Source organism: [Pantoea] beijingensis (assembly GCF_022647505.1).
GTDB lineage: Bacteria > Pseudomonadota > Gammaproteobacteria > Enterobacterales > Enterobacteriaceae > Erwinia > Erwinia beijingensis.
On sequence record NZ_CP071409.1, the window covers coordinates 2,591,117 to 2,648,787 of the forward strand.

At 51.5% G+C, this 57,671-nt stretch carries 50 protein-coding genes (2 of these 50 running past the window's edge); 22 read left to right on the top strand and 28 right to left on the bottom strand.

What is annotated here, in order from left to right:
• The 4 genes from J1C60_RS11700 to mntR all read right to left on the bottom strand — a co-directional run.
• Positions 1-779 carry the 5' portion of a DHA2 family efflux MFS transporter permease subunit gene (locus tag J1C60_RS11700; protein ID WP_128177793.1) on the bottom strand. It extends 790 nt beyond the left edge of the window, so the window shows 779 of its 1,569 coding nt (coding positions 1-779); its start codon is at positions 777-779; the stop codon falls past the left edge of the window.
• The gene (locus J1C60_RS11705; RefSeq protein WP_128178005.1) at positions 776-1,918 is read right to left on the bottom strand and encodes an HlyD family secretion protein; all 1,143 of its coding nucleotides are present in this window, start codon (positions 1,916-1,918) and stop codon (positions 776-778) included. The genes J1C60_RS11700 and J1C60_RS11705 overlap by 4 nt, the downstream gene beginning before the upstream one ends.
• 266 nt (positions 1,919-2,184) lie before the next feature.
• A complete protein-coding gene (locus tag J1C60_RS11710; RefSeq protein ID WP_128177795.1) occupies positions 2,185-3,300 on the bottom strand; it encodes an SLC13 family permease in 1,116 nt (371 codons plus the stop codon).
• A 34-nt stretch (positions 3,301-3,334) separates the two neighbouring features.
• Complete coding sequence (gene mntR / locus J1C60_RS11715) at positions 3,335-3,796, bottom strand: manganese-binding transcriptional regulator MntR (RefSeq protein ID WP_128177797.1); 462 nt, start codon at positions 3,794-3,796, stop codon at positions 3,335-3,337.
• A gap of 372 nt (positions 3,797-4,168) precedes the next feature.
• Here mntR and J1C60_RS11720 point away from each other — a divergent pair, with 372 nt between their 5' ends.
• Positions 4,169-4,342 carry a hypothetical protein gene (locus J1C60_RS11720; protein ID WP_154325156.1) on the top strand — a complete coding sequence of 58 codons (174 nt, stop codon included), beginning with the start codon at positions 4,169-4,171 and terminating at the stop codon, positions 4,340-4,342.
• Positions 4,343-4,840: 498 nt separating this feature from the next.
• On the opposite strand, the gene ompX is transcribed toward J1C60_RS11720, so the two are convergent.
• Positions 4,841-5,350: an outer membrane protein OmpX gene (gene ompX / locus J1C60_RS11725; protein WP_128177799.1), complete on the bottom strand. Its 510-nt coding sequence runs from the start codon at positions 5,348-5,350 to the stop codon at positions 4,841-4,843.
• A 476-nt stretch (positions 5,351-5,826) separates the two neighbouring features.
• On the opposite strand from ompX, the gene rhtA reads away from it, so the two are divergent.
• From rhtA to ybiO, 7 genes are all read left to right on the top strand, one after another.
• A complete protein-coding gene (gene rhtA, locus J1C60_RS11730; protein ID WP_128177801.1) occupies positions 5,827-6,735 on the top strand; it encodes a threonine/homoserine exporter RhtA in 909 nt (302 codons plus the stop codon).
• Between the two features lie 371 nt (positions 6,736-7,106).
• Positions 7,107-7,610, top strand: a complete 504-nt coding sequence (gene dps, locus J1C60_RS11735) for a DNA starvation/stationary phase protection protein Dps (protein WP_128177803.1) — start codon at positions 7,107-7,109, stop codon at positions 7,608-7,610.
• Between the two features lie 192 nt (positions 7,611-7,802).
• Entirely contained in the window at positions 7,803-8,066 is a 264-nt protein-coding gene (locus J1C60_RS11740) for a DksA/TraR family C4-type zinc finger protein (RefSeq protein WP_128177805.1), read from the top strand.
• Between the two features lie 291 nt (positions 8,067-8,357).
• Complete coding sequence (glnH, locus tag J1C60_RS11745) at positions 8,358-9,104, top strand: glutamine ABC transporter substrate-binding protein GlnH (protein WP_128178007.1); 747 nt, start codon at positions 8,358-8,360, stop codon at positions 9,102-9,104.
• A 150-nt stretch (positions 9,105-9,254) separates the two neighbouring features.
• Positions 9,255-9,914: a glutamine ABC transporter permease GlnP gene (glnP, locus tag J1C60_RS11750; protein ID WP_128177807.1), complete on the top strand. Its 660-nt coding sequence runs from the start codon at positions 9,255-9,257 to the stop codon at positions 9,912-9,914.
• The gene (glnQ, locus tag J1C60_RS11755) at positions 9,911-10,633 is read left to right on the top strand and encodes a glutamine ABC transporter ATP-binding protein GlnQ (protein ID WP_128177809.1); all 723 of its coding nucleotides are present in this window, start codon (positions 9,911-9,913) and stop codon (positions 10,631-10,633) included. The genes glnP and glnQ overlap by 4 nt, the downstream gene beginning before the upstream one ends.
• A gap of 135 nt (positions 10,634-10,768) precedes the next feature.
• Entirely contained in the window at positions 10,769-13,045 is a 2,277-nt protein-coding gene (ybiO, locus tag J1C60_RS11760) for a mechanosensitive channel protein (RefSeq protein WP_128177811.1), read from the top strand.
• Between the two features lie 15 nt (positions 13,046-13,060).
• Here the strand turns inward: ybiO and rlmF are convergent, their stop codons facing one another.
• Entirely contained in the window at positions 13,061-13,999 is a 939-nt protein-coding gene (gene rlmF, locus J1C60_RS11765; protein WP_128177813.1) for a 23S rRNA (adenine(1618)-N(6))-methyltransferase RlmF, read from the bottom strand.
• A 193-nt stretch (positions 14,000-14,192) separates the two neighbouring features.
• Between rlmF and J1C60_RS11770 the strand changes: the two genes are divergently transcribed.
• Positions 14,193-14,822 carry a flavin reductase family protein gene (locus J1C60_RS11770; protein WP_128177815.1) on the top strand — a complete coding sequence of 210 codons (630 nt, stop codon included), beginning with the start codon at positions 14,193-14,195 and terminating at the stop codon, positions 14,820-14,822.
• Positions 14,823-14,867: 45 nt separating this feature from the next.
• Here J1C60_RS11770 and hutG read toward each other — a convergent pair whose 3' ends face one another.
• On the bottom strand, positions 14,868-15,665 hold the full coding sequence (hutG, locus tag J1C60_RS11775; protein WP_128177817.1) for an N-formylglutamate deformylase: 798 nt from the start codon (positions 15,663-15,665) through the stop codon (positions 14,868-14,870).
• Positions 15,662-16,879: an imidazolonepropionase gene (gene hutI, locus J1C60_RS11780; protein ID WP_128177819.1), complete on the bottom strand. Its 1,218-nt coding sequence runs from the start codon at positions 16,877-16,879 to the stop codon at positions 15,662-15,664. Before hutI ends, hutG begins: the two co-directional genes overlap by 4 nt.
• Positions 16,880-16,976: 97 nt before the next feature.
• Here hutI and J1C60_RS11785 point away from each other — a divergent pair, with 97 nt between their 5' ends.
• Entirely contained in the window at positions 16,977-18,332 is a 1,356-nt protein-coding gene (locus J1C60_RS11785) for a formimidoylglutamate deiminase (RefSeq protein ID WP_128177821.1), read from the top strand.
• On the top strand, positions 18,329-18,916 hold the full coding sequence (locus J1C60_RS11790) for a HutD family protein (RefSeq protein ID WP_128177823.1): 588 nt from the start codon (positions 18,329-18,331) through the stop codon (positions 18,914-18,916). The genes J1C60_RS11785 and J1C60_RS11790 overlap by 4 nt, the downstream gene beginning before the upstream one ends.
• On the opposite strand, the gene hutC is transcribed toward J1C60_RS11790, so the two are convergent.
• Positions 18,900-19,655, bottom strand: a complete 756-nt coding sequence (gene hutC, locus J1C60_RS11795) for a histidine utilization repressor (protein ID WP_128177825.1) — start codon at positions 19,653-19,655, stop codon at positions 18,900-18,902. The genes J1C60_RS11790 and hutC overlap by 17 nt on opposite strands.
• Positions 19,656-20,065: 410 nt before the next feature.
• Here hutC and hutH point away from each other — a divergent pair, with 410 nt between their 5' ends.
• The 3 genes from hutH (at position 20,066) to J1C60_RS11810 (ending at position 24,847) form a co-directional block, all read left to right on the top strand.
• Complete coding sequence (gene hutH, locus J1C60_RS11800; RefSeq protein WP_128177827.1) at positions 20,066-21,607, top strand: histidine ammonia-lyase; 1,542 nt, start codon at positions 20,066-20,068, stop codon at positions 21,605-21,607.
• 27 nt (positions 21,608-21,634) lie between these two features.
• Positions 21,635-23,320 (top strand): urocanate hydratase, encoded by a 1,686-nt coding sequence (gene hutU, locus J1C60_RS11805; RefSeq protein WP_128177829.1) that lies wholly within the window; start codon positions 21,635-21,637, stop codon positions 23,318-23,320.
• A 366-nt stretch (positions 23,321-23,686) separates the two neighbouring features.
• Complete coding sequence (locus J1C60_RS11810) at positions 23,687-24,847, top strand: M20 aminoacylase family protein (protein WP_128177831.1); 1,161 nt, start codon at positions 23,687-23,689, stop codon at positions 24,845-24,847.
• Positions 24,848-24,929: 82 nt separating this feature from the next.
• Here the strand turns inward: J1C60_RS11810 and ybiB are convergent, their stop codons facing one another.
• The 4 genes from ybiB to J1C60_RS11830 all read right to left on the bottom strand — a co-directional run bounded on the left by ybiB (position 24,930) and on the right by J1C60_RS11830 (position 29,631).
• Positions 24,930-25,904 carry a DNA-binding protein YbiB gene (ybiB, locus tag J1C60_RS11815; protein ID WP_128177833.1) on the bottom strand — a complete coding sequence of 325 codons (975 nt, stop codon included), beginning with the start codon at positions 25,902-25,904 and terminating at the stop codon, positions 24,930-24,932.
• A gap of 60 nt (positions 25,905-25,964) precedes the next feature.
• Entirely contained in the window at positions 25,965-28,118 is a 2,154-nt protein-coding gene (gene dinG / locus J1C60_RS11820) for an ATP-dependent DNA helicase DinG (protein WP_128177835.1), read from the bottom strand.
• A gap of 437 nt (positions 28,119-28,555) precedes the next feature.
• Positions 28,556-29,074: a GNAT family N-acetyltransferase gene (locus J1C60_RS11825; protein ID WP_128177837.1), complete on the bottom strand. Its 519-nt coding sequence runs from the start codon at positions 29,072-29,074 to the stop codon at positions 28,556-28,558.
• Positions 29,071-29,631 (bottom strand): helix-turn-helix domain-containing protein, encoded by a 561-nt coding sequence (locus tag J1C60_RS11830; protein ID WP_128177839.1) that lies wholly within the window; start codon positions 29,629-29,631, stop codon positions 29,071-29,073. Before J1C60_RS11830 ends, J1C60_RS11825 begins: the two co-directional genes overlap by 4 nt.
• A gap of 145 nt (positions 29,632-29,776) precedes the next feature.
• Between J1C60_RS11830 and J1C60_RS11835 the strand changes: the two genes are divergently transcribed.
• Entirely contained in the window at positions 29,777-30,514 is a 738-nt protein-coding gene (locus J1C60_RS11835) for a MerR family transcriptional regulator (protein ID WP_128177841.1), read from the top strand.
• A gap of 168 nt (positions 30,515-30,682) precedes the next feature.
• Positions 30,683-30,790, top strand: a complete 108-nt coding sequence (locus J1C60_RS18770; RefSeq protein ID WP_229655749.1) for a hypothetical protein — start codon at positions 30,683-30,685, stop codon at positions 30,788-30,790.
• Here J1C60_RS18770 and J1C60_RS11845 read toward each other — a convergent pair.
• The 4 genes from J1C60_RS11845 to osmF form a co-directional block, all read right to left on the bottom strand.
• Positions 30,771-31,502: an ABC transporter permease gene (locus tag J1C60_RS11845; RefSeq protein ID WP_128178008.1), complete on the bottom strand. Its 732-nt coding sequence runs from the start codon at positions 31,500-31,502 to the stop codon at positions 30,771-30,773. The genes J1C60_RS18770 and J1C60_RS11845 overlap by 20 nt on opposite strands.
• Positions 31,502-32,437 carry an ABC transporter ATP-binding protein gene (locus J1C60_RS11850; protein ID WP_128177843.1) on the bottom strand — a complete coding sequence of 312 codons (936 nt, stop codon included), beginning with the start codon at positions 32,435-32,437 and terminating at the stop codon, positions 31,502-31,504. The genes J1C60_RS11845 and J1C60_RS11850 overlap by 1 nt, the downstream gene beginning before the upstream one ends.
• A complete protein-coding gene (locus J1C60_RS11855) occupies positions 32,437-33,594 on the bottom strand; it encodes an ABC transporter permease (RefSeq protein WP_128177845.1) in 1,158 nt (385 codons plus the stop codon). Before J1C60_RS11855 ends, J1C60_RS11850 begins: the two co-directional genes overlap by 1 nt.
• 63 nt (positions 33,595-33,657) lie before the next feature.
• The gene (gene osmF, locus J1C60_RS11860) at positions 33,658-34,569 is read right to left on the bottom strand and encodes a glycine betaine ABC transporter substrate-binding protein OsmF (protein ID WP_128177847.1); all 912 of its coding nucleotides are present in this window, start codon (positions 34,567-34,569) and stop codon (positions 33,658-33,660) included.
• Positions 34,570-34,917: 348 nt separating this feature from the next.
• On the opposite strand from osmF, the gene J1C60_RS11865 reads away from it, so the two are divergent.
• Positions 34,918-36,387 (top strand): MFS transporter, encoded by a 1,470-nt coding sequence (locus tag J1C60_RS11865; protein WP_128177849.1) that lies wholly within the window; start codon positions 34,918-34,920, stop codon positions 36,385-36,387.
• Between the two features lie 119 nt (positions 36,388-36,506).
• Here J1C60_RS11865 and idi read toward each other — a convergent pair whose 3' ends face one another.
• From idi to bglX, 4 genes are all read right to left on the bottom strand, one after another.
• Positions 36,507-37,040 (bottom strand): isopentenyl-diphosphate Delta-isomerase, encoded by a 534-nt coding sequence (idi, locus tag J1C60_RS11870; RefSeq protein ID WP_128177850.1) that lies wholly within the window; start codon positions 37,038-37,040, stop codon positions 36,507-36,509.
• Positions 37,041-37,304: 264 nt separating this feature from the next.
• A complete protein-coding gene (locus J1C60_RS11875) occupies positions 37,305-38,414 on the bottom strand; it encodes a suppressor of fused domain protein (RefSeq protein ID WP_128177851.1) in 1,110 nt (369 codons plus the stop codon).
• 89 nt (positions 38,415-38,503) lie between these two features.
• The gene (locus J1C60_RS11880) at positions 38,504-39,376 is read right to left on the bottom strand and encodes an oxygenase MpaB family protein (RefSeq protein WP_128177853.1); all 873 of its coding nucleotides are present in this window, start codon (positions 39,374-39,376) and stop codon (positions 38,504-38,506) included.
• 123 nt (positions 39,377-39,499) lie between these two features.
• Positions 39,500-41,797, bottom strand: a complete 2,298-nt coding sequence (gene bglX, locus J1C60_RS11885; RefSeq protein WP_128177854.1) for a beta-glucosidase BglX — start codon at positions 41,795-41,797, stop codon at positions 39,500-39,502.
• A 211-nt stretch (positions 41,798-42,008) separates the two neighbouring features.
• On the opposite strand from bglX, the gene dld reads away from it, so the two are divergent.
• Positions 42,009-43,739: a D-lactate dehydrogenase gene (dld, locus tag J1C60_RS11890; RefSeq protein WP_128177856.1), complete on the top strand. Its 1,731-nt coding sequence runs from the start codon at positions 42,009-42,011 to the stop codon at positions 43,737-43,739.
• A gap of 42 nt (positions 43,740-43,781) precedes the next feature.
• Here dld and J1C60_RS11895 read toward each other — a convergent pair whose 3' ends face one another.
• From J1C60_RS11895 to J1C60_RS11905, 3 genes are all read right to left on the bottom strand, one after another.
• Positions 43,782-46,223 carry a DUF3772 domain-containing protein gene (locus J1C60_RS11895; protein ID WP_128177857.1) on the bottom strand — a complete coding sequence of 814 codons (2,442 nt, stop codon included), beginning with the start codon at positions 46,221-46,223 and terminating at the stop codon, positions 43,782-43,784.
• 371 nt (positions 46,224-46,594) lie between these two features.
• Positions 46,595-47,533: a D-alanyl-D-alanine endopeptidase gene (gene pbpG, locus J1C60_RS11900; RefSeq protein ID WP_128177859.1), complete on the bottom strand. Its 939-nt coding sequence runs from the start codon at positions 47,531-47,533 to the stop codon at positions 46,595-46,597.
• A gap of 181 nt (positions 47,534-47,714) precedes the next feature.
• Positions 47,715-48,302: a Yip1 family protein gene (locus tag J1C60_RS11905; protein WP_128177860.1), complete on the bottom strand. Its 588-nt coding sequence runs from the start codon at positions 48,300-48,302 to the stop codon at positions 47,715-47,717.
• Between the two features lie 107 nt (positions 48,303-48,409).
• Between J1C60_RS11905 and J1C60_RS11910 the strand changes: the two genes are divergently transcribed.
• The gene (locus tag J1C60_RS11910; RefSeq protein ID WP_128177862.1) at positions 48,410-48,985 is read left to right on the top strand and encodes a DedA family protein; all 576 of its coding nucleotides are present in this window, start codon (positions 48,410-48,412) and stop codon (positions 48,983-48,985) included.
• 119 nt (positions 48,986-49,104) lie between these two features.
• Here the strand turns inward: J1C60_RS11910 and J1C60_RS11915 are convergent, their stop codons facing one another.
• Positions 49,105-49,881, bottom strand: a complete 777-nt coding sequence (locus J1C60_RS11915; protein WP_128177863.1) for an SDR family oxidoreductase — start codon at positions 49,879-49,881, stop codon at positions 49,105-49,107.
• Between the two features lie 117 nt (positions 49,882-49,998).
• Between J1C60_RS11915 and J1C60_RS11920 the strand changes: the two genes are divergently transcribed.
• The 3 genes from J1C60_RS11920 to J1C60_RS11930 all read left to right on the top strand — a co-directional run bounded on the left by J1C60_RS11920 (position 49,999) and on the right by J1C60_RS11930 (position 55,039).
• On the top strand, positions 49,999-51,813 hold the full coding sequence (locus J1C60_RS11920; protein ID WP_128177865.1) for a glycoside hydrolase family 15 protein: 1,815 nt from the start codon (positions 49,999-50,001) through the stop codon (positions 51,811-51,813).
• 190 nt (positions 51,814-52,003) lie between these two features.
• Positions 52,004-53,137, top strand: a complete 1,134-nt coding sequence (locus J1C60_RS11925; RefSeq protein WP_128177867.1) for a L,D-transpeptidase family protein — start codon at positions 52,004-52,006, stop codon at positions 53,135-53,137.
• A gap of 294 nt (positions 53,138-53,431) precedes the next feature.
• Entirely contained in the window at positions 53,432-55,039 is a 1,608-nt protein-coding gene (locus J1C60_RS11930; protein ID WP_128177868.1) for an inorganic phosphate transporter, read from the top strand.
• Positions 55,040-55,091: 52 nt separating this feature from the next.
• On the opposite strand, the gene J1C60_RS11935 is transcribed toward J1C60_RS11930, so the two are convergent.
• The 3 genes from J1C60_RS11935 to rhlE all read right to left on the bottom strand — a co-directional run.
• Positions 55,092-56,288, bottom strand: coding sequence for an MFS transporter (locus J1C60_RS11935; RefSeq protein WP_128177869.1), 1,197 nt, complete (start codon positions 56,286-56,288; stop codon positions 55,092-55,094).
• 67 nt (positions 56,289-56,355) lie between these two features.
• On the bottom strand, positions 56,356-57,291 hold the full coding sequence (gene dusC / locus J1C60_RS11940; protein WP_128177870.1) for a tRNA dihydrouridine(16) synthase DusC: 936 nt from the start codon (positions 57,289-57,291) through the stop codon (positions 56,356-56,358).
• A 135-nt stretch (positions 57,292-57,426) separates the two neighbouring features.
• Positions 57,427-57,671, bottom strand: partial view of an ATP-dependent RNA helicase RhlE gene (rhlE, locus tag J1C60_RS11945; protein ID WP_128177871.1) — the final stretch only. Its footprint extends 1,141 nt past the window's final position; the window shows 245 of its 1,386 coding nt (coding positions 1,142-1,386); its start codon lies off the right edge, out of view; its stop codon occupies positions 57,427-57,429.

Here is a 57,671-nt window from a genome sequence, read left to right on the forward strand (position 1 = left end):
GCATACAGCAACCAGTAGATCGCTCCCACTAAGCCAATCGCTGTTAGCACCGCAAATAGCCGGATAAAACCAGAAGAGAACCAGTCCTCATCCTCACCACGATCGAGCATTACCTGCAAACACCCCAGCCCCAGGGTAATCAAACTGATGCCGATATAATCAATTTTCAGTTTACTCTTCGCCCATTTCCGTTCCCACGGCGGATCTTCCAGCAGCTGATAAATTGCTATTACCGTCAAAATACCTACAGGGATATTAATAAAGAATACCCAACGCCAGCTGTAGTTATCGGTAATCCATCCACCAAGCGTCGGACCGATCACCGGGGCGACAATAATCGCAATTGACGAGAGACCAAAAGCTTTCCCGCGATCCTCTGCTTTAAAATAATCAAGCAGCACAGATTGCTGGACTGGTTGCAGGCCGCCGCCAAAGAACCCTTGTAATATGCGAAACAAAATGATCTGCCACAGCTCGGTGGCGATACCGCACAGGAAGGAGCACAGAGTAAACATCACAATACAGATCAAAAAGAACTGCTTGCGGCCAAAGACGCGGCTAAGAAACGCTGACATCGGCAAGACGATACCGTTAGCAACCAGATAGGACGTCAGGACCCACGTTGCTTCATCGTAACTGGAAGAGAGTGAACCTGCCACATGCGGCAGCGCCACGTTAACAATCGTGGTATCAAGGATCTCCATAAACACCGCCAGTGTGACGGTGATAGCCACCAGCCACGGATTACTGGCAGGCTTCCAGCGTCCGGAAGGGCTCATTCCAGCGTAACCTTCGGTTCAACAGATAGCCCGAGCGGTAAGGGCTGATTGCTATCCAGACCTTTATCAATGACAATTTTAACCGGCACACGTTGAACAATTTTCACAAAATTTCCGGTCGCATTTTCCGATGGAAACGTAGAAAAACGCGAACCTGATCCCATCTGCACACTGTCGACATGCCCTTCCAGCTTCATATCTGGCCGGGCATCAACGGTAATTTCGACTTTGTTACCCGGCCGCATACGTGCCAACTGGGACTCTTTGAAATTGGCGGCTATCCACACGTCAGGCGATACCAGCGAGAATAGTGCCGAGCCTGCCTGTACTAATGTACCCGGTTGAACATTACGCTTGGTAATAAATCCATCATAAGGTGCACGAATGTCGGTCCAGGAAAGATTGAGCTCCGCCGTATTAAGCTGGGCCTTTGCTTGTTCAACCTGCTGCTGCCGCGCTTCGACATTGGTTTCCTGCTGCCGGATTTGCAATGCAACCTGCGAGGCCACCTCAAGCTGCGCTTTAGCGCTTTGCAGTTGCGCCTGCGCCGAACGCAATTGTGCATTAGCACTGTCAATATTACGCTGCGAAGTCGCCCTCGGGTCAACGCCACGCAAACGGCGATATTCCGCCTCGGCGTTAAGTAAACTGGCTTCAGCTTTTAATCGATCGGCCTTTGCCTGGTCGTATTGTGCCGGATATTGCACCCGTGACAGGGCAAGTTGAGCCTGGGCCTGGTGCAGCTGCGCGACGGCCAAACCGAGCTGCGCCCTCGCCCGGTCGCGCTGTGCAATATTATCGCGTGGATCGATTTTCACCAGCAAATCGCCCTTCTTAACCCGTTGATTATCACGCACCAGCAGCTTTGTCACATAACCGGAAACTTTAGGCGCAATAGTCACCGCATCGCCTTCGGTAAAGGCGTCATCCGTAGTTTCAATATTACGCGAAGAGAGCCAAAACCATAATGCGATGATAATCATCAATACGACGATAATACCGAGAATAATCAGCGGTTTCTTCCCTGGCCTTTTGCGTGGCTGCTTATCGTTTTCCTGATATTGAGGGGTGTTTTGCTGCTGTTCGTCGTGCTGATGACGCTGGTTATCATCTGCTGGTTGATCGCTTGAAGTTGTCATAAGTCTCATCAGTTTTCCGCTGGCTCAAGCCGAGCCAGCCAAAGTTCGGGCCGCTCTACGCAAAATCATTCAAGTTTCCTTCAAACGGCAAATGCTTTTCCGGCATTTGAACTATGTCGTCAGACGCGTTCTCATCGTTTTGATGCAATATCAAATACGTTAGGGTTGCCAACCAGGAAAGAGTTTGAAAGATAACCTGTCTATAACAATAGAAAGAAAAATGACAAATACCAGGATTTACTGACAAAAGCAGACGATGACTGTTATTAAATCGCACGCAAAAATAAAAACCCCACCCAGCCAATAGCCAGCGCCCACAGAAAAAGAGGAATAGAATAGAAGTGAAAATGCATCCAGATTCGCCGATCTTGCGCCATGCGTAAGGCAATGATATTGGCCAGTGAACCAGGGAGTAGACCAAAACCGCCAATGTTTACCGCCCAAGCCAGCAATTGACTGGCTGGCAGCGTGGTGAGCAACAGGATTGTCGCAGGCACATTACTTATGACCTGCGATAATCCTGCCGCCAGCAGGTACGTTTTACCCTCGCTCAATCGGCTAATCTGCTGCAGCGGTACTTGCAATAACGGCAATTGCGTCAGTAAAAAAACATCAATAAACATCGCGATAAATACCGCCAGCAAACTCCAGTCAATCGCAACCAGGATACGGCGGGACAGCATCAGGAACACCAAAAACACCAACAGTAACGCCCAGACAACCAGCCGCATCTCCAGGGAAACAATAAATATCACATATAGCAGGACACTAACGTAGAACAAACGATGTTGCCAGACATCGGTGCCCTCTGCAGAATGGAGGTGGATCTTCCTGTTGGAAAAACTCAATACGGTAAGCAGTAACAGACTTCCCAGTAGCAGCGCTGCCAGCGGCAACATTTGCCCAATAAATTGCAGGAACCGAATATTCCCGTGGCTCCATAACAGAATATTTTGTGGGTTACCGATCGGTGTCAGTAGCGAACCTGTGTTAACCGCCAGCGCTTCGAATATGATCAGCCGGGATACCGGCAAGGTAGAAAATTTTCGCAACGTCAGCGTTAATGGAACAAGAATAAATAGCGCGACATCATTAGTAAGAAATGTTGAAAGCAGAGCCGCGGCGCTCACCATGAATACCGCCAGCGTGCGATCATGCTGAAAATACTGAATAATCCGGCGTCCCAGCACATCAAAATAACCGCTGCTTTCAATGCCTTTCGTCAGTATGAGCAGGCCACAGAGCGTGGAAATGGTATTCCAGTCCACCGCCTGCGGCAATTGTGATAGCTGAAAAGGCGCAAAAAAAGCACACATCATGCCCAGAATAATCAGTACATGAAGAAAGCGATCGTGCAGAAACGGCTTTAGTAATGTCGTCATGATAACGCGTCAATGACCCATCTCAGGCCGTTAGTTATCCAGCGTTTTGATAGAATTTTTGGAAGACGGCTAACGTTTCATCGCTGACATGGTGTTCAATGCCTTCAGCATCACGACGCGCTGTATCCGGACTGATGCCCAGAGCCAACAAAAACGTTTCCACGATATGATGACGCTCACGACTCTCTTCAGCCAGCTTTTCGCCTTCGGGCGTCAGGAATACGCCCCGATAGGGTACCTGCTCAACCAGCCCGGCAGTGCCCAGTCGCTTAAGCGTCTTTGCCACTGTCGGCTGTGACACACCAAGACGTGCGGCCATATCAACCTGGCGCGCCTCGCCAAATTCGCGGATGAGATCGGAGATTAATTCAACATAATCATCGATCAACTCACGTCTGTGCGCCTCACGGACCTGTCGAAACCCTTCGACATGTTCTTCGATATCTTTCAGCGCCATAGTTATGCTGGCTGCTGTCGGTTTGGCACGACGGCTCATTCTACTTCCTCTTCTTATTGACCAACGCTATCCCCTCATAATCTGGCGCTTGTGCGGAATGAATAACCGCCCTGTTACCTTAAGGATCGCCAATTTCTCTACCTTATCGGCACGCCAATGCACTTGGATAAATTTTCTACTATGCGGGTCTGTTGGTGCCACATTGTAAACGAAGCTCAAAGAAGCACAAATTTTCTGATAAATAGCATTGGCTATATGGTATAGCCTATGCTATACCTGTTTACTAAGCGAACATAAACGCACGTGTGCAAGCGGAGAATAACGGTGATGAACGAGCCTTTCCTGTTATTGATGCTATTTATCGGTGGCTTATGCCTGTTACTTAATCGCCGTTAACTGAGAGGAAATACGATGCTGGTGATGCAGAAAATGATGCGGGAAGCGACGCCGCTGGAGATGAAAACGATGAAAGCACCTTTGCTGTTACGGCTGTTCAGCCGCTCACCTTTTACTCTTCGCCTGATGCTGCTGGAGATGTTAACTGCACCTAAAAACATTCAGGACGATCAGAAACCTTCATGCTAAACATGCGATGCTGACACGCAGCGACTCTTCACAGCGTAATCTATAGCCGCAGTTCAGTGCCCTTGCAGCCCCAGTCATCAAAGCGATAACCAAACGCGCCGGACTACCTAACATTTACCCCTTATGTTGTTATCCCTGCCTGACATACCTCATATTTTTATGACATGATGTTGTGCTGAAGCCAGAGCCTTTCCTCAATGTGCAGAAACAACACGTTCCTCTCCCATGTCAGCCAGAACACGCGATAAAAAAACTCATCAAATCAAAATATTAATTTTAAAATCAAAACGTTATCTCATTACACTGCGCATCTTCGATGGATAAATACCGGCGTTACACCTCCCCCATACTTCTGCTGTTTAAACAAATACACGCATTTTCAATAGTCTCTTTTTTGGCTCAGCGCTATCAGACATAAATCACAGGCATAAAAAAATCCGCCACAAAGGGCGGATTTTTTTCATTGTTCAGGTTAACCTGAACAGGTATTTGGCAAACTTAGAAGCTGTAACCTACACCAGCGATCCAGGTGCCAACGTCAACGCTACGAATACGGCTCTGCTCGTAACCTACGTCCACAGCAACGTTCTGGATTGGGTTGAACTGCAAACCTGCACCATAGGAGAAACCGTAATCGCTGTTGTTAGATTTGTCACGGTCTGGACCATTCTGCTGGAATTTACCGTAGCCAACACCCACAACACCGTAGATGCTTGCCCAGTCATTCAGACGGAAAGCGGGACCAGCAGTGATACCATAGTACTGGCCTTTGTTATAAACGCCGCTGTCGTTATGATCTTTTTCGGTGTAGGTGAAAGAACCGATCCAGCCCAGAGGATCGCTGCCGTTTTCGTAGCGATATTTCAGGTTGAAACCGTTAGCTTTGTTCGCTACGCCCTGGAAGTCGCTCTGTGCGTAACCGCCAGTAACGGTGCTCTGCGCCATTGCGGAACCTGCAGATACGGCCAGTACACAAGCCAGTGCTGAAAGACATGCAATTTTTTTCATAACCACCTCAAATGTGAAAGTACTTCTCTCCTGACAACGTTGAAAATATAACAAAAATTAGAAGGAAACTCTGCCTGCAAATTGTTGTCCAATGCTATGTTTGGTGTAACAGAACGTTAATGGATTTTCATATGTCATTCATTTTACTTATAAATTAAGGTCCGCACCCTACGTAAAATCCGATTGTAAAAAAAGGTTCATTAAGATTAATCCTAAATAATCCTGACATTTCTTTACTAAAAAACGCCTGTTTTCGCCTTGCCAGGCAAATTTTTTCGTCTATACCTTCACATTTTTCACCCGATTAATAATCCAGATTGTCGCCGTCACGCCGATATCTATCCGGCAACTTACTCCGACCTGCTGATAAAATCAGGCCGAAACGGCCAATAAACCTGCAGCATGAAGCAGAACGGATATATTATACTATCGCGCTTATTCAGGCTCATTGATGGGTTCAAAGGCAGGTATACAGGATGTCATCCCCCCAGATTAGCTCTCCCTCATCGTTTCCCGTTTGGTTACCGCTATTGGTGTTACTTATTTCCATGATCTCGATTCAGGGCGGTGCCGCGTTAGCCAAATCGCTTTTTCCAGAGGTTGGCGCACCGGGCATTACCGCACTGCGTCTTGGTCTGGGCACGCTGATACTTTGTATAATATTTAAGCCCTGGCGTTTACGCTTCGCGCCAGAGCAGCGTATCCCCCTTGTGATATATGGCCTTGCACTGGGAGGGATGAATTACATGTTCTATCTTTCCTTGCGTACCGTCCCCCTCGGCATTGCCGTTGCACTTGAATTTACCGGCCCGCTAGCACTTGCGTTAGCTGGCTCGCGTCGTCCATCGGATTTTATTTGGGTCATCCTGGCAATATTGGGTTTGTGGTTTTTGCTGCCCGTTGGCCAGGACCTTTCCACCGTCGATTCTCAGGGCGCGGCGCTGGCCGTGGGTGCAGGCATCTGCTGGGCGATTTATATTTTGTCAGGTAAGAGAGCGGGCGCGGAACACGGGCCGGCTACTGTCGCCATGGGCTCGGTGATTGCCTCAGTGATATTTGTCCCACTCGGGCTGAGCTTCGCTGAAAGTGGCGTATGGCATCTGTCACTTATTCCTGTTGGGATTGCCATTGCCGTCCTGTCCAGTGCGCTTCCCTACTCTCTCGAGATGATCGCACTGACGCGTTTACCTGCGCGAACCTTTGGCACCATGATGAGCCTGGAACCGGCAATGGCAGCCATATCCGGCATGCTTTTTCTGGGAGAGATGTTAACGCTGATACAGTGGATGGCGCTCATGGCGATTATACTGGCATCAATAGGCTCAACGCTGACGTTACGCCCTAAAAGCGTAAAAATTGAATCAATTACCCCTGAGCATAAATAATTTTCTTCCGCCGGGCCGCCTAATGGCGGCATAACAATGATAGTAATATTATTATTTTATGACATTACCATTTTAAGATAATGGATATTCACACTCCGTCACTATTTCCCATAAAAGAACCTTTCCAGTTACCTCTCCAACCTGAAATCGCATAACTATTTGTTAATAAATACAATTAATATTAACCCTGACATATTTATTACTTTCATCATTATTTTCAATCGTATTAACAATGCCAGCCATATTATATATTTGCGCAACAGGATGACACTATTTGACCGATAGGCAGCATCTTTCCGGCAGAAAAGAAAAACGGTGCTATACTTATTTCCGTATTAAACAGGACAACTAATCATTAGAGGATATCAATAATGAGTACCGCAAAACTGGTTAAAACAAAATCTTCCGATCTGATTTACACCCGTAATGACGTGGCAGAGAATGAGAAAAAGGCCACAATCGAGGTGCTCAGCCGTCTGACCATTGAGTTCATTGACCTGTCGTTAATTACTAAACAGGCGCACTGGAACATGCGTGGCGCTAACTTTATTGCCGTACATGAAATGCTGGATGGCTTCCGTACCGCAATTATCGATCATCAGGACACGATGGCTGAGCGTATTGTTCAGTTAGGCGGGGTGGCTTTGGGCACTACGCAAGTGGTAACAGATAGAACGCCACTACAAAGTTACCCGCTAAATATTCACAGCGTTCAGGATCATCTGAAAGCACTGGCAGACCGCTATGGGTACGTCGCTAATGATGTCCGCAAAGCGATCGGTGAAGTAGAAGACGAAGACACGGCCGATATCTTTACCGCAGCGTCGCGCGATCTGGATAAATTCCTGTGGTTTATCGAAGCAAATATCGAGTAACGCCTCGCCCGGGATATGATCATGGTGGCAGAAAAAACAGAGGTTGATCTGCCACTACCTCAATGACGGGCAATAAGCACGTGTCGATATCTCAAAAGCGAATGTACGCTGGTCATTCGCTTTTTTATATTTTCCATGCCCAATAGCGATGGAAGACTCGCCTCGCCAGTCCACGTTCCCGATGGAGGCAGTATGGCAAACGGATGGGCACATGATGGTGCCGTTCAGCAGCAAATAGATTCCACTGTTGATGACGCGGTGCAGCGTGCACGGCAAAACCTGCATCACGGTGTCAGCGCCGAATATTGCAAAGCGTGTGGTGAAGCGATACCTGAAGCAAGACGTCTGGCTCTGACCGGCGTGCAGTTCTGCGTTCAGTGCCAACAGGCACACGATAAAAAAAGCAGCACAATGTTATATAACCGACGCGGTAGCAAGGACAGTCAACTGCGATAACACCCGTTTTTTAGCGATAATTTTGACCTCTCTGGCATATTTTTAACCTTCCTGTTCATTGTTCCCCCATTTTAGTGCTCTATTGGTCAGTGCCTTTGCACCAGGATAGACACCAACGCACCAAAATGGCGCCCGATAATGGTGCACCCCTTATTTATCCCGGCACCGTTGGCCATGTTTATTGGGTAACCTGCTGTTTTAACTTCATATGTAAAGTTGGCATAATTCTTTCATATGGCTGCAAGTAATATAAAGGGATGCGTTCCCTACACAGTAATTAAGGATAAGATGATGAAGTCCATTTTTAAGGTTTCTCTTGCCGCACTCGCGCTCACCTTTGCAGTTTCTTCAACTGCCGCCGAAAAAAAATTGGTTGTCGCTACCGATACCGCCTTCGTTCCCTTTGAATTTAAGCAGGGTGACAAATACGTTGGTTTTGATATCGATCTGTGGGACGCCGTAGCCAAACAGCTCAACATTGACTACACCCTGAAACCCATGGATTTCAGCGGTATTATCCCTGCCCTGCAAACCCGAAATATCGATCTGGCGCTGGCAGGCATTACGATCACCGATGAACGCAAAAAAGCGATTGAGTTCTCCGATGGTTACTACAAAAGTGGCCTGACTGTGATGGTGAAAGCAAACAATAATGATGTGAAAAGCATCGCTGATCTGAATGGCAAAGTGGTTGCGGTAAAGAGCGGAACCGGTTCTGTTGATTACGCCAAAGAACATATTAAAACCAAAGACCTGCGCCAGTTCCCAAACATCGATAACGCTTATATGGAACTGGGAACCAACCGTGCCGATGCGGTACTGCACGATACACCCAATATTCTCTACTTCATCAACACTGCCGGTAAAGGCCAGTTTAAAGCCGTTGGTGACTCACTTGAGGCACAGCAATACGGCATCGCCTTCCCGAAAGGCAGTGATGAACTGCGTGAAAAAGTTAACGGTGCGCTGAAAACTCTGCGTGATAACGGCACCTATAACACCATCTATAAAAAATGGTTCGGTACTGAACCGAAATAAGCACTGACTGCGGAATGCGGCTACGTTAGCTCAAATAGCTGACAAAGCCCTGTCCGGGAAGGTGTCATCACCCGCCTGAACAGATCACGTTGTCACCACGTTCAGGGACGTTATTATGTCCCTGAACGGTTTTGATCCGGAGAAAATGACATGCAGTTCGACTGGAGCGCCATATGGCCCGCTCTTCCTATCCTGCTTGAAGGCGCCAAAATGACCTTGTGGATTTCGGTCCTGGGGTTGGTTGGTGGCCTGATTATCGGCCTAATTGCCGGTTTCGCTCGTGCCTACGGCGGCTGGTTCTCACGTAATATCGCCCTGGTCTTTATTGAGTTGATCCGTGGCACGCCTATCGTGGTGCAGGTGATGTTTATCTACTTCGCCCTGCCGATGGCGTTTACCGATCTGCGTATCGATCCTTTTAGCGCCGCCGTCGTCACAATTATTATCAACTCTGGCGCCTATATCGCTGAGATAACACGCGGCGCCGTACTCTCTATCAATAATGGTTTTCGTGAAGCCGGTCTGGCGCTTGGTCTGTCTCGGCGAGAAACGTTGCGTTACGTGATTATGCCCCTCGCGCTACGTCGAATGTTGCCGCCATTGGGTAACCAGTGGATTGTCAGTATCAAAGATACATCACTGTTTATTGTGATTGGCGTGGCGGAGTTGACGCGTCAGGGACAGGAAATTATTGCCGGTAACTTTCGCGCCCTGGAGATTTGGAGCGCGGTCGCCGTTATCTATCTGTTTATTACGTTGGTGTTGAGTTTCATTCTGCGCCGCGTTGAAAAAAGGATGAAAATCCTGTGATTGAATTTAAAAATGTCTCCAAGCATTTTGGTCAAACTAAGGTGCTGCACGATATCAATCTGAAAATTAATCAAGGCGAAGTGGTGGTGATCATTGGGCCTTCCGGCTCCGGTAAATCCACACTGTTACGCTGCATTAATAAACTGGAAGAGATCACCAGCGGCGAACTGATTGTCGATGGATTGAAAGTTAACGATCCCAAAGTCGATGAACGTCTTATCCGCCAGGAAGCGGGCATGGTGTTCCAGCAGTTCCATCTTTTCCCGCAAATGACGGCGCTGGATAACGTGGCATTCGGACCGATTCGCGTTCGCGGCGCAGCCAAAAAAGAGGCGCATGAGCTGGCAAAAACGCTGCTGGGGAAAGTTGGGCTTGCTGAGCGCGCGCACCATTTTCCTTCGGAGCTCTCCGGTGGTCAGCAACAGCGCGTGGCGATAGCACGCGCGTTGGCCGTTAAGCCAAAAATGATGTTGTTCGATGAGCCGACCTCTGCGCTCGATCCCGAATTGCGTCATGAAGTTCTGAAAGTAATGCAGGACCTTGCGGAAGAAGGCATGACGATGGTTATTGTCACCCACGAAGTAGGCTTTGCAGAAAAGGTTGCCTCACGCCTGATTTTTATTGATAAAGGCCGTATCGCTGAGGACGGCGATCCCCACGCATTAATATCTAATCCGCCAAGCGCACGCTTGCGTGAGTTTTTGCAGCACGTCTCATAATGTATTGGCCGGGTTATTCCCGGCCACGCGTTATGTCATCAATCTCAAAAAACTATCGCTTTCCCGCCTCCCCTCTCCCGGCAGACTATACTTCCCGACTGAGCGCTGTTTTTTGCGCCACAAAAGGAGAATGGGATGTTAGTTCCTCACCCGCTACGGCGTAACATCACGCAAGGGCTACTGGTTTTACTTTTTCTCTGCGGATTCACGTGGCAGGCCCAGGCTGTCACGCTACCAGCGGCTGCGGCTGCGGCCCAGCAAAGTCAGGCGAAAAACGATGCCTCCAGCGAAAGTGAACCCAGTGTAGAGGATAAAAAAGCCGCCTATGCAGCACTCGCCAATATCCTGCAAAATACCCAATCACGGCAGGAGCTAATTGAACAGTTACGGCATGCCGCGGCCAGCCCCTCAGAAGACGCCACACCGGTCCTCACCCCACCCAGTGCAGAACCGGAAGAAAAAACGGTATTGCAAAGCTTGACCGATCTGAGCCGGCATTACGGCGGAGCCTTCGCTTCACAGTTTGAAAAGCTACACCGCAATATTACCACCGCGCCGCATAAAGCCTTTAATCAAAAAACCTTTCTCAATGCGCTGACTCACTTTGTCATGCTGGCCGCTGCGCTCTTCGCCTTTTACTGGCTCATTTGCTGGATGGCGACACCAATTTACCGCCGAATGGGGAATTGGGGACGCCACAAAAACCGCGACCGGACCAGTTGGCTTCATCTACCGGCAATGATTATCAGTGCATTTATTATCGACCTTTTGCTGCTGGCGGTCGCGCTGTTTGCAGGCCAGATTATGAGCGATCACCTGAATGCAGGCAGCCGGACTATTGCTTATCAGCAAGGTCTGTTTCTGAATGCTTTTGCCCTCATTGAATTTTTTAAAGCAGTACTGCGTCTGATTTTCTGCCCGCGCTACCCTGATCTACGTCCGTTTCATATTGCCGACAATCGTGCCATTTACTGGCAAACACGCCTTAGCTGGCTTAGCGGGCTCATTGGCTATGGTTTACTGGTTATCGTACCCATCGTTTCAAATCAGGTGAACGTACAGGCAGGAGCACTGGTTAACATCATTATTATGGGATTAATTACACTGTGGGCGCTCTACCTTATCTTCCATAACCGCCGCAGTATACGCCAGGAACTGGTGGCGCTGGCCGATCGCTCCATGGCCTTTTTCGCCCTATTCATTCGCGCGTTCTCACTGGTCTGGCACTGGCTGGCAAGCGCCTATTTTATTGCGCTGTTTTTCTTCTCCATGTTTAACCCCGGCGATAGCCTGAAATTCATGATGGCCGCCTCGGTACGTAGCCTGGCGATTATTGGCATCGGTGCACTCGTCTCCGGCATTCTGACACGCTGGATTGCCAAAACCATTATTTTGTCCCCCGAATTACGGCGTAACTATCCCGAATTGCAAAAGCGGGTGAATGCCTGGATTTCAGGGTTGCTGAAGCTTGCACGTATTTTAACGGTATTTGCCGTAACACTACTGCTGCTGAACGCATGGAACCTGTTCGATCTCTGGCACTGGTTGACGGTGGGTGCGGGTGAAAAACTGGTCGACATTCTGATCCGTATCCTGATGATCCTGCTGTTCTCTGCAGTAGGCTGGACATTGCTGGCCAGCCTGATTGAGAGCCGCCTTGCCTCCGACTCTCACGGCCGCCCGATGCCCAGCGCCCGAACTCGCACGCTACTGACGCTGTTCCGTAACGCGCTGGCGGTAATTATCAGTACGATTACCATTATGATTCTGCTGTCAGAAATCGGCGTCAATATCGCGCCGCTTCTGGCAGGCGCAGGCGCACTGGGTCTGGCGGTCTCTTTTGGTTCACAAACGCTGGTGAAAGATATTATTACCGGCATTTTTATCCAGTTTGAAAACGGAATGAATACGGGCGATCTGGTCACTATCGGCGCAATTACCGGCACCGTAGAACGCATGTCGATTCGGTCAGTTGGCGTACGCCAGGATACCGGGGCTTACCATATTATTCCCTGGTCCTCGATCACTACCTTCGCCAATTTTGTCCGTGGCATTGGCTCGTTTGTTGCCAATTACGACGTCGATCGCCACGAAGAGAGCAATAAGGTGAATAGGGTACTACAGGAAGCGGTACAGGAACTGATGGAGGATGAAGAGATCCGTGCAATGGTCATCGGCGAACCAGCCTTTGCAGGGCTGGTAGGGCTAACGGATTATGCGTTCACCGTCCGCGTCTCTTTTACCACTCAGCCACTGAAGCAGTGGACCGTGCGCTTTGCGCTGGATGATAAGGTGAAAAAGCATTTTGATGCCGCGGGCATCAACGCGCCTCATCAAACGGTGCAGGTAATGCAAACCGGGCATGATGTCAGTGGTGCAGCCAGCGTTCAGCACTTACCCGCACCACAATAATCTTTACTACTGCCTTCAGCGGTTAAGGTTAGCCAGCATGCGGCTTCTGGCCGTTTTATCCAGGAAACTCCAGGCGATAAAACGGCTCTGCTTTTGGCCCTGCGCCATCTCTACGATCCGCACCTGCGCAACCTCCGCCTCTTCCAGCAGTCGCCGCAGTTCTGGCAAATGCTCTTTGCGCGAAACCAGTGAGGTAAACCAGACGCACTGACGTGAAAACTCAGCGCTCTCAGCAATCATCTTGCCGATAAACGCACGTTCACCGCCTTCACACCAGAGTTCATCCTGCTGACCGCCAAAATTGAGTGGTGCGCGGGTATCCAGCCCAAGATTGCGCAATTTACGCTGTGAGCCCTGACGTGCGTCGCTGGCTGAAGCATGAAACGGGGGATTACACATCGTCGCGCTGTAACTTTCATTTTTATGGATAACACCGTGGAATATGGCCCCGTTATCTTTCTGACGACGTAGGCGTATGCCCCGCGCCAGACCGGGATTGGCCGCAATAATGGCATTCGCGGCGCGCATCGCCTGCTCGTTAACTTCAGAACCGGTAAAGCGCCAGCCATATTCACGATGTCCAATCAGTGGATAAATACAGTTTGCGCCGCAGCCGATATCCAGCACATTACTGTTCTTCGGCACCACCGACTGGTGATCTTCCGCCAGTAAATCAGCCAGATGATGAATATAATCAGCGCGTCCTGGAATGGGCGGACAGAGGAACCCGTCAGGTATCATCCAGTGTTCAATTTGATAAAAATGATGTAACAGCGCCTGATTTAATACTTTCACCGCCTCCGCATCGGCAAAATTCACCGACTCATCGCCATACTGATTTATCTGCACGTAAGGCACCAGAGGGGGATGGCTGAGTTTTAATGCTGTGAAATCGTAACGCCCGCGGTGGCGATTACGCGGGTGCAGAACAGTTTTTTCGGCGGGTTTGATCATCGGCTTCTCTCCAGGTCGTCGGCGCGTAAGATACGCGTTGTAACGAAACCCGTAAACATCTACAGCAGTTTTTACTTACCTGGGCAGGCGAAGATAGCTTTAATCTCAACGTACGGATATGTGGTTCAGACGCACAGTCATGTGCAGAATCCAGGCGATAATCGTCACCATTTTTCAATGAGAAGGGAGTATTATGAGCCGTCAGCGTTACACCTATCAACCCAGGCTGGGACATGGCCTACCGCACGATCCTCTCAACGCAATTATTGGGCCACGGCCTATCGGCTGGATCAGCTCGGTGAGCCAGGACGGCCAACGTAATCTCGCGCCTTACAGTTTTTTTAACTGCTTTAACTATCAACCACCCATTATTGGTTTTGCCAGCGGCGGCTGGAAAGACAGCGTTAAGAACATCAGCGAAACGGGCGAATTTGTCTGGAACCTGGTGACACGCTCACTGGCCGTTCCGATGAATGAAAGCTCGGCTACGGTACCGCCAGATCAAGATGAGTTTCAGTTGGCTGCCCTGACGCCGGCTCCTGCCAGCTATATCAATGGCTTTATGGTGGCAGAAAGTCCGGTTAACTTTGAATGTAAGCTTTCACAGTGCATTCAGTTGCAGTCTGCCGATGGCGAGAAAATCCCAAGCTGGCTGGTACTGGGTGAAGTGGTCGCGATCCATATCGATAGCGACCTGCTGGAGAAGGGTGTTTATCAGACAGCAAAAGCCGGGCCAGTTTTACGCGGTGGCGGCCCGACGGCTTACTACGCTATCAGTGACGACCTGCGGTTTGATTTAGTCCGCCCGGACGCACTGTCTTAGCCGTCAACGAGCAGTGGCGACGCCGGTCCCCCGGATGCAATATCGTTATCCACCAGAGCGGCTCCCCTGCTCAAGCAGTGTTCCCACCAGTTGCTTCAGCAGCGGCTGCAATTCCCTGGCTTTATCCTCACGCCAGCCAAACGGCGGCCGTTCATCCATATAATTGCACTGCGCCAGTTCCAGCTGCACAGCATGCTGGTTCTCTGCCGGTTTGCCGTAGGCTCGGGTGATGTAGCCGCCTTTAAAACGCCCATTCATCACCCAACTAAAACGCGACTGTGCACCACAGCAGCGGCGCAGGCTTTCGGTGATCGCCGGACTACAGCTCTCACCGCTGTTCGTACCCAGATTAAGATCGGGCAAACGCCCCTCAAATAAACGGGGGATCGCTGAAGCAATAGAGTGGGCATCAAACAGTAAGGCATAGCCAAACTGCTGCTTAATCCGCTGTAACTCCTGCCGGATTTTATCGTGATAAGGCGTCCAGATAGTATGCAGGTAGCCCTGCCGCTGGGCATCCGTGGGCGTCATCCCCGGTTTAAACGTCGGCGAGCCGTCAAACAACGTCTCTGGAAAAAGCCCGGTGGTGGCCGTGGTATACAGTGGCTGATTATCCGAAGGCCGATTCAGATCAATAACAAACCGCGAATAGTTTGCTGACACCACGCTGGCCCCTATCTCCCGCGCAAAATCATAGAGCTGAGGAATATGCCAGTCAGTATCACACAGCCCTGCGGCTGCTTCGCTCAGGCCCGCCTCAACCTCCGGCGTTAGCGCCAGGCCCGCGTGGGGAATACTGATAAGTAATGGCAGCGTACCCGTTGAAAATTCATAAGGCTTCATTGCGCTTCTCCTCGATAAATAACCTGGCAAGGCAGCTGTCCACCCAACCAGTAAACCAATTCCGCCGGACGGGCCAACGGCCAGTGTACAAAGTTTGCTACTTTGCCTACCTCCAGCGATCCATGGCTGTCGGCTAGCCCCAGAGCCTGAGCGCCATATAACGTTACGCCTGCCAGGGCCTCCTCCGGCGTGAAGCGAAACAATGTACAGGCCATGTTCAGCATCAAACGCAAAGAGAGCGCGGGTGATGTACCGGGGTTGGCGTCGCTCGCCAGCGCCATGGGAACACGATACTGACGAAACAGATCTATTGGCGGAAGCTGCGTTTCCCGCAGCAGGTAAAATGCCCCCGGGAGCAGTACCGCGACAGTGCCATGCTCCGCCATCGCCTGCACATCACGTTCACTCGCGTACTCAAGATGATCGGCCGAAAGCGCGTTAAACTGTGCCGCCAGCGTACTGCCACCGAGCGAGGAGAGCTGCTCTGCATGCAGTTTAACCGGTAAATCCAGCTGTTTGGCGCGGGCAAAGACACGGGCTACCTGTTGCGGTGAGAAGGCCAGATGCTCACAAAATGCATCGACTGCATCAGCGAGGTTTTCACGTTTTACCCGTGGCAACAGCTGCTCACAAATAAGATCAATCCAGCCATCGGGATTATCGGCAAACTCAGGCGGAACGGCATGTGCGGCCAGGCAGGTTGACAGCACATCGGCAGGGATCTGTTGTGCCAGTTGGCGAATCGCCATCATCATGCGGACTTCACTCGCTTCATCCAGACCATAGCCCGATTTAATCTCCAGCGTAGTGACACCCTCCGCCAGCAGGCAGTCAATGCGCCAGCGTGCGCTACTGACCAGTTCGTCCAGTGAGGCGTCCCGCGTGGCTCGCACCGTAGAAATTATACCGCCGCCCTGCGCGGCGATCTCTGCATAGCTGACGCCGTTCAACCGCTGCTCAAATTCATGGCTGCGATCGCCACCAAAAACCAGATGCGTATGGCAGTCAATAAAGCCCGGCATAATAATGCCGCCCGCAAAATCGGTCTGATTATCCGCCTGGATATCGCCAGCCTCAGCACGTGGGCCAATCCAGACGATGACGCCATCCTTTACCGCAATCGCGCCATCTGTAATCGGGTTATATTGCCCGTCACGCATCGTAATGAGATCGGCCCCGTACCACACACTGTCACAACGTAATTCACCTGCCATCTGCTGTTCCCGTCCATCGATCCTGTCTTTCGAGCCATTTACAGTATCGGATAAAGTATGTATATGTATATACAACCACATAGCCTGAGGATCAACCATGTCGAGTTATTTTGCGCCGCGAGCGCTACTGGCGGATGGCTGGAAACATGCGGTACGTATAGAGGTAGATGCACAGGGTTTTATCAGCGCAGTAACCCCTGACAGCTCCTCAGCCAACGCTGTTCCGTTATCTGGCCCGGTACTTCCCGCCATCGCTAATTTACACTCACATGCATTTCAGCGTGCCATGGCAGGGTTTGCTGAGATCGCCGGCGATCCGCAGGACAGTTTCTGGACATGGCGTGATGTTATGTACCGCATGGTTCAACGGCTTTCACCGGAACACGTCGGCCACATCGCGCACTATCTGTATATCGACATGCTGAAAGGCGGCTATACGCAAGTCGCAGAGTTTCACTATTTACATCATCAGATCAACGGTCAGCCCTATGCGCAGGACCACATGCTGCAACAATTGATTACTGCGGCAGAAGGCGCGGGGATCGGACAGACGCTGCTGCCGGTGCTGTACTGTCATGCCGGATTTGGCGCACAGCCGCCGCAGGATGGGCAAAAACGCTTTATTCAGAACACGGAAAGCTATCTGCGCCAGCAGGAAAATCTCCGTAAAGCGTTGGTTAACAAACCGCTGCACAATCAGGGGCTGTGCTTTCACTCGCTGCGGGCCGTAACGGAACAGCAGATGAAAGAGGTGCTACATGCCTCTTCGTCCACCTTACCCGTCCATATCCATATTGCCGAACAGGTAAAGGAAGTGAACGACTCCCTCGCCTGGAGCGGTGAACGCCCGGTGAACTGGTTACTGGATCGCTTTGATGTTAATGAGCGCTGGTGCCTGATCCATGCCACCCATCTTGATGAAGGCGAAATCGCCCGCCTTGCCGCCAGCCGTTCAGTCGCTGGCCTTTGCCCGACAACCGAAGCTAACCTCGGTGACGGTATTTTCCCTGCCACGGACTATATTGCCCTGGGCGGACGCTGGGGAATCGGCTCCGATAGCCACGTGTCGCTGGATGTGGTTGAAGAACTCCGCTGGCTGGAGTATGGCCAGCGCCTGCGCGATCGCCGCCGCAATCGTATCGTCAGCGTAGATCAACCTTCCGTCGGGGACGGACTTTACCGTCAGGCGGCCGCAGGCGGCGCTCAGGCATGCGGCGTAAAAACCGGATCGCTTGCCGTGGGGCAGCGTGCTGACTGGCTGGTGCTGACAAATGACGCCTGGCTGGGAAGCTGCGATGACCGCGCGCTGCTTAACCGCTGGCTGTTCGCTGGTCAGCGTTCGCAGATCCATGATGTCTGGGTGGCAGGCAAACAGGTGATTAACGCGGGTCAGCATGCGCAGCAGGAAGAGAGCGCAGCGCGCTTTCGGGATGTCATGAGGGCTGTGCAATGATGCATTTTTACGACACCCAAACTCTGCCAGTGAGCCCTTGGCGCAATGGCGGCGGTGAAACGCGTGAGATTATTAGTTTTCCACCGCATGCGACGGTATTTGACTGGCGCGCCAGCATTGCGACAATTGCCAGGCGTGGTGACTTTTCTCTTTTTCCTGGCGTTGATCGGGTGATTACATTACTGGAGGGCGAAGGCGTCGAACTCTATGCCGCCGGAGAAATAATTCAAGCTTTACGGCTTAATCAGCCCTTCGCTTTCGCCGGTGAAACGCCGATCTTCAGTAAGTTATCGGGTGAAAAAAGTCTGGATTTCAATGTCATGACGCGCCGCGATAGCACCACTGCACGCGTTTTTACCACGTCCGCCGCACAACAGTGCCAGGCCGGCGTTTTTTGGATCATTACGGGTGAATGGCAGGTGGGTGAAAAACGCCTGACGCGCGGCGAAGGGGCCTGGTGGTATCAGGGAGGCGAACCGGTGCATCCCATGACCGCAGATGCTCTGATGTTATTTGCGCAAATTGAGACGATTGAAAACGCCGTTCCCCCTTCCCGCGGCAGAGTCGTTAACCGTGCCCTTTAAACTTTCCTAATAGCTTATAACGTGATCCCGGATAAAGCAGTTTCGCATAGGTCACCACTTTCGAATCGCTCCAGGTCTGTCGACGTATCAGCAGGCAGGGTTCATGTTCATCCAACAGCAGATGTTTGCGCTGACGTGTATCCGGCAGTACCGCTTCCACAACATGCTCACCCGCCGTCAGCGGCGCGACCTGAATCAGATAGGCATAGGGTGTCTGACTGTTGTAATCCTGATACAGGTAATCCGGTGCCATCAACGGATTAACCAAACGATCTTCCAGTTGCACGGGAACGTCATTTTCAAAATGAATAATTAGCGAATGGAAAAGGGGTTGTCCGGTAGATAAACCGAGTATTGCCGCCTGTTCAGGGTCAGCTTTCATTTCGGTCAACGACAGGATTTTGCAACTATGGGAATGTCCCCGCTGAGCGATCTCTTCAGCAATATTGTGCACTTCCAGCATCGCCGTATAACCTTTCATCTCAGCAACAAACGTTCCCACGCCCTGCATACGAATCAAATAGCCTTCACTGGTAAGCTCACGCAGCGCGCGGTTTATCGTCATGCGGCTTACGCCCAGTTCGTTAACCAGCTCACTCTCGGAAGGGACACGCTGATTGACCTTCCAGACGCCTTCAGCAATCTGGCTTATAATCGCCTGCTTCACGCGCTGGTAAATCGGCGCAGGCTGATCGCTCATAGCAGCAGCAAGTTGCGTGAGGGCCGTCTGCTCAACCATCAATAATATCCTTCATAAAAATAGTTGCCTCAGTTTACGGGTTGGTCACGGAAATGTATATACATCTGAACCCGCCCATCGCACAAACGGCGTGCACCTTGTTCTGCCGGGCTCCAGCATAATCCAACCGCCGTCAGTGATCCCTCTCACAGCGCCGTGCCAGCAACATAACGTTTTGTGATCGGGTTGGCACACCCAACGTTGGTTGTATAGACAAGAATATACACTTATGTTTCACTCAATATCATCATCACAACGCTGCGGCGACGCAAATGAAAGGCCATTTCCCCCGCCCGTAGCATCATGGATGAGCAAATGACTTCCCCCCGCTGCCACTGTTTGCAGCGGAATCAACCTGGCTCACCGGCAGGTTTCTCTTTTCGCTGAACTTGTATAGACAGGAGTATACTATGCCGCTCAATACGCATGAATGTCGTTTACTACCGGGCGCGGTTGATCTCACGATGCTCAAAGCCATTTACCATGGCGGCGTAACCCTGACATTGGATAATAGTGCCAGAGACGAGGTGATAAAGGCGCACAAAACGGTTGAGGCCATCGTCAGTACAGGCACCGTCACCTACGGCATCAATACTGGCTTTGGCAAACTGGCACAAACGTCTATTCCCGGCGAACGTCTGGCGGAACTGCAGCGTAACCTCGTACTGTCCCACAGTGTAGGCCTGGGAGAACTCCTGCCCGACGACGTAGTACGTTTAGTGATGGCGGCGAAAGTGATCAGTCTGTCACGCGGTCATTCCGGCGTGCGTATGGAATTGATCGACGCGCTCATCACGTTGTTTAATGCGGGCGTTATGCCCTGCATTCCGGAAAAGGGGTCAGTGGGTGCCTCCGGCGATTTAGCGCCGTTGGCGCACCTGTCGCTAATGCTGATCGGCGAAGGCGAGGTTCGCATAGCGGGTCAGCGCATCAGCGCGGTTGAAGGGCTAAAACAAGCCGGACTGACTCCCTTTGTGTTGGGACCGAAAGAAGGCCTTGCACTGCTTAACGGAACCCAGGTGTCGACCGCGCTGGCACTACGCGGCTTATTTGAAGCGGAAAAAGTTTTTGCGGCAGGTTTGGTGGCTGGTGCGCTTTCGCTGGAGGCGATTAAAGGCTCCGTTAAGCCTTTAGATAGCCGTATTCACCAGGCTCGGGGGCAGTCAGGACAAATCGCGGTTGCCGCTGCGGTCGCCGCGCTGCTGGAGGGCAGTGAAATTCTGGCCTCTCATACTCACTGTGGCCGCGTTCAGGACCCCTATTCTATTCGCTGCGTGCCTCAGGTCATGGGCGCTTGCCTTGATAACCTCAGCCATGCCGCTCGCGTGCTGCAAATTGAAGCTAATGCCGCTTCGGATAACCCACTCGTATTTGCGGAGAGCGGCGATGTCATTTCAGGGGGGAATTTTCACGCAGAACCCGTCGCCTTTGCCGCTGATATTATCGCGTTGGCCATCGCGGAAATTGGCGCGATTTCTGAGCGTCGCCTGGCACTGCTGCTCGACAGTGGCCTGTCGGGACTTCCGCCATTCCTGGTCAACGATGGTGGCGTCAACTCCGGCTTTATGATTGCTCAGGTTACCGCCGCCGCACTGGCTTCCGAAAATAAATCGCTGGCACATCCAGGCAGCGTCGACAGTTTGCCCACTTCTGCCAATCAGGAAGATCACGTTTCTATGGCCACTTATGCCGCACGTCGCCTGGGGGCGATGTGTTTCAACACCGCTGCCGTCGTGGGTATTGAAGCCATGGCTGCTGCACAAGGTATTGATTTCCATCGTCCGCTGCAAAGCTCACCCGTGATTGAAAATGAAATGGCGCGCCTGCGTGAACGCGTTGCCTTCCTCGACAAAGACCGCTTGCTGGCACCGGACATTGAGCAAATGCGCCTGTGGGCCTGCAGTGATAACTGGCCGCGCCACATTACCTCCCTGTTACCCAGCGCCCGTTGAGCCGACCGTTTGGAAAAGGAAAAGAGAATGAGTGAATCCGTAAGCAAAGCCGTTGCCCGTGAGATCCGAGCGCCACGTGGCGGTGAACTGCACTGCGAAAACTGGCTGATCGAAGCCGCTTTCCGCATGATCCAAAATAACCTCGATCCTGATGTGGCAGAAAGACCGGAGGACCTGGTGGTGTACGGCGGTATTGGCAAGGCAGCTCGTAACTGGGCGTGTTTTGAAGAGATTCTGCGCTCTCTGCGCGCGCTTAAAGCTGAAGAGACGCTGCTTGTCCAGTCCGGCAAACCGGTTGGTATATTTCGTACCCACGCCGATGCGCCTCGCGTACTGATTGCTAACTCAAATCTGGTACCCCACTGGGCCAACTGGGACCATTTTCACGAACTGGATAAAGCGGGCCTGATGATGTACGGACAGATGACCGCGGGTTCGTGGATCTATATTGGTGCGCAAGGCATTGTCCAGGGAACCTATGAAACTTTTGCCGAAGCGGGCCGCCAGCATTTTAATAGCGACCTGAGTGGCAAATGGATTCTTACCGCAGGATTAGGCGGCATGGGCGGCGCGCAACCGCTGGCAGGCGTACTGGCGGGCGCGTCTGTGCTGGCGGTAGAGTGCCAGGAATCTCGCATTGATTTTCGCCTGCGCACCCGTTATCTCGATTACAAGGCTTATAGTATTGATGACGCGCTGCAGATGATCGATGACGCCAACCGCGAGAAACGTGCTATCTCCGTTGGCTTACTCGGCAATGCTGCAGAGATCCTGCCTGAATTAGTGAAGCGGGCGAAAGCCGGCGGCATGAAACCGAATATCGTGACGGATCAAACTTCCGCCCACGACCCGATTAACGGTTATCTGCCGATTGGCTGGAGCCTTGATCGCTGGAACGACGAGCGCATCACCAATCCAAAAGCAGTAGAAAAAGCCGCCCGTGCCTCAATGGCCGTGCATGTTCAGGCCATGCTCGACTTCTGCCATATGGACATTCCCACGGTGGATTATGGTAATAACATTCGTCAGGTGGCGCTGGATGAAGGGATAGAAAATGCCTTTGATTTCCCGGGCTTCGTCCCGGCCTACATTCGGCCACTGTTCTGTGAAGGCAAAGGGCCATTCCGCTGGGTCGCCCTGTCCGGCGATCCTGAGGATATCTATAAAACCGATGCCAAACTGAAAGCGCTATTTCCTGAGAATAAAAATTTGCTGCGCTGGCTGGATATGGCACAGGAGCGTATTGCATTCCAGGGGTTGCCTGCTCGTATCTGTTGGCTCGGCCTGGGCGAACGTCATCTTGCGGGGCTGGCATTTAACGAAATGGTCCGCAACGGCGAGCTAAAAGCGCCCGTGGTCATCGGTCGTGATCACCTTGACTGCGGTTCCGTTGCCTCTCCTAACCGTGAAACGGAAGCCATGAAAGATGGCTCTGATGCTGTTTCTGACTGGCCATTACTTAATGCGCTGTTGAATACCGCTGGCGGCGCCACTTGGGTTAGCCTGCATCATGGCGGGGGGGTGGGCATGGGCTTCTCGCAACATGCGGGCGTGGTCATTGTCTGCGACGGAACCAAAGAAGCCGATGCCCGTCTGGAACGTGTGCTGTGGAATGACCCCGCCACTGGCGTAATGCGCCACGCTGACGCGGGCTACGATATTGCCCAACGTTGTGCGGAAAAACATCAACTGAATTTACCGATGGAGAAGTAACCTTTCCGGCCGGGCTAACCCGGCCTTCTCTTTATATTCTCTCGCATGCTCCGCCGCCTCCTTTTCTGCCGTAATACCGCGTACACCCCGCATTGTTTAAGATAAATCGTAAGGTAATTGTGATTTTTTTAACGATAGATATACGCTAAATAATGCGAGCCGCCGGAAACACCTATGTTGGGTGCCGGAGGAGAGTCCCTGGACTCCCCCAGATAAGTCACAGGGAAAAGCGAGAGCGCCTGCGCATCGACAACCTGATGTATAACGGTATGGACGCCACGCTACCGTTGCATCTAAAGTGAAACCGTATCGTTTGCGCACTGCTGCGCAATGGATGAGCAGCCCCCAATGGAGAACAGACACGCTATGACCATTCCCCTTACGCTGATTGAAGACGCGATTGGCTGGCGACGCCAGCTTCATGCGCAACCGGAGTTGGGTTATCAGGAAGTGCACACATCACGAATGGTCGCCGAACAGCTACGTCGTTTTGGTCTGCAGGTTCATGTCGGACTGGCAGGAACTGGGGTTGTCGGGACGCTCGAGAACGGACCCGGACCGATCATTGGGCTGCGGGCGGATATGGATGCCCTACCGATTACCGAACTGGGCGAGCCGATACATAAATCCACAACTCCGGGCGTAATGCACGCCTGTGGTCACGATGGTCACACCGCTATTCTACTGGCAACGGCGCAACGGCTAAGTGAAACCCGTCGCTTTAAGGGAACGGTACATTTTGTTTTTCAGCCCGCCGAAGAGAACCTTGGCGGCGCGCGTAAAATGGTCGAAGAAGGCCTGTTCACGCTGTTTCCTATGGATGAAATTTATGGGTTACATAACTGGCCGGGGCTGCCGGTAGGACATGTTGCCGTGAATAGCGGCGCGATGATGGCTTCACTGGACGCCTTCGAAATTACGCTGAACGGAAAAAGCTGCCATGCGGCCATGCCTGAAAACGGGGCCGACCCTGTCGTGACCGCGGCTGAGCTTATTCTGGCACTACAAACCATCCCTTCGCGTCGCTTATCACCGCTGGCCTCTGCTGTGGTGAGCATCACGCAAATTAACGGTGGAGAAGCGATAAATGTTATTCCCGAGCAGGTTACGCTGCGCGGGACTGTCCGCTGCTTGCAAGATGAAGTCCGCAGTAAAGTACGAACGTTGATTGATGATTTTGTGGCAACGCTACCGGTACCGTTTGGCGTGGAAGGATCGATTGTCTGGTATCCGGGGTATCCGGTCACGGCCAATCATCTCCAGCCTGCTCTTAACGTCCGTGATGCGGCATCAGGTATTTACGCTGCCGAGAATGTTCACTGGGAAGTCAATCCCTCAATGGCTTCCGAAGATTTCGCCTGCATGCTGGAAGCCTGTGCCGGCGCCTATTTCTGGATCGGTGCTGATGGCACGACGCCATCACAACCGCTGCATAACGCCCACTATGACTTCAATGATGCGCTGATCGAACAGGGAATTAAAATCTGGTGCCAACTTATTGAGCAGCGAATGCCGGTAAGCCAGTAAAATAGCGACGTATTAGTCATATTGACTCAACGGGTTTTGCCTGTCTGACCGGCGGGCAGAAGCCATTTTCACCCGCCGATTTTCAGAATCCGGCCTGTTCAATAATGGCCAGTCCCGCCTCAATATTTGCAGCCTCTGCGGCTGCAACCAGGCAGCAGGCCACTTGCAGACGCAATGATTGCGGCACCGCAATGTCTTTATTTATCACACGCTGTATCCAGGTGGCGGTAACATCTGCGTCTTTCGATACAGGCAATGCATCATCAATCGTATTTTCTTCCTGGCGCGGCAGTAAAACCAGGGGTTCCACATCGTTCCCAGGGATCAGATTTATCGCAGGACAGCGCTGCGGATTGGCATAAACCTCACCTTCTGTTCCATTCAGCAGCAGCGCAGGAGCCCCGATAGCGCTAAAAAAGGCGCCAACGCGGGCCACATACTCCGGATGAGAGACACTGGAAAGACGCAGCGCAGCCGCTTCTTCAAACGGTGTGGCCAGTTTGGCCAAGGTATGCGCGCTATTCCGCACGCCCATCCGCCAGCGCAGCGAGAGCTGCTTCGCCAGCGGCGGACAGAGCGTTTCTATCGAGATAAATACTGGCCTGCCCGCATTGAGATGCTGTTGAGCTTGTTGGGCATCGTTCGCAGGCATTATGCCCAACGCGGCAAATACCGTCTCACTGGTTATACGCGTTGGATCGTCGCTGACGCCATGTACCACAACCGGAAACCCCAGCGCCGATAAGAGTAACGCCAGCAATGGCGTCAGGTTCGCCTGCTTACGCGCCCCATTGTAGCTGGGAATAACGATCGGCTTTAGCTTCGAAGGAGGCGGAGTCAGGCGCATCATCTGCTGCTGCATCGCCTGATAAAACCCGAGCATTTCAGCCTCGCCTTCACCTTTAATACGCAGTGCAACCAGGATACCGCCGAGCTCAAGATCCGGGACGTCGCCCAGTAACATCTGCTGATAAAGCATACGTGCCGTGTCAATATCAACGTCTCTGGCGTGATTTTTCCCACGCCCAATCTCTTTAATAATTTTAGTGTAATCCATCGCTCTATTCGTCTCCCCGTTCTGATGCATTGCCAGCAGACATGGTTGCCACAGCCCGCGCTAACGTCGCCGCGTTGGCTTTTTCACGCCGCTATCGTGGTTCACCTGCGGCGGTTTTCCCTCCGGCATCGGAGGCTGTTCAATGGGAAATACCGGTAATGCGGCCAACAGGCGTGGCCCATAACCTTTGCTGATAAGACGACGATCGTAAATCACGATTTCACCAAAACATTCGTGACTTCGGATCAACCGTCCCACCTGCTGAATGAGATTAAACGAAGCGCTGGGTAAACTTTGCACCTCGAACGGATAGCGGTTCAGACTTTTCAACCATTCGCCTTCCGTCAAAATTACCGGACTGTCCACCGGTGGGAAAGCGATTTTATGGATATGCACCTGAGACAGAAGATCGCCTTTCAGATCTAATCCTTCGGCAAAGGATTGTAACCCAACCAGAATGCTGGTCTGCCCTTGCTGAACACGTTTACGGTGCAACTCTACCAGCCGGGATCGCGGCTTATCCCCCTGTACCAGCATAGACAGACGTAAATCCGTCACGTGCGTAAGGAATTGCTGCATTGCCCGACCGCTGGCAAACAGCACCAGAATACCTTTGTGCGTATCACCAGCAATTTGCTGACGGAAAAAATGCGCCATCTCCGCCAGATGCGCCGCTTCGTTCGCCATCATAGGCTCGTAGCGCATTTGCGGGATGATCAGCTTACCCTGTTCCTGATGGTTAAAGGGAGAGTCCAGCGCAACAAAACGATCGCCGATTTTTTCATTAAGGCCCGACATCTCCTGCAGGCGGTTAAAACTATTCAGTGAGCGTAAGGTTGCTGAGGTCACTACCACATGTGGCACCTTGCGCCACAGCAGTTTTTCCAACTGATCGCTCACGCGAATACCCGCGCAGTGCAGCGAAAGATGCACATTGCCGTCGCGTAACTCGCGCGTCACCCACTTGGAAACAGGCGCACCTGAGGCCTTTTCCATGGCGGCCAGGCGCCATAATTTGGTTACAGACTCAAACCAGCCAAAAGCGCGGTTCATTTGCAACAGCGTGCGATGCAGGCGTACCACATCATACTGGCCTGTCTTCTCACTGAGATCGTTAAGTAGCGCTTCCGCAAGCCCGCGCAATGCATCGCTTAGCTTAAATAACCGCGCACAAATCGTCAGTACCTCTTCCGGCAATACCCCCATTTCAAACCGGAATTCCCCCGCACGGTTATCGTGCGGCAAATAGTGGGCAAAAATCTGTGATAACAGCTGTAGCTGCTCACGCAGCTCTTCACAATGGCCTTTTAGCCTGTCAACATTCGCCAGCGATGGCGGTGATTTGGGGCGAAATTGCGCCATGCACTGTTCCACCAGCCGCACAAAGAGGTCAAGCTGAATGCTGGTCCAGCCCGGCGTGATCTCGCCGCTCATCTCCAACGCATCGCGGGCTACATCAGGCAGGTGGTGTCCTTCATCCAGTACCAGTAACAGATTTTTAGGCGGAGGTAATACCGATTCTGTCTCCAGCGCCGCCATCACCAGCGCATGGTTGGCAACCACCACATCGGCGTTTTCAATCTCCCGTCGGGCCACAAAGAAAGGGCATTCCCGAAACCAGTGGCAATTACGCCCCAGGCAGTTGGCTTTGTCAGTGCTTAAACGCTGCCAGAGCGAATCGTCTATCGCTTCATCACTGTGGTCACGCAGACCATCCCATTGATAGCGATCGAGTGATTTTTGCAGCGTAACGCAAATAGCGCGTTCGTCTTTGCTGGCAGTGAATGCATCATCGAGGAACAGCAGCAAATCTCCTTGCCGATCCGGATCGGTGCCCAATGCGGAGAGATTGCGCGGGCAGACATAGCGCCCACGCCCAAATGCGGCGGTAAATTTTAGATCGGGAATAATTTTCTTTAACAGCGGCAAATCTTTACTAAATATTTGATCCTGAAGAGCAACATTAGCCGTACTCACCACCAGCGGCTTTTCCTCTGCACGACTAATAGCAATACCGGGAATCAGATATGCCAATGTTTTTCCTACGCCAGTAGGAGCCTCAATGGCCAGATGTCGTGCATCGCCTCCGGCCAGCGTTTTTGCGACTTCAGCAATCATCTGACGCTGGGGAGCTCGGGGGATAAAATCAGGGACCTGCTGCTGCAGTGCTTTATACCACTGACCAATTTGCGCTTTAATTGTGGAGGTTAGCATTTATCTTATGTTTTGTTTTATATCAACGGGTTGCTAATTTATGAGTCTATATTGCGCGCAACGAATAATCACAAAACACCGCATTGCACTACCGAAAATACAGAATGGGTAACAGCTTAACGGCAGCAGTTTACCATACATTGAATAGCGTCTCCCAAATCGATAGCGCAGCAGCAGGGTGTTACCAAAGTCAGAAACGATATATCGTTTATTAGAACCGCGATCATTGGCTTTAAACCACATGACGCGACAAAGCCTGACCTTAGTGAGACGAAAAACAGCATTATGCTGTGGTGGTCGGTATCATCGGCCTTACACAAATTGCCCCTGCCATGCCGAAAATAACCGGACTGCTGACACCAATCTCCGGATAAAGCTTGTTTACCCCGCGTCCTGCCGTTATCGGCGTGATATCACCTCTGAACGCGAATGCGCGCTTATTTTATCCATTTATACATAATCGTTGTCGCATCAAGCACGCCCTCTGTTGAACGTGCGTAACCCGGGATCTGCCCTGCCACTATCCAGCCGAGCGATACATATAATTTTTCAGCGATATCGCCGCTGCGCGTATCTAACACCAGCAAGGTTTTACCTGCTTCAAGGGCGATTATTTCAGCTTTTTTCATTAACTGATATGCAACGCCTTGACGTCGGATATCTGGGTTAACCAGCAGTTTTGCAATTTCAGCACGATGCGTACCATTCGGCATCATCCCGATCGCAACAGTGACCGTGCCAATAATTTTCCCCTGCTTTCGCGCAACCAGAAGTTGTTTTTCGCCACTGGCGATATCGGCGATCACTCCCTGCCAAAAACGCCTCATAGAGGCCAAATCAGCCGCATCAGTAAAACCTACGCTGGCACCTTCTGCAACGCAGTTAGCTAAAACCTGACACAGTGATGCTTGCTCCCGCTGAGCTTGCTCATGGTTTAATCGTTGGTATTCAATCATCGGCATACCACCAAGACATAACGTGCAGCCGCGTTCGGTGCATAGAAACAAGACTGTCCATAAAGGTGAAAACGCAGGCAATCCCCGACCGCCAGCCGCCAGTGTCGATCATTCATGGTAATCTCCAACTCGCCTTCAAGCAGCCAGATATGCTGCTCAAGCCCAGCCACAGAGGGTACATCGTACTCAATACGCGCGCCCGCACGTAAGCGGCCTTCTACAATTTCTGCACGAAACGCTGCGGCTGGCGGGGAGAGTCCGCGACGTTCAAAACCCGTGTTAATGTCAATCCAAACCGGCTGCTGAGCCGGTGGTAAATGGTGTGGCGCATCGTCTTCAACCTCACTCAGCAAACGGGACATTGTCAACCCGTAGGCGGCACAAAGTTTATTGAGCAATGACGCTGTAGGACTGGTTTCGGCGCGTTCAATACGCGACAGCGAAGCACGGCTAATACCGGCGATCGTCGATAGTGTTTCAAGTGACCAACCCTGCGCCACTCTCAACTCTGATAAACGTAATGCCAGCCGCTGTTCAGTCTCAGTGAGTTGCGCCATAAAATCTCATTAACGGGAACTTTTCTCATAATTGAGATTTGCGTTTTTCAGCCTCAAAAGCAACCTATACAAATGCAATTTTATTGTACAATGTTGATTGACCCAGGCTAACGTTACTGCAAGGCAGTAGGGAAATGAGGAACAGATGGTCTTTTATAGTATCGGTGAGGTCGCCGAGCGCAGTGGTATCAACCCCGTCACGTTACGGGCGTGGCAACGCCGTTATGGACTTCTGAAGCCCCAGCGCACAGAAGGAGGACATCGTCTGTTTGACGAAGACGATATTCGACGTATCGAAGAAATTAAGCGCTGGATTGAAAGTGGCGTGCCAGTCGGTAAAGTCAAAGTTCTGCTGGAAGGCGAAAGCATCAATGTCCACGATGGGTGGACAATATTGCAGGAAGAGCTACTTCTGGTACTGCGTAAAGTACGCCCAGCGAAATTGCGTAGCAAAATTGCGGCGATGGGGCGTGAAAATCCTGTTGATGCCCTCATTGATCACGTTATTGTGCCAGTACGTCAGCGCTTAGGACTCGATCAGAATACCGCGCGTGCCCTGTGCAGTCTTCTGGATGGCGTTCTTATCGATTACGCCGCGTTTTGCCTTACAGGCTCGCGTAAAAAAACCGGCAAGGATGCCCTGTTAATCGGTTGGGGTGCAGAGGATCGCACCCGCATCTGGCTTGAGGCCTGGCGTTTATCACAGCATGGCTGGCGCATTGATGTATTATCAGAACCGCTGGATATACCACGTCCGGAGTTGTTTCCCGGACAGGATATTTTTGTCTGGACCGGCAAGAAACTAACCCGTAACCAGCAAGAACAGATAGCTCGCTGGCAGGAACAGGGGTTTTCAGTGATGCCCGTTGAAGCATCCCAATAGCGTTTCGGGACAGCGTGCATCTGTCGGTTAATCACAGAGTTATCTAATCTGTCCCGTATCTCCATGACTCACAGGTGGCAGCGTTATGCTTAATAAACGGCGCTCATCACCTATGATGAACGGGCAGATCGCGTTATGATCCGCCCTCTTTTTTATCAAGGCAACACAATGAACCTGAAAAAAATCGCGATTATTACCACCTTTCTGGTCATGGCCATCGGCGGTATGGGCGGCCTGATGCTGGTAGGTTATAGCATTATCCTGCATGCCGGTTGAGCCAGTGCGACAACCGTTCGAACAGGCGATCCGTAAGGATAGCCAACAGTGCCACCAGCACTGCGCCCTGAATAACATAGGCTGTATTAAAGCCGCTGAGGCCAATAATAACCGGCGACCCCAGAGTTCTGGCACCGACGGTTGAGGCAATGGCAGCCGTACCGATATTAATTATCACTGAGGTGCGAATGCCCGCGAGGATAACTGGCGCCGCCAGCGGTAATTCGACTTTACATAAAATTTGCAGTGAGCTCATGCCTACACCTTCAGCAATCTCACGCGCATTCGCAGGTACCGCACCAATACCGGCCAGCGTCCCCTGCAGTATCGGCAACAGCCCATACAGCAGTAGAGCAATAATAGCCGGCTTATCGCCGAAGCCCATTACCGGCACCGCAATAGCCAGTACCGCTACGGGCGGGAAAGTTTGTCCTGCCGCAACCAGCGTTTCTACCAGTGAACGGAATTCATTCCCTTTCCGCCGTGTCACCAGAATTCCCGCCCCCATACCGATAACAATAGCGAACAGGCTGGATATCATCACCAGTTGAATATGCGCCAGCGCAAGTTGGGCAAAACTATCCTGCTGATAAAGCGGGCGCTCCAGTTGCGGAAACCAATTGGCAAATAGCGGCCCGCTGTAAGGCATTGCCATCAGCAACGCGATAAACAACAACAAGAGCCACAGTAATGGATCGCGGATAACACGCATCACAGGGTCCCCCGCTGGCGTAACAGATCGCTAAAATGCAATACACCCAACGGTTTTTGCTGTTTGTCGAGCACCGGTAAGCGGTCCGTCTGACGAGCGATAAATTGCGACAACGCCTCACGCAACGTCATCTCACCCGAAATAGCCTCCTCTTCCAGCCACTCGCCCCGACGCGCGGCCGCTCCGGCGCTGCCCAGCGATAACAACCTGACACCGAGTTCACTGCGACCAAAAAAATCGCGTACAAACGCATTGGCCGGTTTTGTCAGTAGCTCGACCGGTTTACCCTGTTGGATCACACGTCCCCCGTCCATTAATACGATCTTGTCAGCCAGCGCTAACGCTTCATCAATATCATGCGTCACCAGTACAATGGTGCGCCCCGATAGCTGATGGATCCGAATAATTTCCTGCTGCAACGCGCCTCTAGTGACCGGGTCAAGGGCACCAAAGGGTTCGTCCATTAATAGCACCTCGGGATCGGCTGCCAGCGCGCGCGCAACGCCGACACGTTGCTGCTGTCCACCGGAAAGCTGATGAGGATAACGGTGACGGAATTCGGGTTCGAGATTAAGCAACGCTAAAAGCTCTGTCACCCGATCGGCTACACGCGCTTTCGACCAGTTCAATAATGCAGGCACGGTGGCGATATTCTTTTCAACCGTCCAGTGGGGGAACAAGCCAATTGACTGAATGGCATATCCCATTCGCCGCCGCAGTACCTGTGGATTAAAACGGCGGATCTCTTCGCCGGCAAACTTTATCGTTCCCTCATCATGCTCGATAAGTCGGTTGATCATTTTTAATGTGGTCGATTTGCCGGAACCCGATGTCCCGATCAACACGGTGAACTCCCCTTCGGCAATATTCAGCGTGAGGTCGCTAACGGCCAGTTTTCCATCAAAGTATTTAGCGACCTGATTGAAGTTGATCATTAGCGCTCCACCTTCAGTATTGAGATCAAAAATTTAAACAGGGCATCGACGATAACGGCCATAGCAATGACCGGAATAACACCAAGCAACACCAGTTCCAGCGCGCTGCTCAGCAGCCCCTGAAAGATAATCGCGCCAAATCCACCCGCACCAATAAGTGCGGCGATCACCGCCATCCCTACGGTCTGCACTGCGATAACCCGCAGACCACTAAGCATTACCGGCAGCGCCAGCGGCACTTCGGCATGCCAGAAAATTTGCATACGCGTCATGCCCATACCGTTCGCCGTTTCAATCACGTCAGAGGGTACCTGCTGTAATCCCGCCACCACGCTACGGACCAATGGCAGCAACGCATAGAGCACCAACGCTATCAGGGCGGGCGCCACACCAATGCCGCTGATACCGATAGTCGCCAGCCAGGGCCATGCTTTTGCCAAACCAGCTAATGGCGCGATTAACAGACCAAACAAGGCCACCGACGGCACGGTTTGGATCACATTCAGTACCGCAAACACCGAAGCCTGGAGCTTTTGCTTACGGTAGCAAAGCAGTCCCAGCGGAACACCGATAACGATCGTTGGGAGTAGCGTACTAAACAGCAGCATAAGATGTCGGGATAGCGCTTCATCGAATACTTCCTGGCGGTTTACGTACTCTTTCATTAATGCCAGTTGGTCGAGTTGACCGGAAAGCAATAACATCATAACCGGCAACCACATTTGCGCATTGAGTAACAGCCGCCATAACGCACTGGGAGTCGCGCGTGACAGTGCATCCGCCGCCATCAGCAAGCAGAGTGCCGCGACCAGCCAGAAGCCGCTGCCAAACGAGGCGCGCGCCAGTGCACTCCCCTGTTGTGATAGCGTTATGGCCTCGCTCCCACTGAGCGCAACAATTAGCGTCAGAAGTAGCTCGCTTAGTAGCATCACAAATATAAGGTTGCGTCGGTTAACCGGGCGAAACGCAAGCAATAAAAGGAGTACAACGGGCAGCAAAAGCAGCCAGTTGATGCCATTCAGTAATTGAGATAGCGGGATCGGCTGCCCGGAGACCAGTCGATTAGGCGCATAAGTGAGGAAAGGTAGCGTCGCTGCGGCAATGACCAGCAATACCACCAGCGTAAGTAATACGCGGTTATGGATGGTTATTCGCAAAATTTCTCAGGCCCTAATACGGTTGCGGAGCGAACCGTGTCGCCCCGCATGAAGTTTTTGTGTTTACAGCAGATTTTTTTGTTTTAAATAGTCTGCCGCGACTTTCTTCGCATCCTGCCCTTCTACCGCAATTTTAGCATTCAGTTGCTGCAGGGTTGTCGCATCCAGCGAAGCGAAAACTGGCTGCAGCCACTTTTCCATATCGGGATACTGTTTTAGCACCGCATCACGCACGACCGGGGCGGGGGCATAGATAGGCTGTACGCCTTTCGGGTCGCTTAATGTGTGTAGCCCGAGCGCTGCTACCGGTCCGTCCGTGCCGTATGCCATCGCCGCATTCACGCCGGAGGTCTGCTGCGCTGCCGCTTTGATTGTCACCGCCGTATCGCCACCAGCCAGCGACAATAGCTGGTCCTGTTTTAGCGTGAAACCATAAGCCTTCTGAAAGGCTGGAAGTGCATCAGCGCGCTCTATAAACTCAGCCGAGGCCGCAAGTTTGAACTCACCGCCTGATTTCAGATAGCGGCTAAGATCCTCAAGAGATTTAAGCTGATTTTTTTCAGCCAGATCGCCACGTACGGCAATGGTCCAGGTGTTATTCGCTGTCGCCGGAGCGAGCCACGTCAGCTGATTTTTTTCTTCATCCAGCTTTTTCACCTTTTCATAGCCAGCTTTAGCGTTCTTCCACGCCGGATCGTTCTCATCATTAAAGAAGAAAGCGCCATTCCCCGTATATTCAGGATAAATGTCCAACTCACCCGCGGTAATCGCGCCACGCACGACTTGAGTGGTCCCCAACTGGATTTTGTTAACGGTTTTTACTCCGTGTTTGTCCAGTACCTGCAAAATCATGTTTCCCAGCAGTGAACCTTCGGTATCAATTTTTGAACCCACGCGCACAGGATCTGCCGCCTGTGCGATGCCAGCAAAGGCAATTAAGGCCAGCACGCTACCCCGAAAAACAGACTTATTCATCACGTTCCCCTTTATTTCATCATCCCGCTCCGCGTCGGGTATTGCCAAAAGCGTAGATGAAAAATGATCGCCTGTCGCACGGCGCGTGCACGACAGCCGCATTTTCATCCATTTCTCTAATTAAACCTTTCATTCCGTAAATGAACGGGAAAATACACAATCTATTTGCACACATATGCCGTCAAATAGAATCTCATTTTTTTAGCCGCGCGCTCAAACTTCCCCATGATGCACGCGATGGTTTAACCTTAATGCCCATAATGCATATCTTATAACTTCTGGGAATTTGAATGGCCGTATTGGCTGGTTATGCTGTTGAACAAATAACATAACCGTTAGTGCAATATCATGTCTCTCGCTATCGCTTCTGCGCACATCGCGCAGGCAGGTGCAGTTCCAACGGGCAGAACAGAAATTCTGCGCAGCGCCGCTGATGTTTCTCATCTGGTGAATACCAGTACTCAGGCACGAAGCAATGCACGTATTGTCATTGGTATTGCACTAGGCGGCGTATTTCTTGACGCCTACGATCTTGGCGCACTGGCCTTTGGCATAAAGGATGTTACCCGCGAATTTAATTTGACCCCTGCAGGAACCGGAATGGTTGCCTCAGCGATCACCTTTGGTGCCATCGTTGGGGCACTCATAGGGGGTTATCTCACTGATAAAATCGGCCGTTACCGAGTGTTCATGGCCGATATGTTCTTTTTTGTTTTTGCCGCAATCGCCTGCGCCTTTGCACCAAATGAATATGTATTGGCTGGTGCGCGCTTCGTTATGGGACTGGGAGTCGGTATTGATTTACCGGTGGCAATGGCCTTCCTTGCCGAGTTTTCTAAACTCAAAGGAAGAGGCAATAAAGCGGCCAGTATCGCCATGTGGTGTCCGACCTGGTATGCCGCTATCAGTATTTCTTACCTGCTGGTCCTGTTGCTATATGCAGTGCTGCCTGAAAGCCATACTGACTGGTTATGGCGCCTTATTTTAGGTTTTGGCGCGGTTCCCGCGCTGGTGATTATTGCCATCCGCAGTCGTTATATGAGTGAATCGCCGATATGGGCCGCCAATCAAGGCGACCTACGCGGTGCTGCGAAAATTTTGCGCCATTCTTATGGCATAAATGCCCAAGTGGCTGACGATGCCAATTTAACGCCAGTAAAACCACCGCGCCGCGCCAGCTGGCGCAATTACGGCGAGCTGCTGAAAGGCATTTATCTTCGGCGTACGCTACTGGCGACCGTAATTTCCGTCGCGTCTTCCTTTGCCTATAATGCCGTCGCCTTTGGCCTGCCGGTGATTATTTCAAGTTTCTTCGCACAATCAATGCTGACCACTATTCTGGTTTCACTGGCACTTAATCTACTTTTTGCATTTGTCGGCGGCATATTAGCAGTGCGGTTGGTGCCGCGTTTTGGCGCATGGAAAATGACGGTACTGGGCTATGCCTTTCAACTGGTGGCGCTGCTTGGCTTAGCGGTTATTGGTCGTCCTGAAGGCGGTGAAGAAGCCGCTGTCGCCATTGCGATGCTGGCCATATTTTTACTGGGCCAGGGCTTTGGTCCTGGCTCTCATACCATGACCTATGCTTCGCTGAGTTACCCGACTTCACTACGCGGCGTGGGCGTCGGTTTCAACCAGACGCTCATGCGGGCAAGCTCGACGGTTTCACTGTTTCTGTTCCCGTTGCTGGCGGCCTCGCTTGATACCGACGTGTTTTGGGTAATCGCCCTTGCACCCTTTGCAGGCTTAGCGGCTTTGCTGATAGTACGTTGGGAACCTTCAGGTTATGACGTTGATGCTGAGGACTTTGTGTCTTAAAGACCGTTATTCCTGCGGCGCATCGGCCTCTTGCGCGCTATCGGGATGAGCCGCAACCGCCATTAATTAGCCATTCATACGCGACTGAACCTTAGCAACAAAAACGTTCCGGCTCGTTATCATCGTGTCCGGGTGAAGGCTTCAAAGTACTGCGGGATGCGCGTGAAAGTATGTAAAAACCAGGGCGTAAAACGTTCCGGTGCCTGCTGAATTTCCAGTTGAATATCTGCGAGCGAACTGTAGCGCCAGTCTTCCGCTTCTACCGGATTCATTTGCGGTAGCCGATCGCTAATGGCGAAAAAAACATGGCCATATTCGTGTTCAGTCAGTCCGTTACTCATCGGCAGGTTATAACGTAACTCAAACACGGGCGTGAGCGTCAAACGTAAGCCCATCTCTTCATACAGACGGCGTTCTGCCGCATGCTGCGTTGATTCTTGCGGGTAAGGATGACCGCAGCAGGTATTGCTCCACAGTCCGCCGCAGTGATATTTACCACTGGCGCGCTGTTGTAATAATAGTTGCTGCTGCGAATTAAAGACGTAGACCGTTATCGCCCGGTGCAATAACCCTTTCTCATGCACTTCAAGCTTTTCCATTCTGCCGGTTGGGCGGTCAAGGTGGTCGACCAGAATGACTTCTATTGCTGACATGAAAACTCCTTAAGACTAATCTCACTTATTCTGGCATATCCATCGCCAAAGTGGCCCTCAAAAAACACCGGAGCGGATAACAATCTCTGTCGGCGATAAAAACCTTACAGAGGGATCACATCCTCTTAATACCGCCCAGGATCTTCTCATCTCGAGCGTGATTGCAACGCGTAGCAGTGGGTCTCGTAGAACACTCACTTGGGATAATCATCCCGTCGCCCAAGCTATAGTAAACTGTAAATGGCATGACGTCAGACGGTAAGGCTAATTTGCGCCCTCAACCACCTGCTGACGCGGGCGAAAAACATGATCGGCTCCCTGTTGCAGCAAACGTGCCACCAGATGATATCCCCCTTTTTCATCCATACGGGCAAACTCACGTTCGGCTGTCGTTACTGGCGTTGCCCACAGCAAGTTCACCTTTTCCCGCTCGCGTTGAGGTAACGGGAACTGACCGGCATCACCTGCCAGTTCAGCAGAAAGTAAAAAGCCGTCAAATCCTACGGGTGCAACGGGTGACTCCAGCGTATGACCTTCACCGATCCAGCTAATTTGAGCCCAGGGGAAGTGCGCGAAACTGGCTAGCGCACTGGCCATTTGTACGGCATTGTCCTCCGTCATCACCTCAGCATCAATCGCGATGGCCAGTTCAGTACGGCGGTATTGAGGAGCCAGATCTTCATACAGAAAATCAACCCGTGGCATTGGGCGAATGCTCATCCCCAGCGTCAGGAAATACCAAACACCCTGCGAAAAGTGCTGAGAGATTGCCATCGGTGGCCAGTTACCTTGATCGATACTGTAGTATTTTAACGATTCACCATACTGTTCCGCATAGCATTTCAGCATCTCACGCTGCATTGGCTCCCACAGGTGGCCATCGTGCCAGTCTCGCCAGAACAAGCGATGCTTTTCAGCCAGTGCGTAGTATTCGTTCGTTGAAGCGGATCCCAGCGGCGCTGTGAGGCGATTATGCTTTATACAGCCTGCAGAAAAGCTCACCTGTTTGTCCTGATATAAACTCCAGCCAGGGATCACCGCCAGCAATTGTCCCTGGTACCATACCGCCGCACCATCATCGCCAGGTTCCCAGATAATTTGCAATCCCGCCGGATCAAGCGGGGGTTCCGCTTCGAGTGTTCGGCAATATTCAGCGCTAAGCAGTGGCGCAATGCCCTGCTCCATCGCATCGTGATCTTCCTGCTGTGGCGCGGGTAAGAGATTGCGTAACCAGCATCCCCGCACGGCATATTTCGTACGGAAAGGTTCTGCTGGCCAAATGTAGAAGTAGGCGGCACGCTCCCCCTGTTCAATAACGGCGTTGAGCGTTTGTTGCTGATTGGCAACCTCAGCAATCCGATGCGACTGTGACATAAAACCTCTACGTAACCTGGAGGGACCCTTTTTCCCCGAGAATAGTGCAGGATCCCTCGTAGTGCCACGTTAAAGCAAGGGTAAAACTCTCAAAAGCCCCGTCCCATACGCTGCATAGCCCGCTGATAAGCGCCATTCTGTACCGCCCAACGTAACCCCATAGCAATCAGCGCTATTTGCCTGTCGACTTTCATCCGCTGCCAGCGGGAAAAGGTAAACCCGAACGACTGCTGTGCCCATTGAGGCAGTAACATAATACCCGCCAGCATCATGGTTTTCATCACAGGTTTAGCCTGCCAACTTGGCGCAGGCGCATTCATCAGCAAATGCATCACTTCGCGGGTACGATCGTCACAACGTAGCTGAGGACGCATTTCGATCAGATAGTGTTCCACTGCCTGCCGGCTTTTAGGCACGTTTTCCGCACCCAGCGCTTCGGCAACCTGCGCCGCTTCGACATAGTAGCGATCACACTCTTCATGGCTAAGTTTTGGATTTTTATAACGTAAATGTGCAGCAAGGAAGCGGCTGGCCTCCGCAATATGCACCCAGGTAAGCAGAGCCGGATCGCTGGCAGCATAAGGATTGCCAGCGGCGTCTACGCCATTAACGTTTAAATGGATACGCTTGACGCGTTCAATTAAGGTTGTGGCATCAGCACGGTTACCGAAAGTCGTCACCGCGACAAACTGGCTGGTACGACGTAGTCTTCCCAGCATATCCGCACGGAACGTGGAGTGATCCCATACGCCAGCCAGCGCCAATGGATGCAGCATTTGCATCAACAACGCACTAATGCCGCCACAAAGCATTGAGGTAAAATCACCGTGCACGCGCCAGATGACGCTATCCGGCCCATATAACCCCGGATCGCCAACAGGCAATGTGATATCAAATTCATTTAGCGACAGGCCATTCAGACGGAAAACCTGCTGCTGAAGGTTATGGCGGATCCAATTCATGCTGTTTTTGCATCTCCTGCCGATAAAACCCAGGTAAACTGAATCCCCAGCTTAACCGCGAAAAAAACGCCAGCACGATATATATGCTGGCGTGATAATCAACGATAGTCTGACAACGTCACACTACAGGTAGGTAAACTCGCTGTTCACGGTCTTCGCTGAATCCAGTCCGATCATAACGCTAAATTTACCAGGTTCAGCAACCTGCTGCATTTGAGCATTCCAGAACATCAGCGCACTTTTATCAATTTTGAAGCTGACGGTTTGTGATTCACCGGCTTTTAACATGATACGCTTAAAGCCTTTCAGCTCTTTAACCGGGCGGCTTATGGAGGCAACCTGATCGTTCAGGTAAAGCTGTACGACAGTCGCGCCATCACGCTTACCGGTGTTGGTGACCGTTACACTGGCCGTTACCGACCCTTCGCGCGACATCGTGCTCCCCGACATTTTTACGTCAGATAACGAAAAGCGGGTGTAGCTAAGGCCATAACCAAACGGAAACAGTGGCCCATTTGCCTCATCGTAATAATGCGAGGTATATTTATTGGGCACCAGATAGTTATAAGGACGCCCCGTATTCAGGTGATTGTAATACATCGGTATCTGTCCCACCGAACGAGGGAAGGACATCGGCAGTTTACCCGACGGGTTATAGTCACCGAACAGAACATCGGCAATGGCATTCCCGCCTTCCGTACCACTAAACCAAGTCTCCAGTAAAGCATCCGCTTGCTGGTCCTCTTTCACCAGTGCCAGCGGACGTCCGTTCATCAGAACAAGAACCAGAGGTTTTCCGGTGGCTTTCACCGCATCAATTAACTTCTGCTGGCTGTCAGGGATGATAATGTTTGTCTGACTGGATGCTTCATGAACCATCCCGCGTGCTTCGCCGATAGCGAGCACGACAACGTCAGCTTTTTTCGCCGTGGCAACGGCCTCATCCAGTAACGCCTGAGGCGAGCGGGTGTCTATCTGCACCGCTTGTTCATACAAATTCAGGAAGTCGATAATCCCTTTGTTGTCGGTGACGTTTGCCCCTTTGGCATACAATAACGTCGCCTTGTTGGCCAGCGCATTACTCATGCCCTGACGCAAGGTTACCGATTGTGCTGCGACCGCAGCAGCAGACCAACTCCCGATCATATCGAGATGGCTATCAGCCAGCGGTCCGATCAACGCAACAGTCCCGCTTTTTTTCAGCGGTAGGGTTTCCAGCCTGTTTTTCAGTAGCACAATACTTTTACGCGCGACATCCCGTGCTTGCGTGCGATGCAGACGGTTTTCCGCATTGGTATCGACAGGATCGCTCTCTTTCGGTCCTAAATGGCTATAGGGATCGTTAAACAGTCCCATATCATATTTCACGTTGAGTACATGCCGCGTAGCATCATCGATTTCCTGCTCCGTCACGGCACCGTTTTTGACCAGTTCGGGCAAATAACGACTGTAGTATTCATCGCTCATGCTCATGTTCACGCCAGCTTTAACCGCAACGCGAACGGCATCCTGCGGATCGCTGGCTACGCCATGCCGAATCAGTTCCTTGATCGCCCCATGATCGCTGATAGTGATGCCTTTAAATTTCCACTCATCGCGCAGAATATCTTTCAGTAGCCAACTGTTGGAGGTAGCCGGTACGCCATTGATCGCGTTGAGTGAAACCATCACGCCACCGCTTCCCGCATCCAGTGCTGCTTTGTAAGGAGGCAGATAGTCCTGGAATAGCCGCTGCGGGCTCATGTCAACGGTATTGTAATCACGTCCACCTTCAACTGCGCCATAAGCCGCATAGTGCTTCACGCTGGTCATGATCGAATAACGATCGGCAGGACTTTTACCCTGCATGGATTCTACCATCGCGCGGCCCATTTCTGAGGTGAGCCAGGTATCTTCGCCAAAGCCCTCAGATACCCGTCCCCAGCGAGGTTCACGCGTTACATCAACCATTGGCGCCCAAGTCATATTCAAACCATCATCGGCCGCTTCATAGGCAGAAATGCGTCCAACGGTCGCAATAGCATCCAGATCCCAACTCGAAGCCAATGCCAAAGGGATCGGAAAGGCAGTACGTTGGCCATGCACCACATCATAAGCAAAAAAAAGCGGGATCTTCAGGCGGCTTAATTGCATTACCTGGTCCTGCATGGCCCGAATATCAGGACGCGTTACGGTATTAAAAATAGCCCCAACCTGACCATCTTTGATCATCCCGCGGATCACGTCTTTCGTATTTTCTGGCCCAACGGTAATCAGCCTCATCTGGCCAATTTTTTCATCCAGGGTCATTTTTTTCAGCAGGTCGGTGACAAAGGCATCACGGGCTTCAGGGGTAAGCGGATGTTGACCAAACAGCTCATTGGCGAACGCGGGTTGCATCGCCAGGGTGACAGCAAGGCTGACAGAGTAAATCCATTTCATCAGTTAAGTTTCTCTCAAAAAACTGCGCAATAAAACGTATATGGTATTCATTGATTACAGCATGAGCGCAGTGTGCCATAAGTTGCGATAAGCAGGTAGTTTTGCCGCTTACAGAGCGGATTCACGTCGCATTACACACATTATTATCAGGATCACCCCACCGTGTTTAGCGTGCTACAGTCATTCTGATATAGAAAACAGGACAATGGACATGCACACTTCTGAAACCTCGCTCAATAAAACCCTGCTTGAAGAGTTGGCCCGTATTGTTGGTCCGCGTCATATGTTGACCGACCCGCGTAAAACCGAACGCTATCGTAAGGGTTTCCGTTCCGGCCAGGGCGATGCACTGGCCGTAGTTTTTCCCGGTTCGTTACTGGAACTGTGGTACGTGTTAAATGCCGCAGTCAACGCTGACAAAATTATTTTAATGCAGGCAGCAAATACCGGCCTGACAGAAGGTTCAACGCCGAACGGCAGCGATTATCAGCGCGATATCCTTATCATCAGCACGCTGCGCATGGACAAAATCCAGTTAATTGACGGCGGTAAACAGGTTTTGGCTCTGCCCGGGAGCACGCTTTATCAACTGGAGAAAGCGTTAAAACCGCTAGGACGTGAACCCCATTCGGTAATAGGCTCATCCTGTATTGGTGCCTCGGTAATGGGTGGCATTTGCAATAACTCAGGTGGTTCACTGGTTAAACGCGGTCCGGCCTATACTGAAATGGCTCTCTACGCACAGATTAATTCGCAGGGAAAACTGCAGTTGGTTAATCACCTCGGTATGCATCTTGGCACGTCACCAGAACAGATTCTGTCAAAGCTTGACGATGAAAGCTGGCGTGAAAACGATGTGATGTACGATAGCCGACATGCTTCCGATGGCGAGTACGCCGAGCGCGTACGTGATATCGATGCAGATACGCCATCACGTTTCAATGCTGATGCGCGTCGTCTGTTTGAAGCGTCAGGCTGTGCAGGTAAGCTGGCGGTATTTGCCGTACGACTTGATACGTTTGCAGCTGAAAGTGCACAACAGGTGTTTTATATCGGCACCAATAGCACCGCAGTGCTCGGCGATTTGCGTCGTCATATGCTGGCTAACTTTACTCACTTGCCTACCGCCGGTGAATATATGCATCGCGATATTTTTGATATTGCTGAGGTCTACGGTAAAGACGCTTTTGTGATGATAGACAAACTGGGCACGGATAAAATGCCACTGTTTTTCACGCTTAAAGGTCGTGCTGATGCCCTGTTGAATCGCCTGCCATTGATTAAACCTAATGCTCTCGATCGCTTGTTGCAAAACGTCAGCCGCTGGCTCCCTTCGCACCTGCCGAAACGAATGAAACAGTACCGGGAACGTTTTGAACATCACCTGATGCTGAAAATGTCAGGTGATGGCATTGCTGAGGCGCGAACATTTTTAAACCATTATTTTCGCGAAGCCGAAGGGGCATTTTTTGAATGTGATGAACAAGAAGGTGCTAAAGCATTTTTGCATCGTTTTGCCGCCGCAGGCGCAGCGGTTCGCTATCACGCGGTTCACCACGATGAGGTTGAAGATATTCTGGCCCTGGATATTGCGCTACGCCGCAACGATCGTGACTGGTTCGAAAAACTGCCCGCAGAAATTGATGAGTCTTTGGTTCATCGCCTCTACTACGGCCATTTTTTATGTCATGTTTTCCACCAGGATTACATCGTCAAAAAAGGGGTTGATGTGCATGCGCTGAAAGAGAAAATGCTGGCAATACTGTCCGCCCGCGGCGCAGAATATCCGGCAGAACATAACGTTGGCCATTTGTATCAGGCTAAACCACAATTGGCAGCGTTTTATCAGCAGCTCGATCCTACCAACAGTTTTAATCCTGGAATTGGAAAAACTACCCGGACGAAAAACTGGGCTGATTGCCGCTGTGAAGATCGGCACTAAACAACAGGCAGCAGGTGAACCCTGCTGCCTGATATGATTCAACTACTCTTCAGTACTCTCTTTCACCACGACATTGCCGCTTTTACGCTCAATCACCATACTCTGCGGCGTTGAGAGCACTACGCCCTCTTTGCGCAGGCGCGTAAGGATATCAAAGAGCAGATCGCTTTTCGCACCGCTGACCTGACGCGGGCTACCCACATTCCCGGTTACGCTCAATACAATGCCGGAAGGCGTCAGGTCCTTAAAGGAAACTGACGGCTCCGGTGTTTCAAGGATACGCTCATTTTCGTGGTAAACGTCAAGCAAGAGTTGGCGAACCAACACCGGATCGATATCCAGTGGAAAGGTTAAGGTAATGGTTGCCACACCCTGCGCATTACCCATCGTGGCGTTGCGCACATTCTGAGAGATCAGCTGTGAATTCGGCACGATAACCGTGGATTTATCACTTAATTGAATCTCGGTCGCACGCACGTTAATGCGGCGAATATCCCCTTCAATACCGCTGATGCTCACCAGATCGCCGACTTTAACCGGGCGTTCAGTCAGCAATATCAGTCCCGAAATAAAGTTCTTAACAATTTCCTGTAGACCAAAACCGATACCCACCGATAACGCGCTGACGATCCATGCCAGCTTGTTCCACTGCAGCCCCATGGTCGACAGCGTCAGCAAAATCACCAGCACATACCCGATATTGCTAAACAGGGTGACTAATGACACCCTCATACCAATATCCATAGTGGTTTTTGGCAAGAAGTCCTTATCCAACCAGCGCTTCACCGCCCGCAGCACATAGATACCGACGATCAGGCAAATTAATGCGTTGACCATATGCGCAGGAACAATATTCAGCGATTCCAGTCCCTTGCCCCCCCAGAACTCCAGTGCTTTTTGCAGCAGCTCAAGAGGGGTTGAGGTTCCAAAAGTACCGTTAAGCAGCGCAACGGCAGCAAACAAAATCAGACAGGTCTTTCCGATGGCAGACAGCAACGCAGCGGCCTGAGACAGGTGGCGCGCATCAATATTCAGCGATGCCTGAATCCGTTTTCCGGTGGTATTGTTGGTCGATAACAGTGCTTCACAAAGATCGGTGACCAGGTGGCTAAGCAGATAAAGTGAACTGAATACTATTCCTGTCCAGATCAATTCATAACTGAGAAAGCGCCCCAGCGTAACGTAACCGATAACCAGCGATGCCAGAATAGCGATGCCGGTTAACGTCATCGCCATCTGCAACAACCCCACCAGCATCGACTTGGCTTCAGGATGCTGTCCTTCATGCGTCATTCTGCGCCGCACGCGGCTGGTGCGGAGACTGATGGAAAGTGCAGTTGAACCGATGAGCAGAGCGGTTAAACCGTTGGCCCAGATGGTGGTACTAATACTGGTGCCAACGCTGCTGTTAAAGTCTTCCAGCGTCTGAAAAACGAAGACTAATGCTGCGGTCAATGGCGGAAAGGGTTTCAGCGCCAGTGCGACATCGTTCGAGATAGTCGGCAAACGCCATGAAGGTCGGCGATTCGAGAGAAATGCCCGTCCAAGGCCGGCAATCAAGCCGCAGAAGACGCTAAGCTGCACCAGTTTATCGATGAAAGCCTGCACGTCGTCCGACACTTCATCGCGTCGGGTCATGGCAAAATCAAGGAAGTTAAAGGCAAGCACCACAGCGATAAGCGTGGTTAATGCCACCGTTGCGGCAAGAAAACTGCGGCGCAAACGCCCTTCAGGCATGACGTTAATGCTAATCCAGGCCAGGAACTCCTCACAATAGCGGCGGCCTAAGGTCGCCACCAGTAAGGCAGCAAGAATCCAGGCTACGGTACCGAAACGCCAACCCGGCTCCCAGGAGAGTGCGGCGGTAGAGAACAATTCCTCTGAGAATGCATTGATTTTTTTGATATCCTGTTCCTGCGACCCAAACCATGGGGCCCAGAAACGTGGGCCAAAAATACTGCCGGAGTTTAATGCCAACTGCGTTTTTAGCGCATCTCTGCGCAAATTAACAATTTGTGCAGACAGATTGAACGCACCACTTTTGATCGCATCCGACTGCTTGATCTGCTCGTCCAGCTTTGTTTTTTGATTTTCCAGCGAGGAACGCTTCTGCGTCACCTCCGCCGTTTCTTTCACGCCGCTATCTGCCGTGGGCGCAGGGCCCAATACCGCCAGTTGAGCATTGACCTGCGCGCGCTGTGGAATCAATGCCTGGGCGAGCGTATCCGCATTACCCGACAGCTCCAGCGCCATTTCATTTAGCTGATCGAGCTTGTTCTGGTTATTTTCACCCGATACTTGCCCTTTGATTTTATCAAGGATTTTCTGCATCTTCGGCAGTTCAACTGCAGCGTTAACCTTGGGCGCGACGCTTTCACCGTCAGGTGTCTGCGCCGATGACGTATCCGCTGCCATACTGAATGCTGATGTCGACGCGACCAGTGCCAGTAATAAAACACGAATAATAATTAACAACTTTGACATAACGTGGTGGATCCAAAGGGGTTATCAAGGATGGACGTAGCGTATAGCACAGCCATTTAACGTGTTATTTTACGCTTTTGTCGTTATCTGCACTATAAGATTCACGGTTGAAAATGGGTGAGATAATCATTGCCTGTTCCTGCGTTGCACGCTGATTTAGCGGCCAGCAGAGTTATATTTTAATCACGGTACATGGCGCCAATGTATTCTCTGACTTCCACAACCCCGGCGACGACTGTTGCTGCCGTACGCGCGGGTTCGGGAAACAGCGGTGTTAATCGGGCAATAGTTAAGATGGCGCAACATCTTTTTGATGTCGCGCGCAGTAATGCCTCACCGCCCCTCACTGCTCCAGGCAGGCCTAAACACCATTACTCAGCACCTGCAGTATTACGGGCTACCTGCGCCGCTTTCTGCTTTTTGTAACTGAGAGCCGATGCCGGTACCGGTGCTGATTTTCCCGTCTCGATCCAGTCGCGCAGACGGTTTGCATCGGCAAAATGGGTGTATTTACCAAAAGCATCCAACACCACTAATGCCACTGGACGCTGTTTAATTACCGTGCGCATCACCAGACAATGGCCGGCCTCATCGGTAAAACCCGTTTTGGTTAGTTGAATATTCCAGTCCGGTTTATAAACCAGATGGTTGGTATTACGAAACGGCAGGGTGTAATTCGGATGGGCAAACGTCGCCATATCCTCATGTGTGGTGCTCAGTTGACCAATTAATGGATAACTTTTTGTCGCAATCAATAACCTCGTTAAGTCACGCGCGGTGGAAACGTTATGAATTGACAAGCCTGTGGGCTCAACATAACGGGTATTGTTCATCCCCAACGAACGCGCTTTAGCATTCATCGCACGGATAAATGCGTCATATCCCCCGGGGTAATGATGTGCAAGGCTCGCCGCCGCACGATTTTCTGAGGACATGAGCGCCAGCAGCAGCATATTTTTACGGCTGATTTCACTGTTCAATCGTACCCGGGAAAATACGCCGCGCATCTCGGGCGTATGGCTCACATCCACACTGAGTATCTCATCCAGCGGTTGGTGAGCATCCAGCACCACCATCGCCGTCATTAGCTTGGTCAGTGAGGCAATCGGCCTGACGCGATCGGGGTGACTCGCATACAGCACTTTATTGGTATTCAAGTCGATAATCATGGCGCTGCCGGAAGCGATTTCCGGTTGTGACATGGGGGCCATTTCAGCCAAACGGGGGCTGGCAACAGCCTGATTCAGGATACCCTGACCAGAAAATAAAAGAGCCAGGCTCAGCAGCGAATAACGAATTTTTGCAGGCATCGTATAAAAACTTGACCGGGTTAATAGGCAACTGTGCTAAGCACAGGCCGCCGTCCGTGGAAAATGTGGCTACACGGGGGCTGGCGCGAGCATAATACGTCGGCAAAAGCGCAAAATTCTACACAAGATTCGTTTCTGAGCGTAAACAAACGGCCGCTGAGAGGTCAGCAGCCGTCATGATTTAAAACAGACGATAACCATAGCCCCACAAAATGACCGTCAGGGCCAGCAACACTTCAAATACCAAAATACCTATGGCCAGCGTCGAGCCGGAGAAACGCAGGCTCTCTTCACGGTCAATATTCAGGAAGGTTGGAATGCCGACATAAAGCAGATAACCGGTATAGACCAGCGCCAGCGCCCCCACTAATACACACAACCAAACCAGCGGATAGAGCGCGACAATACCGCTGATAAAGAGCGGCGTGGCAACATAACCGGCAAAGACCGTACAGCGCTGAAGTGACGGACGTTGTGGATAGTTACGTGCCATCCAGTAAATAACACGTCCCATGAGGGCAACGGCTCCAAGAATCAGAATATAAAACAGGATCGCCAGTCCGATAGCCGTGAAGGGTGAAAGTTGTACCGTTCTGCCTGCACCAAAATTCCATCCCAACTGAGTCGTACCGATAAAAGCGCAGATTACCGGGATTGCCGCCATAATCAGTACATGATGTGAATAATGGTGTGAAACGGTTTCATTTTCCTGCTTGATGCTGTGCATCTCACGATCGGGATGCGATAAAAGTCCCCAGACATGATTCATAAAATCACTCCTCTGATACGACTAACCGCCAATGAGCGACATGCGGCGGATTGTCTCTAAGTATAGTAAAGTTAGCGATTAAGGACGCAAAAAAGGGAAGGTGTATTTTGCATATTGATGTCAATGGATTAATTACGCAGTACGGTTACTGGGCGCTATTGTTGGGTTGCATGGCTGAGGGTGAAACCTTTACGCTGCTCGGCGGTGTCGCTGCCCATGAGGGACTGCTGCGTTATGTTTGGGTCGTTCTGGTTGCCATGCTGGGCGGCATAATTGGCGATCAGCTATTATTTGTGATCGGGCGCTATTATGGAACCGCGATACTGAGCCGTTTTAAAAGGCACCAGAAACAAATGACCAAAGCCAATAGCATGATCCGTCGCCGCCCAACGCTGTTCGTTATCGGCGTACGATTCATGTATGGTTTTCGCCTTATTGGCCCCATCATTATCGGTGCCAGCCGTCTGAACCCACTCAAGTTTTTTCTGCTTAACATTACTGGCGCCCTGCTTTGGTCGCTGATCTTTGTTTCACTCGGCTACTTTGCGGGCGAGATGATCGCGCCATGGCTGCATAAGTTGGATCAACACCTTAAACATTTGCTGTGGGCAGGCGCAGCATTGGTGGCAGTCTGGGGAGCACGCTTTGCTTTTAAACGCTGGAATAGTAAGCGAGAAGAATAAGCGATCACCGCATTACGGTTTTGCCGCCTAAATCCGGCGAGTTGCCCCAGGTTCGGCGTGACCTAAGGAAAACCGTATTCGCGGGCTTTTTTCCCTGCGTAAAGCCCGCGCGTTCAGTGTTAGTGACGTATAAAATATTGTGGATTCGCTAAGCTAAATCCGCCATCAATAATAAAGGACTGCCCGGTGGTATAACTTGACCACGGCGAACAGAGCCACGCCACCATGCTGGCAATTTCTCGCGTGTCACCCGGCCTCCCGGCAGGTATTTCAGGGATCGCCTGCTGATGGACATCCGCATTATCCATATCATTCATTGGCGTGGCAATCGCCCCCGGTGCCACGGCATTAACCAGTATGTTATGCGGTATCAGGCTAAGCGCCATCGATTTGGTTAGCCCGCCAAGCGCATGTTTCGCCGCCGTATAGGCAACCGATCCCGGTAATGGCGTATGTTCATGTACCGATGTGATATTGATAATGCGCCCTCCCTCCCCCTGTTTGACCATAAGTCGGGCGGCGATCTGCCCACAAATAAAAGCCCCATCCACGTCAACGCTAAACACGCTGCGCCAGTCGGCGAAGGTTGTATCAAGGAAATCGGCCTTAATGTTTGTTCCCGCGTTATTCACCAGCACATCGATACGTCCGAACCGGGCGATCAGCGATTCCAGCGCTTTACCACCGACTACCGGATCGGCAAGATCCAACTGCTCAACCTCAGCGCGTTTGCCTGCTTCACGGACTTGTCTTGCCGTTTCCTCAGCGCCTGCAATATCCGAGCGCCAGGTAATGCCAACATCATATCCCTGCTGAGCCAGCATAATTGCCGAAGCCTGACCTATACCGGAATCAGATGCCGTTACGATTGCCACTCTGTTTGCTGACGGATTCATTATCTCCTCCCGAGCATCAATGTGTGTGTACAGGAAAGTATAGACGCGACAGTTTTTATCCTCGTTTAAAAGACTTTGACTATAGTCACTACTGAAACTTATTTTTCCGGGAGCGTTATGAAGCACGTAAAACGAAATATTGCGGACCACGGTATTATTGGTGATTTACGCACCTGTGCCCTCATCGCCTCTGATGGCACTATCGATTATTTCTGCTGGCCGAATCTTGATAGCCCTTCAGTATTTACTGCATTACTGGACAGTGATGAGGCTGGCTTGTTTAGCATCACGCCCGACTGGCCAGAAGCCCGGCGTCAGCAGCTCTACCTGCCCGATACCAATATCCTGCAAACACGGTGGCTGGATAAACAGGGTGTGGCGGAAATCACCGATTACATGCCAATTTGTGAAGAACAGGATAAGCAGCCGCGCATCATTCGGCGAATCAAGATGGTACATGGCGAAGCCCGCTTTCAACTGCGCTGCGCGCCAGTGCATGATTATGCCCGCGCCAATACGCAAGCCAGTGTGAAAGGCGGTTTGGCAACGTTTTCAGCTCCGGGTCAGCCCCCTCTTTGTCTGGCCAGCACCGTTGAACTGCAGTTGGAAGGGGCTGCTGCCGTTAGCTCCTTTACGTTAAAAGCAGGGGAACACGCTGAATTTATGTTTGGCTGTGCGGAAGATAAGCACCTTGAGCACCTGGAGACCGAATTTTGCTTTCGCGAAACCCTGGAGTACTGGCGACAATGGGCCAGTAAAAGTAATTATCACGGTCGCTGGCAAGAGATGGTTAACCGCTCAGCATTGGTACTTAAGCTGTTGACCTCATGGCAACACGGTTCCATTGCCGCCGCCGCAACGTTCGGACTACCGGAGGAGTTAGGCGGTGAGCGCAACTGGGATTACCGCGCGTCATGGATCCGTGATGCATCCTTCAGCATGTATGCACTCATGCGCCTGGGTTACGTGTCTGAAGCGAAACATTTTACCCAATGGGTAGGTCGCTGCGTCGAAAATAGTCACCATGATGAAGCTCGATTGCAGGTCATGTATCGGCTCGACAGCGGGACCGAACTCCACGAGATTGAGCTTCTTAACCTTTCAGGTTACGCCAACTCAATGCCGGTTAGGATCGGCAACGATGCCTGGCAGCAAACCCAGCTTGATATCTATGGCGAACTGATGGACGCCGTTTATCTGGCGAACAAATACGGCGAGGCTATTTCGCATCGTGGCTGGAGTAACGTATGCCGAATGATCGACTACGTGTGTGAAAACTGGAATCAACCGGATGCCGGTATCTGGGAGATGCGCGGCGAACCCCAGCACTTTCTCCATTCACGTCTGATGTGCTGGGTGGCACTGGATCGCGCGCTGCGCCTTGGTATGAAACGTTCGCTTTCCATGCCTTATGAACGCTGGGACCGCATTCGCAGCGAGATCCGCGCGGACATCTGGAATAATTTCTGGAACGAAGAGCATGGGCACTTTACTTCCACGCGCCACGGGCAATTTCTTGATGCTTCCATGCTACTGATGCCGCTGGTACGCTTTGTTGGCGCAACCGATCCCGAATGGATTGCCACGCTGGATGCCATCAAAGAGAAACTGGTCAGCGATGGAATGGTAAGACGTTATAACATGGATGAAACCCCCGCCGATGGCCTGGAAGGCGAAGAAGGCTCTTTTGCCGCGTGTTCGTTCTGGTACGTTGAATGTCTGGCCCGTGCCGGACGGGTTGAAGAAGCCCATTTTGAATTCGAAAAACTGCTTAGTTATGCCAATCCTCTTGGCCTGTACGCAGAAGAATTCGACCATCACGGCTATGCGCTCGGTAATACACCTCAAGCATTGAGTCATCTTGCTTTAATTAGCACCGCCTTCTTTTTAAACAGAAAGCTCAGCGGGCAAGACCCTTTGTGGCAGCCGTAACCACATAATTAACGCATCAGCGAAGGATTTTTTGCCAAGCCATACATAATTTTACGTAAAGTTGATTCAGTTACGAAAATTCCTGGTTCCTTCCTGATGTGTTATGCACATATAATGTGCAGTCGGTCACACTGGCCGACAGTGGGGTCGACTCTCTAACAGCCTGCATGGCGCTAACACCTGATAAAATATGAAAAAGAGCATTCGCGCGATCGTTACATTAGCACTGACAGTGGCGGCATTTAGCCAATCTGCTTTTGCTGTGGTTTATCCGCTTCCGGCAGCGAACAGCCGCCTGACGGGTGATAAACTCGAAATTACCGTTCCACAAGACAGCAAACTTCCCCTGGAAGCCTTTGCCGCCCAGTATCAAATGGGACTCAGTAACCTGCTGGAAGCCAATCCGGGCGTGGATGTCTATTTGCCAAAAGCGGGTAGTAAGCTGATCATTCCTCAGCAGTTGATCCTGCCAGACGCCCCCCGTGAAGGCATCGTAATAAACAGCGCGGAAATGCGTCTGTATTATTATCCGAAAGGTACGAATACCGTGGTCGTGCTGCCGATCGGTATCGGCGAATTAGGCAAAGATACTCCGGTTAACTGGACCACTACCGTACAACGTAAAAAAGATGGTCCAACCTGGACTCCAACCAAAAAGATGCATGAAGAGTACACCGCACGCGGTGAAACACTGCCTGCCGTCTTCCCTGCCGGACCAGATAACCCAATGGGGCTTTATGCGCTCTATATTGGCCGTCTTTATGCTATCCACGGTACCAACGCTAACTTTGGCATTGGTTTGCGCGTTAGTCATGGTTGTGTGCGTTTACGCGCTGATGACATTAAATGGCTGTTTGACAACGTGCCGGTTGGTACACGCGTACAGTTTATCGACCAACCGATAAAAGCTACCGTTGAACCCGACGGCTCGCGCTATGTTGAAATCCATAATCCGCTGTCGATGACGGAAGAACAGTTTAATTCCAGAACACCGGTTCCACTGACGATCACCTCTGCGGTAGGCCAAATTGTTGGCGACGCCAGCGTCAATCAGAGCGCGATGGATCAGGCATTAAAAATACGTTCAGGGATGCCGACCAAAATTAACGGCCCGGCAGAAGATAGCCTGCCAGCACCGGTGACGGTGCCAGAGGCTGAAGGGGCGTTGCCAAAAGAAGAGCCGATGACGCCTGTCACCCCTCAGGGTGCTAACGTTGAGGACCCTAATGCAGCTGTCTCAAGCGATGAGTCAGCAGATTCGGACTCCACTTCAGTTGAAGTTGCACAACCTGAAACACCGACCGATAGCGAAAACAAATCGTAATGTTCGTGTTGTGATAATAACGGGCCTCTATTGGCCCGTTTTTTTATGCGTTAAAGACGTGACCGAGGCGAGAGATAAATTTGCCTGAAAAAAAATGTGAATGCTGCTTATAGCGGCTTTGAAAGGGTGAACCCCGGGGTAGGATGAATAATTAAGCCCACGCATCGGTAGCTCGAAGTATGGCGGGGATCATTCTACTGTCACATAAACTGCGTATCACACCAGTAATGCATAGGCTGCCGCGCATAATTCTCTGCCCGGTATGCAATGCCAACTCAAACTGCAGGGTGTGTTATGAGTGAAAACAGCACAATTTCATCGGTAGCAACGTCATCAGGTCAGCCGCCTATTTATCGCAAAAGCGGCCGGACATCGATCCTCATCTTTATATTGTTATTAATCCTCGGCATTGCTTATGCGAGCGTTAATTTGTTTAACGATGTTCAGGACACGGGCGAGAGTATCACCAGCTACACGCCTTTCCTGTTATTGGGACTCGCTCTGCTTATCGCATTGGGATTTGAATTCGTTAACGGTTTTCACGATACCGCGAATGCAGTGGCAACGGTTATTTATACCCGTTCATTGACACCGACCTTTGCGGTTATCTGGTCAGGTTTTTTTAATTTCCTTGGCGTGCTCCTTTCCAGCGGTATTGTGGCATTTGGCATTATTTCACTGCTACCCGTTGAGCTGATCCTGCAAGCGGGAAATGGTAGTGGTTTCGCCATGGTATATGCCCTGCTGTTCTCCGCTATTATCTGGAATTTAGGCACCTGGTGGCTGGGTCTTCCTGCATCATCATCTCATACGCTTATTGGTTCAATCATTGGCGTCGGCGTGGCAAACGCGTTAATTCATGGACGAAGCGGCACCAGCGGTGTCGATTGGGATCAGGCAATCACTGTGGGGTACGCACTGCTGCTATCGCCCGCCGTTGGCTTTATCTGCGCCGCTCTGCTGCTGCTGGCAATGAAAGTCTTCATCAAAAATCGCCAACTTTACGAAGCACCAAAAGATAACGCACCGCCGCCGCTATGGATCCGAGGCCTGCTTATTTTAACTTGTACCGGCGTCTCTTTTGCCCACGGCTCTAACGATGGGCAAAAAGGTATGGGCTTAATTATGCTCATTCTGGTTGGGACCATGCCGATCGCTTATGCTTTGAACCGCACCCTACCACCGGAACAAATTCCACGCGTAGCGGCACTGGCGGCGGTAACAGAACAAGCGTTGCTGCGTCAGTATCCTGCCAGACCGCAAATGTCGGCACCGCGATCCGTATTGCAGGAATATGTACGGACAGGCGAACTGGCCCCCGATGTTATTCCGGCGTTAGCCATGCTGACTGGCAGCATCGGAACGGAGATAAGACGCTATGGCAACGTCTCTGAGATCCCGGCACAGGCCGTCTCTAACACCCGAAATGATATGTATCTCGCTTCTGAAACCATCAAGCATCTGAATAACGATGAGGTCAAATTCGCCCCTGATACCCAGCAGAATTTAACGGCGATGAAGAGCGAGCTGGATAACGCAACGCGCTTTATTCCTTTCTGGGTTAAGGTCGTCGTGGCGATTGCGTTAGGACTTGGCACTATGGTTGGTTGGCGACGCATCGTCGTCACGGTAGGTGAGAAAATTGGTAAATCTCATCTATCGTATGCGCAGGGCGCCAGTGCTGAACTGGTTGCAATGGCGACCATTGGTGCTGCCGATGCTTTTGGCCTGCCAGTATCAACAACCCATGTGCTGGCATCGGGTGTAGCGGGCACCATGGCCGCCAATCACTCAGGTCTGCAAATGTCGACGCTCCGTAACCTGGCAATGGCATGGGTGCTAACCTTACCGGTCTCAATTCTGCTTTCTGCGGTACTTTACTGGTTGTTTACCCGTATTTAGCCAGCGCGCGTGGTTACGGATCACCGTACCACGCGTTGTTTCCCTGGTATTTTCAAACCGGAGAGTGTCGTCCGCCTGACAGCGTCAACAGCCTGAGGGTGATAATCACCGCGGTAAATACCACCACTGCTGCCGCCAGGTATACCGCTTGCAACCCCCAGTGGCCAATAAGCATACCGGCCACTGGCCCGGTGAGGCCCAGACCTAAATCAAGAAACGCAGAATAGGTCCCCAACGCCGTACCCTGGTTTTGCGGCAATACCTGTTTCACCGCCTCAACGCCCAGCGCAGGAAAGACCAGTGAAAATCCTGCCCCGGTCATAAACGCACCGATATCCACCAGCCAGGGCCAGCCACTTTGCCAGATAATGAGCAGCCCGGCACATTCAATCAGAAACGATACCAGCGCAACTTTCAAGCCGCCAAAGCGCGTAATTAAGCGGCTAAACACCAGGCGTATAGCAACAAAACCCAGGCTAAAGAGGGTTAATGCAAAGGCTGCGCCAGACCATCCCCTGCTGGCATAATAGAGTGTAATAAAGGTGGCAATAACGCCGAAACCAACGGTACCCAAGCCAAGACCTAATCCGTAAAGCCACACTTTGGAAAACACCTTGTGAAAGGGGATTCGTGTGCCCACGTTCACTGTTATGGCCGTTTTTTTACTTGCCATCCAGTACCCGACGCCTCCCATCATAACAATCGGTAACGCAAAACCGATAATGCCGAAGAGTTGGTTGAGCATCACCCCTAGCGGCGCGCCAATCGCCATCGCCAGGTAAGTTGCCACACCGTTCCACGAGATAACTCGCGCCGTTTGCGTGGAGCCAACAATGTTGATGCCCCACAGCGTTGAGCCAGTACTGGCAAAACTTTCCCCTACCCCAAGAAATAAACGCCCGATCCCTAACAACAACAGACTCAGCCAGGGGATCCCCGCCGTTAGCACCGCGATAATCGAGAGTCCCCCACTCATTCCACAGCATATTAACCCCAACATCACGACACGCTTCGGCCCCAGCAGATCGGCTAGCCGTCCTGACTGCGGGCGGCTAATGAGCGTCGCCAGATATTGAATACTGATGATAAGACCCGCGAGGAAAGAGCTGAAACCAAGTTGGTTATGTACGAAACCGGGCAGCACTGCCAGCGGCAATCCCACGGAGAGGTAACAGAAGAAAGTAAAAACGACGACTGAGAGAATACGCTTATTCAGTTGTACGTTACTCAGTGCTGGTGTTGAGGACATAGCTTAGCCGTTTAACAGTATGTGATTTATCTCACATAATATACCCTTAGCCTGCTAAGAGGTCCCGTTAAGTTTGATGGGAAATAACGTCAGCGATTTCACGTGATGTTTTCAGAGTGCGTACCTGGCTGAACAGCTCACTGGCCTCAGAGTACTCTTTACGCAAGTATCCCAACCATTGCTTAATACGCGCGACATGATACAGACCGGTATCCCCCTGCTTTTCTAACTGCACATATTTTTGCAGTAATTTCACCACGTCGGCCCAAATCATACGCGGTTCTTGATATTTGATGACCCGACTGAGATTTGGCACATTAAGCGCGCCTCGCCCAATCATGACCGCATCGCAGCCGGTAACTGCCAGACAATCTTGGGCACTTTGCCAGTCCCATATCTCACCGTTGGCAATCACCGGGATTGATAAGCGCTTGCGGATTTCACCAATTGCTTCCCAGTTAATACGCTCGGCTTTATAACCATCTTCTTTGGTTCGGCCGTGCACTACTAATTCGGTAGCACCCGCCTGCTGTACCGCATCCGCAATTTCGAACTGGCGATGACCGGAATCCCAACCAAGTCGGATCTTTACCGTTACCGGCAGTGCCTTCGGCACGGCTTCTCGCATCGCTTTCGCGCCACGGTAAATCAGCTCCGGATCTTTAAGTAGCATTGCGCCGCCACCGCTGCCATTCACCAGTTTTGAAGGGCAGCCGCAGTTGAGATCTACACCCCATGATCCAAGCGACACGGCACGCGCTGCATTTTCCGCTAACCATTCAGGATATTGACCAAGCAGTTGCAACCGAACCCGCGTACCTGAAGGCGTACGGCTGGCGTGATGTAATTCAGGACAGAGGCGATAGAACGATTTTTCTGGCAAGAGCTGATCCACCACCCGCAGAAACTCAGTGATACAGAGATCATAGTCATTTACCTCCGTCAGCAGTTCACGTACCAGCGAATCGAGAACGCCTTCCATCGGTGCCAGTAAAACCCGCATGTTTTATCACCTATAAAAATCGACGCGCAAGTTTACGGGTTTTCGCTGTAATGTGGAACAGAAGCAGCAAAACCCGAAGCAAGAAATGCAAAAGGCCAGCATCTCTGCTGGCCTTTGACGCTAACGCGATAATCGTCAGCCGTTGTTCGATGGGGTCGAGCGGCGCTGACGCGTCACTTTGCGCGGTGCGCCCCCGCTACCCTCAGGCTTAGCGCCGCGTCCGGCAGCGGCTGGACGCCGCTGTCCATTACCCTGGCTACGCTCGCCGCTATTCTGGCTACGTTGCCCTCCCCCCTGGCTGCCATTCCGGCCGCGTCCGCCGCCGTTTGCACCGCCGCCACGCTGTTGGCGACCGTTTTGAATCGGTTCTGCTTTAATGC

Bases quoted from the DNA above. Each gene is read 5' to 3' on its own strand.
- J1C60_RS11705 (WP_128178005.1), bottom strand. From the start codon at position 1,918: ATGACAACTTCAAGCGATCAACCAGCAGATGATAACCAGCGTCATCAG.
- J1C60_RS11710 (WP_128177795.1), bottom strand. From the start codon at position 3,300: ATGACGACATTACTAAAGCCGTTTCTGCACGATCGCTTTCTTCATGTA.
- mntR (WP_128177797.1), bottom strand. From the start codon at position 3,796: ATGAGCCGTCGTGCCAAACCGACAGCAGCCAGCATAACTATGGCGCTG.
- J1C60_RS11720 (WP_154325156.1), top strand. From the start codon at position 4,169: ATGCTGGTGATGCAGAAAATGATGCGGGAAGCGACGCCGCTGGAGATG.
- ompX (WP_128177799.1), bottom strand. From the start codon at position 5,350: ATGAAAAAAATTGCATGTCTTTCAGCACTGGCTTGTGTACTGGCCGTA.
- rhtA (WP_128177801.1), top strand. From the start codon at position 5,827: ATGTCATCCCCCCAGATTAGCTCTCCCTCATCGTTTCCCGTTTGGTTA.
- dps (WP_128177803.1), top strand. From the start codon at position 7,107: ATGAGTACCGCAAAACTGGTTAAAACAAAATCTTCCGATCTGATTTAC.
- J1C60_RS11740 (WP_128177805.1), top strand. From the start codon at position 7,803: ATGGCAAACGGATGGGCACATGATGGTGCCGTTCAGCAGCAAATAGAT.
- glnH (WP_128178007.1), top strand. From the start codon at position 8,358: ATGAAGTCCATTTTTAAGGTTTCTCTTGCCGCACTCGCGCTCACCTTT.
- glnP (WP_128177807.1), top strand. From the start codon at position 9,255: ATGCAGTTCGACTGGAGCGCCATATGGCCCGCTCTTCCTATCCTGCTT.
- ybiO (WP_128177811.1), top strand. From the start codon at position 10,769: ATGTTAGTTCCTCACCCGCTACGGCGTAACATCACGCAAGGGCTACTG.
- rlmF (WP_128177813.1), bottom strand. From the start codon at position 13,999: ATGATCAAACCCGCCGAAAAAACTGTTCTGCACCCGCGTAATCGCCAC.
- J1C60_RS11770 (WP_128177815.1), top strand. From the start codon at position 14,193: ATGAGCCGTCAGCGTTACACCTATCAACCCAGGCTGGGACATGGCCTA.
- hutG (WP_128177817.1), bottom strand. From the start codon at position 15,665: ATGAAGCCTTATGAATTTTCAACGGGTACGCTGCCATTACTTATCAGT.
- hutI (WP_128177819.1), bottom strand. From the start codon at position 16,879: ATGGCAGGTGAATTACGTTGTGACAGTGTGTGGTACGGGGCCGATCTC.
- J1C60_RS11785 (WP_128177821.1), top strand. From the start codon at position 16,977: ATGTCGAGTTATTTTGCGCCGCGAGCGCTACTGGCGGATGGCTGGAAA.
- J1C60_RS11790 (WP_128177823.1), top strand. From the start codon at position 18,329: ATGATGCATTTTTACGACACCCAAACTCTGCCAGTGAGCCCTTGGCGC.
- hutC (WP_128177825.1), bottom strand. From the start codon at position 19,655: ATGGTTGAGCAGACGGCCCTCACGCAACTTGCTGCTGCTATGAGCGAT.
- hutH (WP_128177827.1), top strand. From the start codon at position 20,066: ATGCCGCTCAATACGCATGAATGTCGTTTACTACCGGGCGCGGTTGAT.
- hutU (WP_128177829.1), top strand. From the start codon at position 21,635: ATGAGTGAATCCGTAAGCAAAGCCGTTGCCCGTGAGATCCGAGCGCCA.
- J1C60_RS11810 (WP_128177831.1), top strand. From the start codon at position 23,687: ATGACCATTCCCCTTACGCTGATTGAAGACGCGATTGGCTGGCGACGC.
- ybiB (WP_128177833.1), bottom strand. From the start codon at position 25,904: ATGGATTACACTAAAATTATTAAAGAGATTGGGCGTGGGAAAAATCAC.
- dinG (WP_128177835.1), bottom strand. From the start codon at position 28,118: ATGCTAACCTCCACAATTAAAGCGCAAATTGGTCAGTGGTATAAAGCA.
- J1C60_RS11825 (WP_128177837.1), bottom strand. From the start codon at position 29,074: ATGATTGAATACCAACGATTAAACCATGAGCAAGCTCAGCGGGAGCAA.
- J1C60_RS11830 (WP_128177839.1), bottom strand. From the start codon at position 29,631: ATGGCGCAACTCACTGAGACTGAACAGCGGCTGGCATTACGTTTATCA.
- J1C60_RS11835 (WP_128177841.1), top strand. From the start codon at position 29,777: ATGGTCTTTTATAGTATCGGTGAGGTCGCCGAGCGCAGTGGTATCAAC.
- J1C60_RS18770 (WP_229655749.1), top strand. From the start codon at position 30,683: ATGAACCTGAAAAAAATCGCGATTATTACCACCTTTCTGGTCATGGCC.
- J1C60_RS11845 (WP_128178008.1), bottom strand. From the start codon at position 31,502: ATGCGTGTTATCCGCGATCCATTACTGTGGCTCTTGTTGTTGTTTATC.
- J1C60_RS11850 (WP_128177843.1), bottom strand. From the start codon at position 32,437: ATGATCAACTTCAATCAGGTCGCTAAATACTTTGATGGAAAACTGGCC.
- osmF (WP_128177847.1), bottom strand. From the start codon at position 34,569: ATGAATAAGTCTGTTTTTCGGGGTAGCGTGCTGGCCTTAATTGCCTTT.
- J1C60_RS11865 (WP_128177849.1), top strand. From the start codon at position 34,918: ATGTCTCTCGCTATCGCTTCTGCGCACATCGCGCAGGCAGGTGCAGTT.
- idi (WP_128177850.1), bottom strand. From the start codon at position 37,040: ATGTCAGCAATAGAAGTCATTCTGGTCGACCACCTTGACCGCCCAACC.
- J1C60_RS11875 (WP_128177851.1), bottom strand. From the start codon at position 38,414: ATGTCACAGTCGCATCGGATTGCTGAGGTTGCCAATCAGCAACAAACG.
- J1C60_RS11880 (WP_128177853.1), bottom strand. From the start codon at position 39,376: ATGAATTGGATCCGCCATAACCTTCAGCAGCAGGTTTTCCGTCTGAAT.
- bglX (WP_128177854.1), bottom strand. From the start codon at position 41,797: ATGAAATGGATTTACTCTGTCAGCCTTGCTGTCACCCTGGCGATGCAA.
- dld (WP_128177856.1), top strand. From the start codon at position 42,009: ATGCACACTTCTGAAACCTCGCTCAATAAAACCCTGCTTGAAGAGTTG.
- J1C60_RS11895 (WP_128177857.1), bottom strand. From the start codon at position 46,223: ATGTCAAAGTTGTTAATTATTATTCGTGTTTTATTACTGGCACTGGTC.
- pbpG (WP_128177859.1), bottom strand. From the start codon at position 47,533: ATGCCTGCAAAAATTCGTTATTCGCTGCTGAGCCTGGCTCTTTTATTT.
- J1C60_RS11905 (WP_128177860.1), bottom strand. From the start codon at position 48,302: ATGAATCATGTCTGGGGACTTTTATCGCATCCCGATCGTGAGATGCAC.
- J1C60_RS11915 (WP_128177863.1), bottom strand. From the start codon at position 49,881: ATGAATCCGTCAGCAAACAGAGTGGCAATCGTAACGGCATCTGATTCC.
- J1C60_RS11920 (WP_128177865.1), top strand. From the start codon at position 49,999: ATGAAGCACGTAAAACGAAATATTGCGGACCACGGTATTATTGGTGAT.
- J1C60_RS11925 (WP_128177867.1), top strand. From the start codon at position 52,004: ATGAAAAAGAGCATTCGCGCGATCGTTACATTAGCACTGACAGTGGCG.
- J1C60_RS11930 (WP_128177868.1), top strand. From the start codon at position 53,432: ATGAGTGAAAACAGCACAATTTCATCGGTAGCAACGTCATCAGGTCAG.
- J1C60_RS11935 (WP_128177869.1), bottom strand. From the start codon at position 56,288: ATGTCCTCAACACCAGCACTGAGTAACGTACAACTGAATAAGCGTATT.
- dusC (WP_128177870.1), bottom strand. From the start codon at position 57,291: ATGCGGGTTTTACTGGCACCGATGGAAGGCGTTCTCGATTCGCTGGTA.